This is a genomic window from Candidatus Nitrosopumilus salarius BD31 (assembly GCF_000242875.2).
GTDB lineage: Archaea > Thermoproteota > Nitrososphaeria > Nitrososphaerales > Nitrosopumilaceae > Nitrosopumilus > Nitrosopumilus salarius.
Map to the genome: position 1 here is coordinate 1 of NZ_AEXL02000120.1, position 47,075 is coordinate 47,075.

At 33.6% G+C, this 47,075-nt stretch carries 60 protein-coding genes, 1 tRNA gene and 1 pseudogene; 25 read left to right on the plus strand and 37 right to left on the minus strand.

Annotated elements, in window-relative coordinates; all coding sequences use genetic code 11:
* Positions 1–59: 59 nt before the first annotated feature.
* The gene (locus BD31_RS06810; protein ID WP_008300483.1) at positions 60–1,349 is read right to left on the minus strand and encodes a DUF7482 domain-containing protein; all 1,290 of its coding nucleotides are present in this window, start codon (positions 1,347–1,349) and stop codon (positions 60–62) included.
* Positions 1,350–1,399: 50 nt separating this feature from the next.
* Positions 1,400–2,023 (minus strand): superoxide dismutase, encoded by a 624-nt coding sequence (locus BD31_RS06815; RefSeq protein WP_048097547.1) that lies wholly within the window; start codon positions 2,021–2,023, stop codon positions 1,400–1,402.
* Positions 2,024–2,074: 51 nt separating this feature from the next.
* Here BD31_RS06815 and BD31_RS06820 point away from each other — a divergent pair, with 51 nt between their 5' ends.
* Positions 2,075–2,689 (plus strand): hypothetical protein, encoded by a 615-nt coding sequence (locus BD31_RS06820; RefSeq protein ID WP_008300417.1) that lies wholly within the window; start codon positions 2,075–2,077, stop codon positions 2,687–2,689.
* Positions 2,690–2,722: 33 nt separating this feature from the next.
* Here the strand turns inward: BD31_RS06820 and BD31_RS11040 are convergent, their stop codons facing one another.
* The 3 genes from BD31_RS11040 to BD31_RS06830 form a co-directional block, all read right to left on the minus strand.
* On the minus strand, positions 2,723–2,854 hold the full coding sequence (locus BD31_RS11040; RefSeq protein WP_008300419.1) for a hypothetical protein: 132 nt from the start codon (positions 2,852–2,854) through the stop codon (positions 2,723–2,725).
* Positions 2,855–3,075: 221 nt separating this feature from the next.
* Positions 3,076–3,351 carry a hypothetical protein gene (locus BD31_RS06825; protein ID WP_008300527.1) on the minus strand — a complete coding sequence of 92 codons (276 nt, stop codon included), beginning with the start codon at positions 3,349–3,351 and terminating at the stop codon, positions 3,076–3,078.
* A gap of 47 nt (positions 3,352–3,398) precedes the next feature.
* Complete coding sequence (locus BD31_RS06830) at positions 3,399–5,123, minus strand: DEAD/DEAH box helicase (RefSeq protein ID WP_048097541.1); 1,725 nt, start codon at positions 5,121–5,123, stop codon at positions 3,399–3,401.
* Between the two features lie 441 nt (positions 5,124–5,564).
* Between BD31_RS06830 and BD31_RS06835 the strand changes: the two genes are divergently transcribed.
* Entirely contained in the window at positions 5,565–6,245 is a 681-nt protein-coding gene (locus tag BD31_RS06835) for a PAC2 family protein (RefSeq protein WP_008300517.1), read from the plus strand.
* A 192-nt stretch (positions 6,246–6,437) separates the two neighbouring features.
* Here BD31_RS06835 and BD31_RS06840 read toward each other — a convergent pair whose 3' ends face one another.
* Positions 6,438–7,097 carry a hypothetical protein gene (locus BD31_RS06840; RefSeq protein WP_008300510.1) on the minus strand — a complete coding sequence of 220 codons (660 nt, stop codon included), beginning with the start codon at positions 7,095–7,097 and terminating at the stop codon, positions 6,438–6,440.
* A 158-nt stretch (positions 7,098–7,255) separates the two neighbouring features.
* Here BD31_RS06840 and BD31_RS06845 point away from each other — a divergent pair, with 158 nt between their 5' ends.
* Positions 7,256–8,149, plus strand: coding sequence for a hypothetical protein (locus BD31_RS06845; protein ID WP_008300508.1), 894 nt, complete (start codon positions 7,256–7,258; stop codon positions 8,147–8,149).
* Positions 8,150–8,427: 278 nt separating this feature from the next.
* A complete protein-coding gene (locus tag BD31_RS06855; RefSeq protein WP_008300487.1) occupies positions 8,428–8,763 on the plus strand; it encodes an arsenate reductase family protein in 336 nt (111 codons plus the stop codon).
* A gap of 1 nt (position 8,764) precedes the next feature.
* Here the strand turns inward: BD31_RS06855 and BD31_RS06860 are convergent, their stop codons facing one another.
* The 4 genes from BD31_RS06860 to BD31_RS06875 form a co-directional block, all read right to left on the minus strand.
* Positions 8,765–9,010: a hypothetical protein gene (locus BD31_RS06860; RefSeq protein WP_008300514.1), complete on the minus strand. Its 246-nt coding sequence runs from the start codon at positions 9,008–9,010 to the stop codon at positions 8,765–8,767.
* A 17-nt stretch (positions 9,011–9,027) separates the two neighbouring features.
* Positions 9,028–9,321: a hypothetical protein gene (locus BD31_RS06865; RefSeq protein WP_008300512.1), complete on the minus strand. Its 294-nt coding sequence runs from the start codon at positions 9,319–9,321 to the stop codon at positions 9,028–9,030.
* Between the two features lie 167 nt (positions 9,322–9,488).
* The gene (locus BD31_RS06870) at positions 9,489–9,683 is read right to left on the minus strand and encodes a YwbE family protein (protein WP_008300466.1); all 195 of its coding nucleotides are present in this window, start codon (positions 9,681–9,683) and stop codon (positions 9,489–9,491) included.
* A gap of 81 nt (positions 9,684–9,764) precedes the next feature.
* Entirely contained in the window at positions 9,765–10,085 is a 321-nt protein-coding gene (locus BD31_RS06875) for a CxxC-x17-CxxC domain-containing protein (protein WP_238536092.1), read from the minus strand.
* A gap of 118 nt (positions 10,086–10,203) precedes the next feature.
* Here BD31_RS06875 and BD31_RS06880 point away from each other — a divergent pair, with 118 nt between their 5' ends.
* On the plus strand, positions 10,204–11,253 hold the full coding sequence (locus BD31_RS06880) for an ABC transporter permease (protein ID WP_008300480.1): 1,050 nt from the start codon (positions 10,204–10,206) through the stop codon (positions 11,251–11,253).
* Positions 11,250–12,617 carry an ABC transporter permease gene (locus BD31_RS06885; protein ID WP_008300439.1) on the plus strand — a complete coding sequence of 456 codons (1,368 nt, stop codon included), beginning with the start codon at positions 11,250–11,252 and terminating at the stop codon, positions 12,615–12,617. The genes BD31_RS06880 and BD31_RS06885 overlap by 4 nt, the downstream gene beginning before the upstream one ends.
* Here BD31_RS06885 and BD31_RS06890 read toward each other — a convergent pair whose 3' ends face one another.
* The 4 genes from BD31_RS06890 to BD31_RS06905 form a co-directional block, all read right to left on the minus strand.
* Positions 12,618–12,929 carry a hypothetical protein gene (locus BD31_RS06890; RefSeq protein WP_008300490.1) on the minus strand — a complete coding sequence of 104 codons (312 nt, stop codon included), beginning with the start codon at positions 12,927–12,929 and terminating at the stop codon, positions 12,618–12,620.
* Positions 12,930–12,935: 6 nt separating this feature from the next.
* Positions 12,936–13,274 carry a hypothetical protein gene (locus BD31_RS06895; protein ID WP_048097542.1) on the minus strand — a complete coding sequence of 113 codons (339 nt, stop codon included), beginning with the start codon at positions 13,272–13,274 and terminating at the stop codon, positions 12,936–12,938.
* 78 nt (positions 13,275–13,352) lie between these two features.
* Positions 13,353–13,751 carry a Mov34/MPN/PAD-1 family protein gene (locus tag BD31_RS06900; RefSeq protein ID WP_048097548.1) on the minus strand — a complete coding sequence of 133 codons (399 nt, stop codon included), beginning with the start codon at positions 13,749–13,751 and terminating at the stop codon, positions 13,353–13,355.
* 31 nt (positions 13,752–13,782) lie between these two features.
* The gene (locus tag BD31_RS06905) at positions 13,783–15,063 is read right to left on the minus strand and encodes a hypothetical protein (protein WP_008300519.1); all 1,281 of its coding nucleotides are present in this window, start codon (positions 15,061–15,063) and stop codon (positions 13,783–13,785) included.
* A gap of 79 nt (positions 15,064–15,142) precedes the next feature.
* Here BD31_RS06905 and BD31_RS06910 point away from each other — a divergent pair, with 79 nt between their 5' ends.
* Together BD31_RS06910 and BD31_RS06915 are read left to right on the plus strand one after the other, a co-directional pair.
* Positions 15,143–15,604 carry an SRPBCC family protein gene (locus tag BD31_RS06910; protein WP_193353389.1) on the plus strand — a complete coding sequence of 154 codons (462 nt, stop codon included), beginning with the start codon at positions 15,143–15,145 and terminating at the stop codon, positions 15,602–15,604.
* Positions 15,605–15,667: 63 nt separating this feature from the next.
* On the plus strand, positions 15,668–16,000 hold the full coding sequence (locus tag BD31_RS06915; RefSeq protein ID WP_048097549.1) for a hypothetical protein: 333 nt from the start codon (positions 15,668–15,670) through the stop codon (positions 15,998–16,000).
* A 593-nt stretch (positions 16,001–16,593) separates the two neighbouring features.
* Here BD31_RS06915 and BD31_RS06920 read toward each other — a convergent pair.
* From BD31_RS06920 to BD31_RS06940, 6 genes are all read right to left on the minus strand, one after another.
* Positions 16,594–16,974: a hypothetical protein gene (locus BD31_RS06920; RefSeq protein ID WP_008300525.1), complete on the minus strand. Its 381-nt coding sequence runs from the start codon at positions 16,972–16,974 to the stop codon at positions 16,594–16,596.
* A gap of 65 nt (positions 16,975–17,039) precedes the next feature.
* Positions 17,040–17,216: a hypothetical protein gene (locus tag BD31_RS10340; protein ID WP_008300499.1), complete on the minus strand. Its 177-nt coding sequence runs from the start codon at positions 17,214–17,216 to the stop codon at positions 17,040–17,042.
* A 77-nt stretch (positions 17,217–17,293) separates the two neighbouring features.
* Positions 17,294–17,725, minus strand: coding sequence for a hypothetical protein (locus BD31_RS06925; RefSeq protein ID WP_008300481.1), 432 nt, complete (start codon positions 17,723–17,725; stop codon positions 17,294–17,296).
* Positions 17,726–17,776: 51 nt separating this feature from the next.
* Entirely contained in the window at positions 17,777–18,010 is a 234-nt protein-coding gene (locus BD31_RS06930; protein WP_048097544.1) for an Lrp/AsnC ligand binding domain-containing protein, read from the minus strand.
* A gap of 50 nt (positions 18,011–18,060) precedes the next feature.
* Positions 18,061–18,708 (minus strand): nitroreductase family protein, encoded by a 648-nt coding sequence (locus BD31_RS06935; protein ID WP_008300497.1) that lies wholly within the window; start codon positions 18,706–18,708, stop codon positions 18,061–18,063.
* A gap of 58 nt (positions 18,709–18,766) precedes the next feature.
* Positions 18,767–18,952: a hypothetical protein gene (locus BD31_RS06940; protein WP_008300411.1), complete on the minus strand. Its 186-nt coding sequence runs from the start codon at positions 18,950–18,952 to the stop codon at positions 18,767–18,769.
* Between the two features lie 77 nt (positions 18,953–19,029).
* Here BD31_RS06940 and BD31_RS06945 point away from each other — a divergent pair, with 77 nt between their 5' ends.
* A complete protein-coding gene (locus tag BD31_RS06945) occupies positions 19,030–19,662 on the plus strand; it encodes a transmembrane-type terpene cyclase (RefSeq protein ID WP_008300425.1) in 633 nt (210 codons plus the stop codon).
* A gap of 101 nt (positions 19,663–19,763) precedes the next feature.
* Here the strand turns inward: BD31_RS06945 and BD31_RS06950 are convergent, their stop codons facing one another.
* The 3 genes from BD31_RS06950 to BD31_RS06960 all read right to left on the minus strand — a co-directional run bounded on the left by BD31_RS06950 (position 19,764) and on the right by BD31_RS06960 (position 21,534).
* A complete protein-coding gene (locus tag BD31_RS06950; RefSeq protein WP_008300460.1) occupies positions 19,764–21,044 on the minus strand; it encodes a hypothetical protein in 1,281 nt (426 codons plus the stop codon).
* A gap of 91 nt (positions 21,045–21,135) precedes the next feature.
* A tRNA-Ser gene (locus BD31_RS06955) sits at positions 21,136–21,217 on the minus strand.
* A gap of 50 nt (positions 21,218–21,267) precedes the next feature.
* Complete coding sequence (locus tag BD31_RS06960; protein WP_048097545.1) at positions 21,268–21,534, minus strand: hypothetical protein; 267 nt, start codon at positions 21,532–21,534, stop codon at positions 21,268–21,270.
* A 114-nt stretch (positions 21,535–21,648) separates the two neighbouring features.
* Here BD31_RS06960 and fen point away from each other — a divergent pair, with 114 nt between their 5' ends.
* Both fen and BD31_RS06970 read left to right on the plus strand, forming a co-directional pair.
* Entirely contained in the window at positions 21,649–22,671 is a 1,023-nt protein-coding gene (gene fen / locus BD31_RS06965; RefSeq protein ID WP_008300447.1) for a flap endonuclease-1, read from the plus strand.
* Between the two features lie 41 nt (positions 22,672–22,712).
* Positions 22,713–23,241: pseudogene (locus tag BD31_RS06970) on the plus strand (PAS domain S-box protein).
* Between the two features lie 4 nt (positions 23,242–23,245).
* Here the strand turns inward: BD31_RS06970 and acs are convergent.
* Both acs and BD31_RS06980 read right to left on the minus strand, forming a co-directional pair.
* Positions 23,246–25,162, minus strand: coding sequence for an acetate--CoA ligase (gene acs, locus BD31_RS06975; RefSeq protein WP_008300523.1), 1,917 nt, complete (start codon positions 25,160–25,162; stop codon positions 23,246–23,248).
* A gap of 55 nt (positions 25,163–25,217) precedes the next feature.
* Positions 25,218–26,096: a CdvA-like protein gene (locus BD31_RS06980; RefSeq protein ID WP_008300413.1), complete on the minus strand. Its 879-nt coding sequence runs from the start codon at positions 26,094–26,096 to the stop codon at positions 25,218–25,220.
* Positions 26,097–26,229: 133 nt separating this feature from the next.
* On the opposite strand from BD31_RS06980, the gene BD31_RS06985 reads away from it, so the two are divergent.
* The 5 genes from BD31_RS06985 to BD31_RS07005 all read left to right on the plus strand — a co-directional run bounded on the left by BD31_RS06985 (position 26,230) and on the right by BD31_RS07005 (position 30,214).
* Positions 26,230–26,523 (plus strand): hypothetical protein, encoded by a 294-nt coding sequence (locus BD31_RS06985; protein ID WP_008300402.1) that lies wholly within the window; start codon positions 26,230–26,232, stop codon positions 26,521–26,523.
* A gap of 32 nt (positions 26,524–26,555) precedes the next feature.
* Complete coding sequence (locus BD31_RS06990; protein ID WP_048097546.1) at positions 26,556–28,172, plus strand: FAD-dependent thymidylate synthase; 1,617 nt, start codon at positions 26,556–26,558, stop codon at positions 28,170–28,172.
* 26 nt (positions 28,173–28,198) lie between these two features.
* A complete protein-coding gene (gene msrB, locus BD31_RS06995; RefSeq protein ID WP_008300477.1) occupies positions 28,199–28,603 on the plus strand; it encodes a peptide-methionine (R)-S-oxide reductase MsrB in 405 nt (134 codons plus the stop codon).
* A gap of 127 nt (positions 28,604–28,730) precedes the next feature.
* On the plus strand, positions 28,731–29,741 hold the full coding sequence (locus tag BD31_RS07000; protein ID WP_008300501.1) for a homoserine dehydrogenase: 1,011 nt from the start codon (positions 28,731–28,733) through the stop codon (positions 29,739–29,741).
* Positions 29,738–30,214 (plus strand): PUA domain-containing protein, encoded by a 477-nt coding sequence (locus BD31_RS07005; protein ID WP_008300407.1) that lies wholly within the window; start codon positions 29,738–29,740, stop codon positions 30,212–30,214. Before BD31_RS07000 ends, BD31_RS07005 begins: the two co-directional genes overlap by 4 nt.
* Here BD31_RS07005 and BD31_RS07010 read toward each other — a convergent pair.
* Together BD31_RS07010 and BD31_RS07015 are read right to left on the minus strand one after the other, a co-directional pair.
* Positions 30,211–30,681, minus strand: coding sequence for a Mut7-C RNAse domain-containing protein (locus BD31_RS07010; protein ID WP_008300479.1), 471 nt, complete (start codon positions 30,679–30,681; stop codon positions 30,211–30,213). The genes BD31_RS07005 and BD31_RS07010 overlap by 4 nt on opposite strands.
* 24 nt (positions 30,682–30,705) lie before the next feature.
* Entirely contained in the window at positions 30,706–31,302 is a 597-nt protein-coding gene (locus tag BD31_RS07015; protein WP_202949131.1) for an Ntn hydrolase family protein, read from the minus strand.
* A 95-nt stretch (positions 31,303–31,397) separates the two neighbouring features.
* On the opposite strand from BD31_RS07015, the gene BD31_RS07020 reads away from it, so the two are divergent.
* Entirely contained in the window at positions 31,398–31,814 is a 417-nt protein-coding gene (locus BD31_RS07020; protein WP_008300457.1) for a DoxX family protein, read from the plus strand.
* On the opposite strand, the gene BD31_RS07025 is transcribed toward BD31_RS07020, so the two are convergent.
* Genes BD31_RS07025 through BD31_RS07035 form a run of 3 tightly spaced genes read right to left on the minus strand, consistent with a single transcriptional unit; the run spans position 31,811 to position 34,967 of the window.
* Positions 31,811–33,163 (minus strand): M20/M25/M40 family metallo-hydrolase, encoded by a 1,353-nt coding sequence (locus BD31_RS07025; protein WP_048097550.1) that lies wholly within the window; start codon positions 33,161–33,163, stop codon positions 31,811–31,813. The genes BD31_RS07020 and BD31_RS07025 overlap by 4 nt on opposite strands.
* Positions 33,164–33,168: 5 nt before the next feature.
* Complete coding sequence (locus BD31_RS07030; RefSeq protein ID WP_008300440.1) at positions 33,169–34,032, minus strand: NAD(P)H-hydrate dehydratase; 864 nt, start codon at positions 34,030–34,032, stop codon at positions 33,169–33,171.
* 50 nt (positions 34,033–34,082) lie between these two features.
* Entirely contained in the window at positions 34,083–34,967 is an 885-nt protein-coding gene (locus tag BD31_RS07035) for a tRNA (adenine-N1)-methyltransferase (RefSeq protein ID WP_008300443.1), read from the minus strand.
* Positions 34,968–35,065: 98 nt separating this feature from the next.
* On the opposite strand from BD31_RS07035, the gene BD31_RS07040 reads away from it, so the two are divergent.
* From BD31_RS07040 to BD31_RS07055, 5 genes are all read left to right on the plus strand, one after another.
* Entirely contained in the window at positions 35,066–35,293 is a 228-nt protein-coding gene (locus tag BD31_RS07040) for a hypothetical protein (protein ID WP_008300485.1), read from the plus strand.
* Positions 35,294–35,761: 468 nt separating this feature from the next.
* Complete coding sequence (locus tag BD31_RS07045) at positions 35,762–36,085, plus strand: hypothetical protein (RefSeq protein ID WP_008300437.1); 324 nt, start codon at positions 35,762–35,764, stop codon at positions 36,083–36,085.
* Between the two features lie 83 nt (positions 36,086–36,168).
* Entirely contained in the window at positions 36,169–36,306 is a 138-nt protein-coding gene (locus BD31_RS10345; protein ID WP_193353388.1) for a hypothetical protein, read from the plus strand.
* 49 nt (positions 36,307–36,355) lie between these two features.
* Positions 36,356–36,868 (plus strand): hypothetical protein, encoded by a 513-nt coding sequence (locus BD31_RS07050; protein WP_008300442.1) that lies wholly within the window; start codon positions 36,356–36,358, stop codon positions 36,866–36,868.
* 92 nt (positions 36,869–36,960) lie between these two features.
* Positions 36,961–37,260, plus strand: a complete 300-nt coding sequence (locus BD31_RS07055) for a hypothetical protein (protein WP_008300495.1) — start codon at positions 36,961–36,963, stop codon at positions 37,258–37,260.
* A 396-nt stretch (positions 37,261–37,656) separates the two neighbouring features.
* Here the strand turns inward: BD31_RS07055 and BD31_RS07060 are convergent, their stop codons facing one another.
* The 5 genes from BD31_RS07060 to BD31_RS07080 all read right to left on the minus strand — a co-directional run bounded on the left by BD31_RS07060 (position 37,657) and on the right by BD31_RS07080 (position 41,634).
* Complete coding sequence (locus BD31_RS07060; RefSeq protein ID WP_008300423.1) at positions 37,657–37,953, minus strand: hypothetical protein; 297 nt, start codon at positions 37,951–37,953, stop codon at positions 37,657–37,659.
* 76 nt (positions 37,954–38,029) lie between these two features.
* Positions 38,030–38,479, minus strand: a complete 450-nt coding sequence (locus tag BD31_RS07065; RefSeq protein ID WP_008300449.1) for a GNAT family N-acetyltransferase — start codon at positions 38,477–38,479, stop codon at positions 38,030–38,032.
* Positions 38,480–38,548: 69 nt separating this feature from the next.
* Positions 38,549–40,219 (minus strand): acetolactate synthase large subunit, encoded by a 1,671-nt coding sequence (locus BD31_RS07070; RefSeq protein ID WP_008300430.1) that lies wholly within the window; start codon positions 40,217–40,219, stop codon positions 38,549–38,551.
* 137 nt (positions 40,220–40,356) lie between these two features.
* On the minus strand, positions 40,357–40,968 hold the full coding sequence (locus BD31_RS07075) for a helix-turn-helix domain-containing protein (RefSeq protein WP_048097551.1): 612 nt from the start codon (positions 40,966–40,968) through the stop codon (positions 40,357–40,359).
* A gap of 54 nt (positions 40,969–41,022) precedes the next feature.
* Positions 41,023–41,634: a response regulator gene (locus tag BD31_RS07080; RefSeq protein ID WP_008300486.1), complete on the minus strand. Its 612-nt coding sequence runs from the start codon at positions 41,632–41,634 to the stop codon at positions 41,023–41,025.
* Positions 41,635–41,843: 209 nt separating this feature from the next.
* Here BD31_RS07080 and BD31_RS07085 point away from each other — a divergent pair, with 209 nt between their 5' ends.
* A complete protein-coding gene (locus BD31_RS07085; protein WP_008300484.1) occupies positions 41,844–42,215 on the plus strand; it encodes a hypothetical protein in 372 nt (123 codons plus the stop codon).
* Positions 42,216–42,487: 272 nt separating this feature from the next.
* Here the strand turns inward: BD31_RS07085 and BD31_RS07090 are convergent, their stop codons facing one another.
* Both BD31_RS07090 and BD31_RS07095 read right to left on the minus strand, forming a co-directional pair.
* Positions 42,488–44,374, minus strand: a complete 1,887-nt coding sequence (locus BD31_RS07090) for an arginine--tRNA ligase (RefSeq protein WP_008300455.1) — start codon at positions 44,372–44,374, stop codon at positions 42,488–42,490.
* A 1-nt stretch (position 44,375) separates the two neighbouring features.
* On the minus strand, positions 44,376–45,071 hold the full coding sequence (locus tag BD31_RS07095) for a phosphoglycolate phosphatase (protein WP_048097552.1): 696 nt from the start codon (positions 45,069–45,071) through the stop codon (positions 44,376–44,378).
* A 197-nt stretch (positions 45,072–45,268) separates the two neighbouring features.
* Between BD31_RS07095 and BD31_RS07100 the strand changes: the two genes are divergently transcribed.
* Together BD31_RS07100 and BD31_RS07105 are read left to right on the plus strand one after the other, a co-directional pair.
* Entirely contained in the window at positions 45,269–45,496 is a 228-nt protein-coding gene (locus BD31_RS07100) for a hypothetical protein (protein ID WP_008300505.1), read from the plus strand.
* A gap of 2 nt (positions 45,497–45,498) precedes the next feature.
* Positions 45,499–46,608, plus strand: coding sequence for an OBG GTPase family GTP-binding protein (locus tag BD31_RS07105; protein WP_008300475.1), 1,110 nt, complete (start codon positions 45,499–45,501; stop codon positions 46,606–46,608).
* Positions 46,609–47,075: the final 467 nt, after the last annotated feature.

The following is a 47,075-nucleotide window of genomic DNA, read 5'->3' on the forward strand; positions in this document are numbered from 1 at the left end:
GTAATAATTTTTTTAAAATAATTAACAAATGTAAGGAATAAAAAATAAAAAAAGAGATCTTATTGGAATGGATCAATGAATGGGCAGTTAACAACATGGTCACTATCCATTGGACGAGCAATACCAATATCGATCAAGCCAGCGTCCTTGTATGCATTAATGTCACCAATGGTCTCTAGGAGTTGTGCATTGGCAGGATTATTCCATCCAATCATGAAAATTCTCCACATTGGGGAATAATTTGCATCGCCGGGAGCGCCTGTTGCAATTCCAGGTTGAAATCCTAATGGCCCAGTTCCCGTCAAACCATTTTTGAATTGATACAAGTCTACTGCTGCTGAATTTGCAATCAATCTTGCAGATGTTGATGAACTAACAACCCCCATCATTTCAGCAGGGCCACTTGGAGTAGCATCTGTTACAATGTAATAGATAGCTCTGCCATCAGGACCCCATCCACGGTGAGCTATGAAAGTCACATTCATCTCTTCTGTATCGATATCAAGAACTTGGCCACCGCCATAAGGTGTAACATCAGTCAAAGTTTTGTCTTCCTTTACCATCATCTGACCTTCAGGCCAAACAATTTGAGGCATATTCAAAACAACGTCAACTTTTGTCAATGTGATTTCATTATCCTCAGCTGCTTTCATAATCATTGCTTCTGAATCAAGGATTCGTGATTTTGTATCTTCATTCCATGTTACATGAACATGTGAGGTCAATGCGCTGTACTCATCTGTTTGTGCAGGAGTACTTGTAAAGACTTCACCTTGAAATCCATGTATGCCATCACCTTTAATTCCGTTTGTAAACATGTATGTTTTTGAAAGTACTTCTTCAGGAGTGTTCTTTAACAAAGGAGCTAACTCTACTTGCCAACCTTGATTTTTGGTGATAACATCGGCATGAGTAGGATCACTAGAGTCAGTGATAATAAAGTACACATTTTCACCGTCATAGTATCCTTGATGCATTGGGATTGTTGCCGGAACATTTGTTCTTGATAATCTAAGTTCAGAGCCCATGTCTACTTCAGTTATTTCATCTTCATGAGGAATTACCATCATGGAATCATCTTTTTCCATCATCATGAAATCATCTTTTTCAGATTCTTTAACCGGAGTTACAGGAATACCTTTTTGTTGTTCTGCTTCCCAAGCAGCTTTACCACCTGGAATATCAGAACATAATTGAAGTCCACAGATGTTTGTGCTGGAACCAAATTTTGAAGTATCAGTTCCTTGACTTTTGAGAGCCTCTGCATCTGTGAAATAATTGGTTGTCAGTCCTGCTGTAAACAAGGGCAAAATTGCAAGAAATGCAATGTATCTTAGACTCTTGTTCATGGAACAAGAATTGAATTTTTGTTTAAAAGAATTTGTCCAAATTATATCCATTATTCGGCAAGTTCTGAAAATCGATTTTCCACATAATCCCAATTAACAACATTCCACCATGCATTCACATAATCCAGCCTTTTGTTTTGATATTTCAGATAGTAAGCATGCTCCCATACATCCAAACCCAATAAGGGATATTTCTGAACAGTCCAAGGACTATCCTGATTTTCAGTAGTTATAATCTCAATTTTATGATAAGTTTGATTAAAAACCAACCAACACCAACCACTACCTTGAATTGTTATTGCTTTTTCAGAAAATACGTTTTTGAAATTCTCAAAACTATCAAAATAAACATCAATTGCATCCTCTAATTTCCCCCCAGGAAGTTCATCACCATTAGGAATCATGGTTTCCCAAAACAACCTATGATTTTCAAAACCACCGCCAAAAAAGTTAATCGTGTTTCTATTAGATTCTGGAATAGAGTTTAGATCTGACAAGATAGATGAGATGTACTGAGGATGAGATGCACCCCCAATCTCCGCAAGAGATTTGTTTAATCCATCAACATACGCTTGATGATGTTTAAGATGATGGATTTGCATTGTCTGAGTATCTATGAACGGTTCTAGCTCATCATACCCATAAGGTAATCTAGGTAGTTCGTATTTTACCACAAACCAAATTATTGTAATCCACATATATTCTTGGAGAACAATTAAGAAATCATGAGGAAATTAGGAACAATTGATTTAGAAATTTTACAACTAGCAATTAAAGAAAACGGGACATTTAATGAAAGCAATTTAGAAAATTCAGAATTAAAAAGATTGGGAGTGGGAAAATTACTGGATTCGCTTGCGTCACTAAAAGATAGGAATCTAATTTTGCTAAATAAGAATGGCTCATTTACAATAACTAAAATTGCTAAAGAAATCCTATGGAGCAATAACATACCCACATGGGCAAAAATTCTACGTCTACTTCAGATAAAATCATGCAATATGGAGCAAATTCTAGATACTCTAAAAACACCCAAAGAAGAAGTAATAGAAAATATTGAGAAATTACGAAAAAACCAATTTGTACTAATGTCACCGCAGAGACAAGGGGGGAAGGTAGTCAAAGTGTACGAGATACTCCCAGAAGGAATTGAAGAAATAGACAAGACAGATTTGGAAGGATTTAATAAAATAAATTTTGAAGAATCAAAATCAAGAATAGAAATTTTAAGTCTGATTGATGAAATTGTTAAAGAAATCCAGGATTCTGAAATGAATCAAAGAAAGAAAGAAAATACATTAGAAAAATTATCTAAATTAAAGAAGGCGTTAGAGATTTAGTCTCATATACACAAATAATAAATTAGTAGTTTTTTACAGATTTCCTTTTTTCTTGTTATCTTTCTCATTAAACACCAGATCAGAATCACCGTCCGTATTTTTCCATTTTATATAATCTTCTTTTTGTTTAATCAGTTTTTCACGATATTTTTCAATTTCTTTCAATTAGAAATTTTATGTAGAATAATAAACTTAAGTGTAATGGAGGTTAACTGGCAAAGTCATCAATATCAACATAATCATTTTCAATACCCAAGTGATTCAGAATTGCATCTCCAGACATGATAATTCCACTCAAATTCTTAGCAAATCTATATGTATGTTAGATTATTATAGTATAAGTTAGGATGTTCATATAATAATAAAATTAGATGTTTGGGTCAGACTTAAGGCATTAGTTCTACAGGAGGGTTCAATCTTTGTTCTTCTTTAACACGGTCAAAACATTCTTCCATTTTGTCTAATTGACCCACATATTTTTCCCGACATTCCTGCTCAAGATATGTTTTTTGTAATTTTTGCCATATAATCTCATCACGAGGTAGTAATTTCTCATCAGAGTCATTAAGATTCTGTTTCTGAGTTAATGGAAATACAAGAGTCAAAAAAAAGATAGTGATTATTATTGGAATTACAATTGCAGCAAGAATTACAGGTTTCAACAATCACATAGAAATGGTATGGACTTAAGCGTATTGATGGAATTTATTTATTTTGCTCTAATCTTATCTTGTATTTGAGCCAAAATTAATTCTGCTTTGTCCTTATTTTCGTAATTTTCTGTTGATTCATCCATGATTGCGTCAATTTCATAGCTCTTATCTACCAAAATATTTGCAACATGATCATCAAGAGTTCCACTTCCAATTAAATAATAAGCAAAGACGGTATTTTTCTGACCTATTCTATGAAGTCGGTCTTCAGCTTGTCTATGAATAGCAGGACTCCAATCAAGTTCTGCAAAGATAACGTATTTTGCTCGAGTTAAATTGATTCCGACATTTCCAGCACGTATACCTGCAATCATTAATTTGGATTCGCCTTTTTGAAATTTATCTATTTGATCTTGCCTAAGAGTGTCAGATTGTCCACCAATAATAGTAACGGGTGAAAATTCTTGGAGGCTTTCATTTAGCAACTTATGAATAATTTTGTGATGACAAAATACCACCACACTTTCTTCAATCTCCATGATGTTTTTTACAAAATTAATCACGTGAGGAAGTTTTGCAAGTCCAGCAATCTGTCTTTCACTCTGAATAGCCCTATTATATGATGCAGATTTGGAGAATTCTGTGTCTGCACCTTTTTGTTCTTCTTCTAGTTTTTTCCAAATTTTATTTAATTCCTCAATATAGAAATCAGTGTCCGCGGCAATTACTTCCTTATATCGAACTTTGTCTTTTAATTCCTTCAGTACATCAGATTTTTTTCTTCTAAGCATAACATGTTTTTGCAATTCATTTCTAAGGGAAGCTCGCTTGTTTTCCAAAACAATTGCTTTTCCTTTTTCATTCACATAACAAAAATACTCACAGAATTCTTTAAAACTTCCGAGTAATCCGGGTTTTAAAATGTCAATAATTGGCCAAATTTCTGAACCTCGATTATAGATTGGGGTACCAGAAAGACCAATCCTATAGGAAATAGAAGATAGTGCAGCTAATTTTTTCACAGATTTGTATTTCTGAGTAGTTTTTGATCTAAGATTATGAACCTCATCGCACACAATTGTCTTAATTCCAAGTTTTGCCAAATCATTGTATCGTTTGAAAAGTAATTCATAATTGATAATGTAGATATCAGTTTTTGGAAGTTCCTGAGATTTTCCAGTTCTAATAATAGTGACGCTTGGAGATTCAGTTTCAATTATTCTTCCATTTCTACTTTTTTTCTTCAAAAATTTTTCAATCTCGCGTTCCCAGTTATTTAGAGTAACAAGCGGTGCAATTACAAGTACAGGGAATGTTTGTTTTTCTGTGGAAACATATGATAGTGTTTGGACTGTTTTTCCAAGACCCATTTCATCAGCCAACAGTGCGTTTCCAGAAGATTTTAGCAAAAAGTCAAGACCTTCTTTTTGAAAATTCAACAGTTTTCCTCTAAATTGTTCACCTGTTTTTGCACGTTTTAGTTTGTGTTTAACTGGAGGTAAGGTAGGTTTTGGAGCATATGTTTTTACAATTTTTCTTTGCCATATTGATTTAGATAAAATTTCAAGGGGATACCTATCCATGATAAGTTTAAGCTGTTTTACACTTTCAGTACTGTCTGGAATGATCACTTCATTTACATTTTCACCATACCAAGCTTCAGGAACGAGTCTTGAAATCATTCCAACCGCACGATCTCCTGTAACCTTCCAGCTCCAGATTTTGGAATATTTGTCTAGAACATATTCCAGCGTACCAATGTTTTCCATGGATGTTTCCATAATTTGTCGATGGAAAGTTTTTTTGCCTTATGAATCTTGATATTCTTATCGATCATGTAAGAATAGAGTAAAAAAGTACAAGAGTTAAAATAGGATGAGTGTTTTTATTTAAGGCAAAAGTTTAAAGATCATATACGCACAAATTAACAAAGATATGCTCAAACAAAAATCCCGTTATAGACCAACTGAAAAAACAAATAAGATTAAGATCGTTTTAATGTTCATAAAATTTTGGGAGAATTTATTGAGTTAAACAAAACGACATTTAAAATAAAAAATTGAGATCATAATATGAAAAACAATCAATAAGAAATAAACAATCGACAGAGAAAACGAATTTCAGATTACGACAAATTAGAACAAAGTATAAATTGATTTAAACGAGATTTTCGATTTTGTATCAGAACATATGTTTAAAATTCATTATAATTCAGAGAAGTTATGGAGTTTATTCAATACTCAGAACCAAACGTGGTAAAACCAATAATAATTGCAGCAATGCAAGATATGGGGAATGTTGGGAGCATAGTAATAAATTTCATTAATGATGCATTAAAAACAAAAAAATTCAGAATTGCAAAAACACTATTTCCAACATATGTGATAGACAAGGGAGGATACATTGAACTTCCAGATGAGAGTTGGGAGTATAGATACACAGATGATTTGATAGTTTTTGGCGGTGGAAAAGGTCAACCGCAGAGTAATTCGGAATTAAACGCCTTATGTCAAGATGTAATAGATGTGTCAAAGAAATATTCTGCCAAATTTATCTACACGTTAGGAGGATTTCATACAAATAGAATATTTGAGAAAAATCCTAAAACATACATTACCACCACATCACAAGAATTAACAAAACAAGTGGGAGGGTTGGGCATAGATACAACGCCGCAAAAATCAATAATCACAGGATTTAATGGGTTAATTCTAGGATTTGCAAAGAAAAATAACATTCAAGGAATTGGAATGTATGGAGAACTAAACGAACCTGAAATTCCACAATATAGAGCTGCAATAAGCATAATCAAAATAATTGAAAAATTAACTTATAGAAAATTAGGAGATACTACTCAATTAGAAATAATGGCTCAAGAAATTGAGCAAAAATTCAAGAATTAAAATCAATGAGCATTCCCAACTTTGTGAGGCTCTGTGTTTTCATCGTGACAATCACAGCTACAAAGATGAGTCTTATGATTATTCATGCAATCAATACACTCAAAATGTTTTCTACTCTCACAAGATGCACAAATCATACTATATCCTGTATACCATAGATGAATTTGAATTTTTTCTATTTTAATAAGAAATTCAGTATTGTACTTCACTTCGCCCAAGAAGATCGTCAGTCAATTCAACATATCCTTGAGGATCAAGTTCCTTTGCAAATCCTTTGTCAATATTTATCAGATAGATGGAATGGAGATGTGCATTTAGGATATCATCATATTGGACCGCTGGATTTTTGTAATAACGATCACATAGGTCTTTAATTTTTTGGACTTCATCTCTATTGCGAGCAGCTGGAGGCAACAAAAAAATTTTAGAGAAAGGTAAAATCCCAACAACAGGTGTCGCCAAGGAGAATTTTGAACAATATTGACTGTATCTAGCAATTTTACTCATAATTCTAGCAGCAAAATAATCTACTGTATCCATAGCATGTTCTGGTGGTGTAAAACCAGTTTCAATTTCAATGATAGTATTACCTCCACCTTTTTTTGCATAAATATCACAAACTAAAATATCCGACACATCTTTTTCAACTTCTACGGAATAACCTCTAGAAATCAAAGTATTTGCACATATTAACTCTAAAATGGAATGATTAATCTTTACAAGGTTTTTTTTATACATTTCAATTAATTGTTGTCTCACATGGTTAAGTTTCGGAATATCATTTTCTTTGAGATTTGTTGAGAGTTTTTTGGTCATCTCGTTTACATCGTTACTGAATTTTTCTAAATCCATGATTCACGATAGAATAATTTTGCTAGTTTAAGAAGTAATAGGATTCCAAATTTGACAGTCTAACCCTGTAAAATTATCAAAGTTACTCAACTAAAATTGAAAAATAGCGAATTTTTATTCATACTTTGGCTTAACTGTAAAAATCATGATTGAGTCATGTGTACAAAGATAGGACAATAATCATAGGATTATTCACGTTTTTGATGCTATTTTCATTTGTTCAAACTTCTGAAGCCACACTATGGGATTTCATCATAGACTTGGATATGCAAAAAGGGTCAATCTATCCTGGAGAATCAGTGATAGTTACAGGTAAAGTGGTTGATCAGGCATACAAAACACATAGAGGGGTAGAAGTTTTCATAAGAATAGGATCTGAAACAACTAAAGCTTTTACAGATCCAGACGGGATTTTTAGAGGAGAAATCAAAGATTTTGAAGGAGTGCCTGGAACATATACCGTTAACGTTGTAGCATCATGGTATGGAATGACTGGAATGCAAAATGCAGAAATTCAGGTAAAGGGAGAACCATCGCCCATTACAGCATTACAGAAAAAACTTGCCACAGATGAGGCCATAAAATATCTCAGTTCTAACGAGAGTGACTTTGAGAAAAATCCGATAGGACAAACATTGTTCAAATATTATCATGGACTGCTCAATGAATTACTGATTGAACAAAGAGATGCAGGGAAACCATCAGCAGACCAAATTTTCTTAGAACAACAAAGATTAATTTCTGAAAATCTAAGAAATCAAGCAATTGATGAATTTGGTCCTGGCGCAGGAGTCTTTGATGGATACAAGTATAACGATTACATAAACAATCTTAATCCAGAAATCAAAGACTTAGTTCAAGATCAGTTAAACTACACAAAAAATGCATTCGAGGAAGCACAAAATATCAGAGATGAAATTATTGCAAATGGTGGAACTTATGAGGAAGCAAGAAAAGCATATTTGGATAGAATTTCAATGCCAAAAGAATTACTTGAAAAATTCAACGAAGAGCAATTAGAACGGATGAAAGAAAATACAAAAAATCAATGAACGATTGATAAATTCTACGCGGGGCTTATATTCAAAATTAGATAAAAGTAATGTATGAAAATAGATATTCCATTGCGATGTCCATCTTGTGGAGGAAAAATGTATTCCATATGTTATGAGTCAGCATTCACCATACTTAAGAAAAGAAGCTGGCAAGTGTGTAAAGAATGTAATTTCGAAAGAAATTCTGAAGATTTTAAAAAATCTATTTGCTGTACTTGACAGCATTTTTAATTTTTCTAAACAATTTTTAACCCAAATTTGACAAAAAATGTAAGTTGAAGATATACCACAAATCAGCATGCGTTACTTGTAAAAATACAATTACAGCATTAGAAAGAATGAATGCAGATATTGAAAAAAGAGACTTTTTCAAAGACCCATTTTCAGAGGCAGAACTTAAAAAAATCATCAAATCTACAGGAAAAAAGCCAGCAGAAATGCTCAGAAAAAGAGACAAAACGTACAAAGAATTAGGTTTAGAAAAAACCAAAATGACAGATGCCCAACTCATCAAACTGATGGTAAAATATCCAGGATTAATTTTACGACCAATAGTAATTGTAAAAAACAAGACACATGTGGGAAAGATAGATGTTAAAAATCTAAAATAACCTAAGACTTGTTTTCTTGTTCAAATATTCTAACAGCTTCCAAATGAGAGCAATTTGCCTTTAGACCTTTACCATGATGAAATTTGTAAAAGTTCTTGAATCCTGGGCATTCACATGTGTCAGAAGTGACAAAATAAGATTTTTCAGGATCAGACGATGATTTTATCTGAAATAAACCATCATCGATTTTCACTACACCACCAGTTTCAACAAGTTTCTTTGCTTTTTTTACAGTATTAGCACTCATGATATCATTGAATTGGGTTATTTTCTATTCTTTAATTTTTTCCTTACATTAACCCATTCTTTGTTATCTTGGGCCATTGCATTTTCATATAGAAGTTCAAATGTCCAATTCAGAATTTCACCCCATATTGCCCTAAGGGATTCATCATCAGTCCACACCACACTTGTTTTGACTGCAGTCATTGCAAGAATATTTTTAGAATTCTTTGTTGGATTTTTATTCCATTTTTCCAATACTCTGTCACAAAATTCAAGTATTTCTGACTTGGTTAAAACTAGCCTATCAGGATCAAAAGATTCTTTTTTTACCATATAGGAACAGAGCAGTACTAAATTATAATATTTTTAGTATAAAAAAGATACATCATATGTTCATAAAATACTTAAATGATACAATGACGTATTATAACAAGACGAGAGACTTGCTTTTCTGCCCGAGTAAAGCCTAGAATTCGTTTCACTCTCGTCTGTTTTAATATTCAAACAATGTTTTGAACACGTCCTATTTCTCCATTCTCTAACTCAACTTTAATCCCATGAGGATGAAAATTACTAGAAGTGAGGATTTTCCTGACTTTACCATCAGTCAAGGCACCGGTGTGTTGGTCATGTTTTTGTACAATCTGGACATTCATTCCTATTGTTATTTCATTTCTTGAAGGTGTGTTTCTCAATAAAACATTGCATAAACGAGTGATTCTAAGTCTTTGTTTTATAAAATTGAGGGGTTTTGAAAATTACTCAAAACGATTTTTTTAATTTTGTTTGTGATTTTGGAAACATTCTCTGCAATAAACAGGTCTGTCGTCTCGTGGTTTGAAAGGTATTTGACAATCATTTCCACAGTCACCGCATTTTGCGTCAAACATTTCTCGTGGTCTATCGTCTCTTCTACCAAATCTAGAACCTCTATCATTTCCACCATAACCACCAGATCTTCCACCGAATCTACCACCAGGTCTTGGAGCTGGTTTGTGATTTTGGAAACATTCTCTGCAATAAACAGGTCTGTCGTCTTTTGGTTTGAATGGAACTTGACATTCATTTCCACAGTCACCGCATTTTGCGGTAAACATTTCTCTTTCTCTATCAAAGGACATGTCTTTCTAAAATTCGTGTATATTGCGAGGTAATTAAACTGTGGGAAAAACACCTAATGTTATAAAGTAATTCCACGCCTTGAGATTATTGAGCATGAAAAGGTATGTTGCCACAAGAATGGCAACTATGTTTGGAGTTTTGATGATTACATTATTGATTACAATTGCCCTTGTAGGCTCAAATATGGATACAATACTAAAACAAGGAATTGTATTTCAAGTAAGATCTGAAATTACTGAGAACCCATCAATTGCACAAAGTTTTTCATCAGTTGATGAATTTGAAGCATTCATTCAAACTCAGATAGATCAAAGAGTCAGGGTTTTAGGGCTGGACGAACCATGGTATTCCCCTCAAAGAATAGGCATCACAATGTACAAAATTTTGCTTCTTGACTTTGGACATGCCACATTTCTTACAAGTGATTCAGGTTCATCGGACGTTAAAGACATATTATTTGAAAAACTACCTAGAACAGTTTTACTTTTTACGACTGCAACAATAATCATATCTGTCATTGGGATCTTTTTAGGAGCTTTATCCAGCAGTAAAATTGGCTCAACCATAGATAGAATTACTTCAAGTTTTGCAATAATTAGTTCCAGTTTTCCAGTGTGGTGGATTGGAATGTTAATGATTTTTTTATTTGCATTTACATATCAAATATTTCCAGCGAGAGCAACTCCAGATATTCCATCATCGGACCCAAGATACATTGGTTCTTTGTTGTATCATATGGCATTGCCACTAATCACAATTGTAATGATAGGGTTTGGATCTTGGGCATATATGGTAAGGAATTTTATGATTGGAATAATGCAAGAAGATTTCATCATGGCCAAAAAAACAATTGGAGTTAATCAAAAAAAAATCATCTATACACATGCGCTAAAAAATGCAGCACCTCCAATTGTCACAATTCTTGCATTGAGTTTATCAGGTTCACTCGGAGGGGCAATCATCACAGAAGCAGTGTTTGATTGGCCAGGTATGGGGCGGTTGTATTTTGAAGCAATATCAGTAATGGATTTACCTGTAATCATTGGCGCTACATACTTGCTAACAGTTTTCTTTTTAATCAGCATATTCATTGCAGATTTACTGTATGGGTATTTTGACCCCAGAGTGAGAGCAGGTCAATGAGCAGCATAACACCTCAAGAAATAAAAGAAGAATTTCTTAAAAGCAAGATGGGAATTGCAGGAATTTCAATTCTGATGATTCTTGTCGTAATATCAATAATTGCAATAATCATAATTCCTGTTGAGACTTTTCAAGAATGGAATAATCCTGAAAATTGGATTGCATATCCAAAAATTGCAATTCCAGCGTGGGCAAATACATTCATGATTGAGAAAATTCCCGAACATAAGATTTTAGAAAACCCCAACATCCAAAACATATCTCAAGATGAGATATCACTTACTTCACATCAGTTTGGAGTGAATTTCGATTATGATGATTTCCCAAATGATTTCATATACATATTTTCATCAGAATATACAGGTTCGCCACTATTACAAATGTCAGTTTTACGACCTGACGGCATCAAAATTGAATTACTGACCACATCACTTCCACGTTCTAATTCTAAAACTATTCATTATGAAAGAATATTTTCAACAGACGAAGCAATAAAGAAAAACTTGTCATTTCAATCAGAGAAATTTGAATTCGCATTAGATAATTTATCTGCTGAAGACATTGTTTTTTCAAAGGCCCAAACAAATGAACCTCTTAAGGGAAATTATATTTTTTCCATAGATTTGTATGGGATAAAATCCGAATCTAAGATTAACGAATCAAAATTGATCATCGGCGGTAAAGCTTTTGGGTTAATGGGTACTGATGAATTAAGACGAGATTTGGCAATAGGGCTTCTATGGGGAACTCCTCTTGCATTGTTCATAGGTCTAGTGGTATCTATCGCATCTGTGATTATGGGGTTATTTTATGGAGTATATGCAGGATACAAAGGTAAAAAGACAGATGAAGTGATGATGAGATTCAATGATGTCATTTATGCATTGCCAGCATTGCCATTTCTCATCATACTTTCAGTGACAATTAGCAACAGCATATTTTTGATGGTGGGATTTTTAATGATTTTTGGTTGGGTAGGAATAGCCAAAGTATCTAGGAGTATGTCACTTCAGATCAAAACTCGCGGATACGTAGATGCTGCAAATATGATGGGGCAAAAGGATTCCAAAATAATACTCAAACACATCGTCCCACAATTACTACCATATGCATTTGCAAGTATAGCAATTTCAGTTCCCGCAGCAATCACTACAGAAGCAGGTCTTAGTTTTCTAGGATTGGGAGATCCATCATTTCCAACATGGGGTCAAATTTTACATGATGCAAATACATTCGGGGCAGCTGCAAGAGGATTATGGTGGTGGATTATGCCACCAGGGATCATGATTGCCATAACAGGCCTTGCCTTTGTGTTTATTGGAAATGCACTAGATGTGATTGTGAACCCTAAATTAAAGAGATAGTTACAAATCATAACTGCGAATTGTGTTTAAAGCAGAGTCACTTAGTTTAATGGTATATGTAAGAGAATTAGGATCATCTTTGGTCTCTGATAAAAGTTCAGTGAACTTTACTTTCTCATCTTCAGTTGCTCCTGCTTCATGAGCACATAGATTAAACGCCTTTAGATTCAAATTATTTTTTAGTAAATAAGATATGAATCTTTTATAATCTTCAGGATTGGTCCAACTTTTATTTTTCTCGGAACATGCTGCAATCCAAACGTCTACAGAATTATGAAATATTACCTTTTTACGAATTTCATCTAGAGACATTTTAATTTAGAAATCTGCACGTTGCATCTTGGAACCACAACGTGGACAAGTGCCACCTTTGTGTTTGTTGCTACAAACAAGACATACATAACGAACCCCACCAGAGCCGCCTTGCGAACCCATTCCGAAGAACCCACCGCCGGTTCCAGAATCACCGTCATAGTTTCCCATACGACTCATTTGTCGTCTCCTCATTATCATTGGCAACATAATGAAAATTGCCATTACTAGTCCTATACTAATAAACCATGGAACTCCCAAATAACCAAGAATTATCTGCAGTCCAATACTAAATACCAATGAAGCACCTAAAAAAATGTAATATCTTTTAAGCTGAGGATTCAAGATAATAAAATTTGTTCAAAAAAGGTTATAAAGTTTTGTCAGTTTTTTTCTTATTTTTCACCACAGTTTTTGCGTATATCATACAATTGAAAGTGAAATGGAATTACCATTGCTATCCCATGCAAAAATAGATTCATCATTGTAAGGGGATTTAATGATCAAAGATACTAACCCGAAGAAATTATGCAGATCAGTCACAGAAGGTTCAGCAGAACCACTTGGGTGAGAGTGAACAATTCCAACATAGCTCATATCAAAAGGCAAAAAAGAGTGAGGGAATCCAGCGAAAGTAGGACCACTGTAATTAAAGGGCGGGATTACAAGTCCATCAATTTTAATTTCACCATTTTTGGACTTGCCTTTTAAAATCAATATTCCTTCATTGGGATGCTTCATTTGACAATAAGAGACAATACTGTCAAGGACATCTTTTTGAAGCAATACCTTTCGCTCAAAGTTTCTCTTTTTAAAAATCACAGTTATCATCTAGTTTAGAACTAATTTAATTTTAAGATGACGAAATGGTGTAAGAAGTATTAGAGAATTTTTTGAGTTTTTTCTCTATTTCAGATATGAGACGGGGTATTTTAGAGTCAATATCATTAATTTCGTCTTGAATAGTTTTAGATTTTACTTCAAAATCATCTTTAAGGGACAGATTTTTTGCAAATTCGTTTTCCAAAGAGTTCAAATCAACAGGTCGGAGGGAATTCATTTTATTTTCCATTAAATTGTATTTTTCAAAAAATTCTGAAACCTGATTTACAAATCCATCAAGACATTCTTCAGTCTCAGTTATTTGTAGAGATGTCTTGTCAACGTCTTTTACAGAAATCGCTCCGGAGTTTATTCCTTTACGAACATTTTCTAAAATTACAATTATGGGATCTTTGTTAGAAGGAAGAAGAACATCAAATGGTTCTTCAACTAGTTTAGAAAGAATATTTTTTTGATCTTTATCTAATGAAGAGGCATATTCATATCTGCTAAGAGGGCGTGAAATTTTTGTAAATTGTGAATCAATTTCATTTTTAATTTTGGATTTTTGAGCAGAAAAAACATCCAATTCATTTTTCAAATTAATATATGATTTGTAGGCATCAGATGATTTTATCTGCTCAATTGATTTTTCTAGCGAGGTGATTTTTTCTGACAGAGATTCTAAGGAGGTGTTAGTGTCAATGATTTTTTTAGAGTGTTCAATTCTGTCAGTCTTTAGATTTTTAATTTGATTAACCATATCAAGAATCTCATCAGATGTGAATTTTGTAGCATCAAAGTTCTTCAGTATTTTATGAATTTCAGAATAATTAGTATTCATGACTTCAAGATTTTCTTTTAATTGAGCAGCATATTTTTTTGCAAAAATATGAATAACACGAGTTTGCCTTCCCAAAACATCTCCAACTTTTTTGAGGATTTGATTCAAAGTAGAGTTCAATTTTTTTGCATCATTTATAGAGTTAATTTTAGGCAATGAGGATACGTCTTTTTTGATAACATCAATTACTTGATTTTTACCCCTAACTACAATGATAGCAAGATGCTTATCAATATCATCTACATTTAGATTATCTTTTTCTAGAACACTCCCGATTTTAATCAGATCATCAATTAATGGTGCTGTTTGATCTCGTAGATTTTTTATTGCAGATAATGTTTGAGATTCCCGTAATTTACACAGTTCAGTCACAACTTTAAGAACATCTGGGAGATGGATTGTTTTATTCTGAAGTGCTGACTCTTCTTGTTTGTCATCATTTTTCTTTTTACCCCATCCAAAGACCATTTGATATCATTATATCCTCAGGGGATTAAAAATGGTTGTACAACTAAAATTTAAAATTCATGCGATATCAGCATACAGCATGGGTAAAAAGGCAAAGAAATCATTTCATACAGGCATAGTAAAAAAAACAATCAAAATTAAAGCATCAAAAGATAAAGTTTGGAGAAAGATCAGCAATATTGTAGGATTGCCCACATGGGTAGTAGATGTAAAAAAGACAGTCCACATTTCTAAAAAGAAAAAAGATGTAGGTGCAATCAGGCTGATAACATTTGAGGACGGAAGTAAAATAGAAGAACATATCGTAGCGTGGAAAAATAATGAATACTTCACATATATTGCAACTGAAGGCTTACCACTAAGAGCATATGTTGCAACCATTTCAATTAAAGCAAAACCAAAAAATGTGATAGAGTTAACATGGCAATCTTATCTCAATAGCAAAAAAATGTCAGAAAAAGAGTTCATAGATTTTCTTGCATTTATGGGATCTTTTTATGAGGCATCACTTGAAAACCTCAAAATTCTGCTTGAACAATAACACTAGAAAAACATTAGATTAAACTGTAAATACGATAAATTCTGCAACAAGATCATGAGCGACATGAGATTCATCATGATAGGGATTGGGTTAATTTTTGTAGGATTTTTGATTTTAGGGACAATGGGTCATGAATATCAAGCTGGAACTTTAGAGTCTTCCGAGTTTGGTACTTGTTATGAGTATTCTGCGGATAAACCTCCAGTAGAAATCAACTGTTCATTTAAGATATTTGATCAGATTGCATTCTTTGCGGTGGTAATTGCGTTCATCGGATTAGGAATAATCGCATTAGTTAAAGGAGTTAAAGGAGACTGGGACAGTAGGGTAAAACCAGAAGATCTGGTGGGTCCAAGTAGAAATCAGAATGATGATTCTGAGGAGAAAGATAAATAAAATTAAGAAGATTTTTTAGATTTTAGTTTATCATAATCTTCTTGATTTTCTTCTTCCATTCTTTGGAAATATACTTCTTCATAGGGCATTTTTTCTCAATCAACCATTACAAAATTCACATTTAAGCATGAAGAATAAGTCATACTAAATAGGTACACCTAGGATGTCTGAAATGTTCGATACAGTCATGAAATTATCTAACAAAACATCTCATTTCTTTCAATATCTTTAGAGAGAATCCTAACAAATTCTATGGATAGCAATTTTTGTGAAGACCGGAAAAAGTATCAGGTTTGTAGTCACATAGATGAAAATATTTTCATCATTACATGACCCAAAAAATGAAAAACATGCAATATATTACTCAATGATTTTGTTGTTCATAATTACCACAGTAACTCTTTTGGGGAATAATGTTTTTGAGATTAATTACATAGTAGGCACAATAATGTTTGAATTCACCTGAGATAAATGGTTTGCAAATGAATTGGATGTTTTTTCATGTCTGGATAGCATTACTAATACAACAAACCCTTCAAAGAACATAAGAATTAGTACAAATCAATGACAAAAATTAATTTTAAAATGAAATTTTAATTCTCAGACTCAAGGATATTTTTCATCACATGCACCAGTTCCCCAAGTTCATGCATTCTTTGATCAAACTGTTCATCAGATATTCCATTAGGTTTGTTTAATGTAATTACAACCTCAGAGAAATCACCATTTGAAACAACACGCATTGGTACATTCCAGGAAGACTCTTCATCAACATATTGATGATCTAATATTCCAAGGGACTTATTTTCATGAAATTTTAGTTTAGATAATCCATGAGGGCCATTAAATGACCACCAACCGTCATCAGAGATTCTAGCATCTGGCATAATTTTTGGTGGCAGTTGCAAAATACTATCAAACGCATCTCCAGTCTTCTTTTTTACGGTTATGGAGATGGTTCTAGATCTAGTCATAGACTCAATATCAATTAATGATTAAAAAGGATATGGTAGAAATCATAGGAATCAATACTAAGCGTTTACTTATTAAGAAATTTTTTAATTTTCTTCAAATTTGCAACATTTGATTCATGAAACATTACCATTGATTCAGCCAAAGAGTTAGGAAGGATAGTTTTAAGGTTATCTACCAATTCATCACCGCTGTTAATCATATTATCAATTAGTTTTTCAATCTCATTTTTTTCATCAGTCATTTAAATTAGATAAGGATTGATCTTAATTAAAGATTGAAAAGTAATGAACTAACCATTCTTTCATTAAGCATAAAAAATTACATCTGAGATTTTTCTTTAATTATATGATCATGTAGGATTCTTGCTTGTTGCCACGAATACCAAACAAAATTCCAGATCAAATCATCAATATCCTGACGTTGTTTTTCAGTAAGTTGCAAATCTCGTAAATTATAAATTATTTTACTCCTCATGGTTCCCAATCTTACTCCCAACATAACACATTCTCGATTATTTTTTGGCAGTATTTTACCTCTAAAATCATCAGGTTTTGAGTCAAACACATCAAAATGTTCTTCGTGCCATTGAAATTTTGATTTATCAAAAATTTCAAGAATCACAGACACAGTATCATAATCCAAGTTTTTCTGGTCAAGCTTTTCTTTGATCAAGTTTTCTGATGCTTGTTTTCTTTGTTGGTTGAGTTTTTTCTCAAGTTCTTTTAGTGATTTTGACTTTATTGCGTTCAATGCTTTTCTGCGTCAAATAATGAACTTAAGCATGTTGTTATAATGTAGAAATTAATTATCTTTTTTTATCAAAGTTGCAGTGGAGCGAACATTTTTTAATTTTTGAATATTCCAAGAAACGATTTCCCTAATCTTTTCAAAATTTTCTGCCTGTAATTTCACCAACATATCATGTGTGCCTATAGTTTCAAAAACATCAACCACATTATCTAATGCTTTCAGTTGTTCGATTATTTCAGATTCAGCACCTAATTCACAATTCAACATCACGTATGCATCAGTCATAAAATAAGCAACTAACTATGATTATTTAAAGATGAATATTGTGTAAAGGACTACCAGACTACATGTACCAAGTCTTTTAGATTTCGTCTCGGTTTTGGGAATTTTGTTTGTTCTGGATATCCAATACAAAGAACAGATGAGGGTATAAGATCAGTCCCAATCACATCCATTACTTTTTTTTCATCAAACATGCCAATCCAGATTGAACTTAATCCTAATGCCTGTGATGCTAGTTGCGAATATCCTGCAGCAAGAGTAGCATCTTGAATAGCAAATTTTGCAAGTATGTATTCCGGAAAATCAAATTTTACTCTAAAAGGGTTTTTACAAAAAACCAATACAACAGGAGCGTCAACATAAGGTTGTTTATTGCATGCCTCGACAAGCAGTTTTTTCTTTTCAGGACTTTTCACATAGAAAATTTCGAATCCTTGATAGTTTCCTGCAGTGGGGGCAGTATCTGCTGCGGCTATGATTTTGTCTATTTTTGTCGTTTCAACTGGCTTATCAGAGAATTTTCTTGTAGAACGCCGTTTTGCCATGACGGCAAACAAATCAGTATCAACAACTTCAGAAGGTCCTGATTTTAAAATAAAATCAAGCAGTTGATTTCTAGTGTTATCGTTTGAAGAATCAGGAGATATTTCGGGTTCGTATCCTTGAGGATAAATTTTCTCTTCTTTGTGTTCTGAATCCACAAGAAGGGTATGGAAAATATCCTATTAAAGAATTGCAAACATCCAATTCAAATACATATCATTCAGGATCAAAAGCATCACAGCCAGAAGTGCAAGGCTTGTTCATTACACCCTCACATGCACCAAGATCATCGTGCATTATACGATGGTGACCACAGTTTTTACATTTTTCTCGGAAATGAGAAATTAACTCAGCAACGGGAATTTTAGATTCACGAATCTTTGATTCTGTTTCTTGAGTCATAAATCAACTTGAAATAAAGTCTGTTTAAACATTTTGAGAATAAAGATTCTTAATCAATCAAAATAGAAAATCAGAAGATGTTTACAGAAATTATGATGATAGGAGGATTATTTTGGTCTGCCACTTACATTCTTATCATCAGGCGTGGATTCAAAGATAAAACTTTTGGAATGCCCATGGCTGCACTTTGTGCAAATATTTCATGGGAGATGATATTTGCATTTTTCACGCCACATGACCCTCCTCAACTTTATGTAAACTACATCTGGTTTTCTTTGGATGCGGTGATTGTAATGCAATTTTTAAAGTACGGTAAAAAGGAATTTACAAACATTTCCAAATGGCAATTTTTTTCAATATTTGGATTAGGAATGGCGATTGCAATTCCAATGATTTTAGCTGTTAATGATCAATTAGAAGACAATGTGGGGGCATATGCAGCATTTGGACAGAATCTCATGATGTCAATACTGTTTGTATCAATGTTAATCAACAGAAAAGGTATTGAGGGACAATCGTTATACATTGCATTATTCAAGATGATTGGAACTGGTCTGAGTAGTTTGGCATTTTATCTTTACAGACCAATTGCACAAGATTCAATTTTGTTGCAATTTCTGTTCATAGCGATTTTTGTTTTGGATTTAATCTATGTAATTGGAATTTTTCAAAAATGTAAGCAATTTACCAGCCCCGTTAAAAGATTCTAAGATCTTAAAAGACAAAAGACTAAAAATCACCAACAGGAACAAAACATCACATCCTCAAAAGATTGTAGATAAAGAGAATTACAGAAAAACCCATAGTAAAATTACTTGTATGTAAGATACAAAATTTTACTCAATTCAGCTTTTGCAGAAATCACATCATTTCTCAATTTAGTGATTTTATCCACATGCATTGATAATTGTTCATTAAAATTATCAGGTCTTTTTGAATTATGAATTAACGTTTTTAGTAATTCCTTTTCAGATGTAAGTTGTTTTTGAAGATCATCTATCTCCATATCCAATTCATCTGCTCTAGTTGAAGAGTCAGCATTTCCTGCAGGAGTTACAAAGATACTTTCAGGCTCCGTTGCAGTAATTTTGGCTGAACTCATTTGGCAAGTTTCAGGCGCTATTTTTTCACCTAGTTTAACATCAATGCTTTCAAAATCAGATGTGATTGTTATTACTGGCAATCTAACCAGTTTCATTCCAGCACATGCCTCAAAAAAGACGTTGTATGAATTAGGGGAAGAAACAGAGGGAGATGCAATAATTTTAGTTGCAGATTCGCCATCAATAGATTTACCTAAGAAAGATAGCTTTTCAGGAACGAATTTTGTAATTTCTGGAGAATATAGTGTAAAGTACAATCGCTGAAGATCCTCTTTTGCAGCATTAAGCTGTTTTCGTAATTCAATAATTTTTAGACCAGTTGCAGTATTATCATCAGTTTGTTCTTTTCCAAAGGATTTTTTGGCATCTTGTAGTTGCATACTAAGAGAATCCACTTTTTCTGAAATAGACAGAATAGATTTAGAGATATCACCTTTACTTTGTAAGGAAGCTACAACAGAGTCAGGGTTTGCAGCTTTAATGATAAGTGCACTAGTCACACATGAATTGGGTAAGACAGTTTCAGGCAATTCATAACGTTTTGTTTCACTATCAGAGCGAATAAGAACAGATGGAGATACAAGTGTTTGAGTAGATGCACATACATCAAATACAAAATCATAACTACCAACAGACAATTTAGGAGATTCTTTTCCAAAATTAGATGGGATCGGAGTGATAATTAATTGATTTATAGTCCCAGAAGATAGGTTAAGTTGAGACATTGCATCATTCAGCATATTCTCATTAACTGGCTTTGCCCATCCGAGTGAAACTAGTTTTGAGACATTTTTGACATTTACACACGACACTGAATTTGTTCTTGCTTTTGTAACTTTGAACATACCACTTTCACAAACAACGTCTTCTCCAGAAATTCCAAAACTGATTTGTTTTTTTGGCGGTAAAATATCAGCACTTGCAGGAGACACAGAGAGGGCAAGCAATAATACAGATATTGAAAATAATAATAAAATAGGGTTATTCATGATAGCCATTTTTGTTCATCATATTTAATCTTGGTCACACGATAATCAAGAAATTATTTTTTACATTAAGGCATAAGAGAAAAGGGTCTAACGCCGGGAAAGGGATTCGAACCCCTGCACGCTTGCGCGTAGCCGTTTTCGAGACGGCCGCCTTACCACTTGGCTATCCCGGCATTTAGACTAAGATTTTCTCCATAATAAAGCAAATTAGAATACAAAGAGATCAAACATTGTCAATATCAAATAGTTCATCTTTGAATTTCTTTTTGATTTGTTCTTTGGTTCTACGCCATTCTTCATCAGAAATGCTATCAGCAAAAATTGAATGAAATCCATCAGAGGGATTCGTGTTAATAATAGAAAGAATTTCTTGTATCTCTGATTCAGATAAAGGAAAGTATGAGACTATCCTAGAAAGTGTATCATCTGAATTAAATCTGAATTCAAAAATTTTATCTTCCAAAGTGGAAGGTAAATTTGGCATTACCATTGTAAATAATAGTAAATTATTTGTATATTAAAATCGATTTTAGTAAAACATTCTGAAAACCTCGATCAGAAGAAAAGGACAAACACAAAATAGCACAAATTTACATAAAAATTCATGGGATTAAACCTAAAAGAGTTAGTAGTTAGAGAGAAAACCACCCTAGAAGCATTTTCAACTAAAGTTGTTGCGATTGATGCCTATAATGCAATTTACCAATTTCTAGCAAGTATACGAGGCCCAGATGGGCTACAATTGTCAGATTCAGAAGGAAGAATAACCAGCCATCTCAGCGGTCTTCTTTATAGAAATGTCAATTTTCTATCCATTGGGATAAAACCAGTTTATGTTTTTGATGGAAAACCCCCATCATTAAAAACAGCTGAAATTGAACGGAGAAAACAGATTAAAAAAGATGCCACGATAAAATATGAAAAAGCAGTTGCAGCAGGAAATATGGAAGATGCAAGAAAATATGCACAACAGACAACCAGTATGAAAGATGGAATGGTAAAAGAATCAAAAGAACTTTTAACATATTTTGGAATACCATACATCGAAGCACCATCAGAGGGAGAAGCAACAGCTGCACATCTTACACAGACAGGTCAAGCATACGCTTCTGCAAGTCAAGATTTTGATTCTATTTTATGTGGAGCTAAAAGATTGATTAGGAATTTTACTAACAGTGGAAGACGAAAAATACCAAATAAAAATACATACATCGATATTGTTCCGGAGATAATTGAAACACAGAAAACACTTAATGCATTAGGAATTACAAGAGAAGAATTAATTGATGTTGGAATTTTGATTGGTACTGATTTTAATCCAAGTGGTTTTGAAAGAATTGGCCCAAAAACGGCCATGAAGTTAATCAAGCAACATTCAAGGTTAGAAGATATCCCACAAATTCAAGAACAATTACAAGAAATAGACTTTGAGAAAATTAGACAGATATTTCTAAATCCCGAAGTAGCTGATGTGGATGAAATAATTTTCAGCGAGGTAGATTATGAAAAAATCACAAACTATCTTGTAAAAGAAAGGAGTTTTTCAGAAGACAGGATTCAATCTACGTTAAATAGATTAAAAAAAGCATTAGAGAAGAAGAGTCAAAATTTAGATCAATGGTTTTGAAAAGATTTCAATTTAATAACTAGTCAGTTTAATTTCAAAAAATGTCCCAAACAGAAGCAAGAAAGACGCTGAAAGACGCACCGATCATGTGGAGAAGAGTAAATTCCATAGGGATCATCTTAGATTGCAATTCTACGTATGCTGCCAATCTGGGATATGCCAAATCAGAGATTCTAGGAAAATCAATTTTTGAGCACGTGCCAAAAGAATCATGGGAGGCAATGAACGATTCACTCAAAACATGGTTTGAGACAGGAAAAGTAACAAATAGAAAAATTTCTTTCAAAAAACAAAACGGGAGTATATTTCCAGGAGTACTTCAGGCCACAAGTCTTTATGATGAAAACAATAATTTACTTGGAAGTAACACAGTGATTTTTGATTTGACACAGATGAATGATGGAAAAATTAAAGAATATGAAGAATTTTTTTAAAGAAGCAAATAACAGATTAGATGAAATTAAAGAAAAAGAATACAAATTGCTAGACAAAAACTCAAAGTCAGAATATGATGGACTTAAAAAAATGTTCGAAATGCTTTCTACAATAGACTTGAAAGAGTTAAAATGAATTATTATAATTTGTCTTTAACTGCTTTTTGAATTTCATTAAATGCAGTTTGAACTTCTGTAACTGCAGTTCCATCTTCCAAAGTACTGATATCTCCAATCTGCTCATTATTCCCAATAGATTTTAACAATCGTCTCATTATTTTCCCACTGCGTGTTTTTGGCAATTTTGAAACAAAATAGATTTGTTTAGGAGTTGCAATTGCACCGATATTAGAACGAATTTTATCTACAATTTCGTTTTCTAAAATATCAGAATCTTTTGTAATTCCATGTTTTAAAACAACAAATGCAATAATCACTTCCCCTTTCACATCATCAGGGATTCCACATACTGCAGACTCTGCAACATCGTCGTGAGATACAATGCAACTTTCAAGTTCTGCAGTTCCAATTCTATGACCTGCAACTTTTAAAACATCATCTGCACGACCGAGTAACCAAAAATACCCATCATCGTCTTTGAGTGCATAGTCTCCAGGATAGTAGCAATTTTTGTATTTTGACCAATATACAGAGGCATATTTTTCATCGTCATTCCATAATGTCAAAAGCATTCCGGGCCATGGATTTCTAATTACTAGATATCCCTTTGTGTTAGAAGATAATTCATGTCCATCATCGTCTACTACTGCAATATTTACACCCGGAATGGCTCTAGTACCAGATCCAGGCTTCAGTGGAATAGTCTCTAATCCAGGCAAGGGGGAAATCATCATGCCTCCAGTTTCAGTCTGCCACCAAGTATCTACAATTGGACATTTTTCTTTTCCAATAGTTTTGAAATACCATTTCCAAACTTCAGGATTGATTGGCTCTCCAACAGTTCCAAGTAACCGTAATGAGGATAGATCAAAAGAATTTGGAATATCGTCACCAAATTTCATAAACATTCTCAGTGCAGTTGGAGTAGTGTAAAAAATTGTAACACCATATTTTTCTAAAATATTCCATATTCTTGATGCATTTGGAAAATCAGGTGCACCCTCATACATTATTTGAGTTGCACCATGAAGTAGTGGGGCATATACTACATAACTATGTCCAGTAACCCAACCAATGTCAGCAGTACAAAAAAATACATCAGAATCTTTAATGTCAAATGCCCATTTGAAAGTAGAATACAAATGTGTTAGATAACCTCCAGTTCCATGTAAGACACCTTTAGGTTTTCCAGTAGTTCCAGAAGTATACAAAATATAGAGAGGGTGCGTACTATCTAATTTTTCTGCATCACATGAATCAGAAATATTTTTCATCAAATTATTCCAGAGCTTATCTCTTGAATTCATCAAAATTGCATTCTTAGTTCTCTCCACAACAACAACATGTTGGACAAAATCACAATCTTGTATCGCATCATCAATCACTTCCTTGAGTTTAACAATTTTTCCTCGTCTATAGCCGCCGTCTGCAGTGATGACGATTTTTGATTTTGAATCAATGATTCTATCTTTGATTGATGTTGAGCTAAATCCTGAAAATACAACAGTGTGTATTGCCCCTATTCTTGCACAAGCGAGCATGGTAATGGGTAATTCTGGGATCATTGGAAGGTAAATTGTTACGCGATCTCCATTTTGCACGCCTAGAGATTTAAGAACATTTGATAATTTTTGAACCTGAGTAAACATATCGCCATAGGTGAGAATTCTAGAGTCTTCATTTTCACCCTCCCAAAGGATGGCTGGTTTGTTGGCCTTTGTATTTTGATGAACATCGAGAGCATTATACGAGGCGTTGATTTTACCTCCAACAAACCATTTTGCAAAAGGAGGATCCCAATCAAGAGTTTGAGACCAAGAAGAGAACCAAGTGAGATTCTTTGCTTGCTTCCCCCAAAAAGATACAAAATCGGAATTAGCCTTTTTTCTTAAATCAGAATCATTGTTTCCAAGTCCAACATCATATGTCTTAGACATCAAAAAGTGTATGAACTTAGATCTTTCTAAATGTTAAAAAAATAAGTTAAAAAAATTATTGTGCTTCCATTCTAGCTAACCAATCATTATCGTTGTTGTCATTTGATGTTGCTGGGGTCACCTGTTTGGGTGGTTCTGGAAATGCGAATGTGACTTCAGATTCGGATGAAGATTCTGGTGTTGGTTGAGATTTAGCTTCAATTGGTTCTGAATGTCCGACTATTGGATCTGTTGGTGCTTCTGGAAGTATTGCCTGAACTAATTGTTGTGGTTCAGGAGTCTCCAGATATGAAACGGCTGATTCTTGGATGTCTGGTGTTGTAGGAGATGATATCTCGTGCACTTCCAATTCAAGATCTGCAATTCTTCTCTTTACATTTGCGATTTCTGCTGTTTCGTGAGTTACATGCTCAATTACCTCAGTTGTGCATGATTTCACGGTCTCAAATGTTGCATCAGAGATTTCATTGCTCTTGTATTGTACTTTTGCATCAAACGATAACATTTTTGCAGACTTCATTTGATCATCTAACTCTGTCAATCTTGCCTCAAGTATTGCTTTGATTTCGTGTTCTGTTTCATCTAATGATACAAGTTTTGACTTGTATTTTTCATGAATGATTTCTGCATCTGCTTTCATGTCATCATTTTCTGAAACAATGTCTATCAATGCCTTTAGACGACGTAGAGTTAATTGTTTTTCACGAATAAGTCTTTGTGAGTCTAATCTCCATTTAGGAATGAAGATAACAATATCACCTTGGACTACTAATTGTTCATACTGGATTTGCTGTAATCCTTGAGAACCGCAGTCAATACCAACGGATTGAATACTACCGTCAATATCAGTTATTGTTCCTATGACTTTACCCATGAATGTTCCGTACATGTCTTTGACGTTCTTACCGATAATTTCGATATCGTCGTTTGTCATGTGAGTAACTCATGAGGTTTGTATAACCGACAAAGTGTAAGTAATGTTTTTAGTTTTAGTTAGATTAATTTAACAAAATTTTCAGGTGTGAGATTTTAGTAATTTTAAAATTAAAAGAGATTGTAATAGGCTCATGATTCAAAAAGAAGAACTTGAACAAATTTTGAATTTTGTCGCAAGTAGGTGGTCTGAAGTTACTAAAGATCCCAATAACAAAGTCCTCGAAAACTTGCCAAGTGATTTTTGGATGAATTCTGTTGGAGGTAAAACTGCAAAGAAGGGTTATTGGGTTACCACATTGATGTACACCGAAAACGAAGCGGATGCAGCAGGTTTCAAAGAAGTGTTGTTACGATGGCAAGCAAAAGGGCAAAACAAAGACAGAGACAAAGGTCCCGATCTAATTCAAATTGGAAAAAAGAAATAGACTATTAATAATTGGGGATCACCATATCGGTATTGTCAGAGTTTTCAACTAAGGAAAAAAAGATCTTATCAGATCACTTTTCAAATACAGATGATGATGTTTTTGCAATAATCACACCGAGACAAGTTGATCGCGGTGCATTAATGTCAAGATATAGTCGAACAGACAAAAGCATGAGACGTATTTTTCTTGATGAATTTGTACAAAATAAAAGCAGAGGAGAAGAATTTTACAACAGAGTACTTTTAGAATATGGAGACGATTCTGTTGCCGAATTAGGAGAAGCACAGATTGCAATTGAAGGTTTGTCGAATATTGCAGTAAAAAAAATTGAAGACAGAAGGATAGGGTTATCGTATTTAGAAAAGTCATCAAGATATGTTGCATGGAATAAAAAAGAAAAAGGAAAGTATAGATTTTACAGAGATCCTGAAATAATGAAATCGAGATTTGCAGATATTTATGAAGAGAGTTGTAATTTTTCATTTGAAGTTTATTCAAAAAATATTGAACCGATGGTTAACTATGTACGAGAAAAATACCCCATAGAAAAATACAGTTTCAAAGATTCAAGAGACGGAAAAGAAAAATTATTTTCTAAATTAAAAAAAGAAACAGATGTAAAATCAGCAAACATGATCTACAAAGGATCAACCAAAGCTAAAGCATTAGATATTCTCAGAGGGTTGTTACCTGCATCAACATTGACCAATGTGGGGATTACAGGTAATGGGCGTGCTTTTGAATATCTCCTGACAGTTTTAGGCTCATCAGAACTAAAAGAAGAACAAGATTTAGCCTCAAAAATCAAAAAAGAACTAGATACAACCATCAAATCTTTTGTTAGAAGGGCAGATGACAAGTATGGGAAAGCATTCCAAAAATATCTTAACGACATTAAATACAAATCAAAATTAGTTGCTGCAAAAGAGGTCAAGTCAAAAGCAAGTACGGGAGTCATTACAAGACTAGTAGAATATGAATCAGAAAAAAATGGAATTGACAAAACAATTTCAGGTATAATTTATGAGCAGTCACCAAGTACATCATATCAAAACATTTTACAGCAAGTAAAAAAAATGTCTAATCAAAAGAAAAACAAGATAATCAGTGAATTTGCAAAACTGAGAACAAATAGACGTCACAGACCGTCTAGGGCATTTGAACATGTTTACTATACATTTGATTTATGTAATAATTTTGGAATGTTTAGAGACTTTCATAGACACAGGGCACTAACTCTACAAAGACAATTACTAACAACAGATCATGGTTATAGCATACCAAATGAAATTAAAATTCTCGGCATAGAGAGAGATTTCAAAGACTGTATGGAAAAAACTAAAGATACTTTTGAAAAAATTAGAAAAAAATATCCCGAGCAAGGACAATATGTTGTAAACTTTGGATACAACTATCCCTATTTGATGAAATTTAATTTACGAGAAGCATGTCATTTAATTGAATTAAGAACAGTGCCCCAAGGACATATTGATTATAGACGAGTAGCACAGCAAATGTTCAAACAGATTAACAAAGTTCATCCCAATTTGAGTAAAATTATGAAATATGTGGATATGAAAGAATATGATTTGGAACGATTTGAATCTGAAAAAAGAACCGAGGAAAAAAGAAAGAAGCTAAAATAATAGAATAGATTATTTACGGAATAGATATGACAGAAAAAATAGAAAAAAGACCAGAAGAATGGAAAGAGATCCTTTCTCCAGATCAATATGAAATATGTATTAATCATGGAACAGAGCCACCATTTTCAGGAAAATATAACAACACCAAACTCGAGGGCATCTTCAAATGTGTGTGCTGTGGTCAAGAGCTTTTCTCATCAGATACAAAATTTGATTCAGGTTCAGGTTGGCCAAGTTTTTGGAAACCAATAGATGAAACGAAGATAGAATATGTGTCAGATTCAGCATATGGAATGGTTAGAACAGAAGTCAACTGTAACAAATGCGGTGCACATTTAGGTCACGTATTCGATGATGGACCAAAGCCTACAAATCAAAGATATTGCATCAATTCAATTTCATTGAAACATGAAAAAGATGAAGATGTATAGTCTTAATCGCCAGATAAAATGGATGTGTTTATCAACGGATATTCAAAAATTATTAATAAAACACAATTAATGGTAAGAAAATCAAGAGAAGTGAAATGAATCGAAATTACAAAAGGAATGAAACAATTTGAGAATAATATTATGTGGTTTTGGGGTCGTTGGGCAAAGCTTAGTCAAATTATTTGATTCAAGATCAGAAGATCTTTACGCAAAGTATGGATTAAAACCAAGAGTTGTGGGGGTGTTCGATAGTAAAGGAAGCGCAGTGGATTCATCTGGTTTAGATTTTAACAAACTTGTTGAAGTAAAGAAAAAATATGGAACCGTGAAAAATTATTCTGATACAAAAAATTCAATGTCTGGAACAGACATGTTAAAAAATATTGAGGCAGACGTGTTAATTGAAACAACCGCAAGTAATTACAAAGATGCAGAACCAGGAATGACCCACATTACAACTGCTATGAAGAAAGGCATGCATGTAATTTCAGTGAACAAGGGACCACTAGCATTAGCATTTCCATCTCTTTTGGAATTAGCAACATATAACCAAGTAATGTTCAAATTTAGTGGTACCGTTGGTGGAGGAACACCAATTCTGGATTATGCCAAAAATAGTCTCAGAGGCGAAAGAATCACATCATTTGCAGGAATTTTAAATGGTACTACAAATTACATTTTATCAAACATGGCAACAGGGTTATCTTTTGAGGACGCATTAAAAGACGCAAAAAACAAAGGGTATGTAGAAGCTGATGAGTCTTTAGATTTAGATGGATTAGATGCTGCAGCAAAATTAGTAATTCTTGCAAACTGGGTGATGGGAATGAAAGTGACAATGCCAGATATTAAATGTACAGGAATACGAAAGGTGGTATCTGAAGATATTAAAAAAGCAGCCAAGAACAATTGTGCAATCAAATTAATCGCATCATGTAACAAGGATCTTGTCGTAGCCCCAAAAGAAGTATCAAATGATGATCCGCTTTGTGTGAACGGAACACTAAATGCAATTGCTTTTACATCAGAGCATTCAGGTACACAAACAATTATCGGAAAAGGGGCAGGAGGCATGGAAACTGCCAGTTCGATACTAAGAGATTTGCTAGATATCAGACAAGAGATTGCTAGAGATTGAAGTCAAATCTAATTTCAAAAAGCGAAACATCCGAACTATTAAAAATAGTTTCAGAAAAATGGGGAATTGAGTTTCCTAAAATAAAAAATGTCAAGGTACATCAAATTTTGGATGATGCACAGATTATCACAGGTGCAGGAATTAAAATACTAAAAGTTAATGAGGATTACTTGCCATTTTTGTCGGAAACTGAAACATTAAAAAAATTTCCGAGTGTAATGGTGGATATGGGGGCTGTAAAATTTATGTGTAAAGGAGCTAATGTGATGAGGCCAGGAATTAAAAAATATACAGAGTTTGAAAAAGATAGTTTAGTTTGCATTGTTGAAGAATCTCAACATAAATTTTTAGCAGTGGGAAAATCTCTAGTTGCCAGTTCAGAGTTAGATAATATGGAGAAAGGTGAAGTCATAAAAAATATCCATTATATCTCAGATAGGTTTTGGGAAGTTGGGAAAACAATTTACGATTAAGAACGAATTTTAATTTTGTTCAAAAAGTCTTCCAATTTTTTGATATGTGTTCCTTCCCAATAGATTTTATGACATTTATCACACTTCCAAAACTTTTCATTAAATTCTAAAACTTTTGGAGGAACCTTATTTGATATTTTTAATTTATCAATTTCATAGGTTAGAGAATTACATTTAGTACATCTTGCTGTCTCGCCACATATTTTATTTAATTCTAAATGTACAAAACCCAAAATTTCTAAAAATTGTTCAATTTCATCTTCCTTTGTAATTGGAATAGTTTGGACGGTAGATTTTTTTGCATGGGCAATAAGTTGTAGATCTTTTGAAATAATTATTCTGTCTTCGTTTTTAGCTTTTTCAATTAATTCCAGATCACTCATGCCAGAAAAATAATCAGTGTCATATCCTAGTAACAATAGTTTTTTGGCAACATTACCAAGCATGCCATCTACTAAAAACAACATAACAGGTAAAATTAGATACTACAATTATTTGATTTGTTCTGTAAATTCTTCAATGCCATCTTTGGTGATGACTAAAATATCTATACCGTCGCCACTAGCTGAGTCTCTAAGTGCTGCTGAACGAACTGCACGCTTTGCTAAATCAATTGCTTCATCTTTGCTCATGTTTGGTTTGTATTGTGGATCTAACACACCTAATGCCATTTCGGCACCAGTTCCAACTGCTGCGTATTCATCAGGAAGAACAGAACCTAAGGGATCAAGTGTGTACATTATGGGTTTATCAACCACACCGCCTACAATTACCTGAGTCAATAACGGAAAGTATCTTCGTTCATACATCATATTTGACATCATTTTTGCAATAGTATTTGGGGGAACATCTCTTTTGAGTTCCATTTTTCTGATTTTTGCAAGGGCTGCAATTTGTAAGGTTAAGATTTGCATATCAGCCACAAGTCCAGCACAAGTTGCACCCACTTGAGAAGTAATGGGAAAAGTTTTCTTGGTAGATTTGCTTACTAGAAAATTTCCAAATGCGATCCTTTTTTCACTAGCAAAAACCACACCGCCGTCAAAAGTAATTCCAACAGCAGTTGCTCCTGGCATATACATTGACATAATTCAAATAATTTTGCCGCATAATAAAGGGCTTTCTACATTTGACGAGTAATTTATGGGTAAAATAGTTATATCGAAAATTTCCAAAATTAGTATTGACTACTGCCGAAATTAAAGAAAAAATTCTGAATGATGTGGTAATTATGGGTTTAAGATCAGTTATCGGTGTGATCTTTATTGTTCACGGAATATCCAAATTCAATCCCGGATTTACTAACTTCTTAACAAATAACGGCATACCAATTGAGATGCAGATTCCTCTTGCACTAGCAGAATCGGTTCCAGGAATTTTGTTAATCATCGGCATTCTTAGTAGATTATCAGCGTCATTATTAGCCATAGTGATGTTAGGCGCAATTTTCATCATTAAAGGAGCACAAAGCTTAACTGGGAATGGAGGCGTTGAAATTGATTTGATTTTACTTACAGCATCAATAGTTATCATGATAGTTGGGCCCGGAAGAATCTCACTGGCACAAATCATCAAAAAAATACCAAGATGTCTTCATTAATGGATTCCAAAATTATGCATGATTAGACACATGCATTTTGTTGTTTTCTTTAGCAAGTCGACTCGTGCAAATTCGTTAGGTGAATGAATTCTTGAAAACATGTATGTACTTCCTATCGAAATGCAAGGAGCTTTGAGAATTTTAACAAATGAGTACATAGGGCCAGTACCAGCATTTGAAACGTTAAGAATAGATGTTCCAAAAGACTTGTCAGCTGCGTCTTTTACTTGATCAACAAATGGATGTGAAGAGTTTGTTCTTGCTGCCGCTTCTCCATGAAAGATTTTGATTTTAACATCAGAGAAACCTTTTGATTTTAAATGATATTTCAATCTTGAAACTTGTTTTTTAGGATCCATTTTTGGCACTAATCTAAAATCAATTTTCACCAAAGCCTTACTAGGAAGAACGGTTTTGGCACCATCACCAATGTATCCAGATACAAATCCTGCAATATTACAAGTAGGATCACCAACTAATGCCTTTTTTGCATCTAATCCTTTTTTGCTACCTACGAATGATTTGATTCCAAATTCTTTTTTAAAGACGTGTTCATCAAAAGGCTCATTTTGAATTATCTTTAAATCATTTTTTGATAAAGGAGTCGTTTCTTTGTACCAGTCTTTTATGAGGATTTTTCCATCAGGATCTCGCAGGGTTTTAATCGCTTCAATTAATCTCCATGCAGGGTTTTTTATTAAAACTGCTAAACTAGAATGAGCGTCTCGGATGGATTCATTTACAGATAATTCAACAAAGAGTAATCCCTTCATTCCTAATCCGATAATTGGTCTGTTTTTTGCATCAACATATCCAAATTCCCAGATAACACCATCACATGAAAATTTCCGTGTGTATTTTTTCAGATATTCGTCAATGTGTGCACTTCCTGTTTCTTCCTCACCTTCAATTACAAATTTTATGTTGCATGGTACATCGCCTGTTGTTTTTAGGTATGCTTCAACTGCTTTGATCCTGGTGATTAATTCACCCTTATCATCAGTTGCGCCTCTTCCAAAAATTTTGTTTCCCTTTCTGATTCCACTAAATGGAGGATCATCCCACAGGTCAAGTGGTTCAGCAGGTTGTACATCGTAGTGATTGTAGAACATCAAAGTCTTTGAAGGATTTTGCTTTGATTTTATCTCTCCATACACAATTGGTGCAACTCCTTTTTTTAATCGTAAAATTTCAGATTTGACTCCTGCTTTTTTTAGTAATTTTTTAACGAGTATGGAGCATTCTTCAATTCCTTCATTTTTGGCCGACACGCTAGGTTGTCTAATTAAAGATTGTAAATCTGAGATAAGATCATCCATGTGGGAATTGATGTGTTTAAGAGCATTCATCAGAATCACACAATTTTATCAAATGGTTTCATTGCAATGGGGATTTCATCTAAAAGATCCATGGAGGTCATATGGAGCCCCAATTTTTTTTGAACAGATTTTCCTGCCAAACCATTAATGAAAGTTGCAGCAGCAGCAGATTCTAACGCATTACGATTTTTCGACAATAGTCCGGCAACTAGTCCAGACAGAACATCTCCAGTACCACCAACAGTCATAGCAGGAATTTTTTTCTCATAAAGATAAGTAGTAGAACCGTTAGAAATTACATCTGTTGCTCCTTTTAGCAAGACTGTAACTCCATGCATTTTGGCATTTTTTTCTACCAGTTTAATTCGTTCATTTTTTGAATTGGATGGAGACTCTCCAAATAATCGCTTGAATTCACCGGCGTGTGGTGTCACTACAACATTTTTGTTTGCTAAAAGCGGTAAAACTTCAGGGATTAGAGCACTGGCATCCAAAGACAATCGTACATCTCTGTCTAAGAGAGATTTTACAAAATACAGTAATGCATTTTTGTCTTGAATTGCAAGGCCCATTCCAATTGTTGCAGAATGCAAATTGTGAGGTAACGCACCTAATAATTTAGTTACAGCACCACGAGTTAATTTTTGATCAACTAAAGGGATGACTATGAGATTTGGAGAAATAGCGCGTGTCGGAGTTACATTGATTTTTGGAACTGATGTATAAACAAGATCAGTGCCACATCTCAGTGCAGCAATTGAAGACAAAATTGGTGCGCCATGATAGATGTAGCTTCCCCCAACAACTAGAACAATTCCATTATCTCCTTTTCTGGAAATAGATTTTCTGGATGGAATGAATTTCTTCACAATTGCAAGTGTGAGATTCTTTCGTACCAATACAACATACTCTAAAAAATGGATGAATAAATCTTGTTTTGTGGTAATTTCTAAGATGGTTTTTTACTTATTTTCTTTGATATTTTTACAGTTGTTTTGGAGGCAGGTTTTTTGATAATTTTTTTAGGAGTTTTTTCAGTTAATTGTCTTGATTCTCTTTCAAAGAAGGCTTTTCTTGCAAAACAAAGATAGGTAGTATGACCAATACCTTGAAAAGAATGACGAGTTTTTCCTTCACGAGCTTCGATTGTTCGTAGAATATGTTCAGTAGATTCAATATCAGTGAATTCGTTTTCAACTAGCGCAATTGTTAATTTTTCCAATTGATTCATAGTAGGACATATGGCAAACACACATCCACTTCCTTTTAGCATTTGACGTACTTTTGGAATCACAATCCAAGGATCACCCAAATCGATTAACGCAGCATCCATTTCTTCCAAAGGCATTGTTTTTGCAGTTTTTAGATCCAAGTTATGTTGTGTGACATATTTTGAAACTCCTGCTTTTTTGATATTTTTTTCTGCAATCTTCATAAAATTTTCATCAACATCAAAAGTGTAAACATGCCCACGGGGTTTTACAATATTTGCCACAAAAGAAGTCAGGGAGCCGCTACCAGTTCCAATCTCTACAATCTTTTGCCCATCTCCAATTCCAGCTCTTGCAATTATGTATCCAAGATCTTTTGGATAAACAATCTGAGTTCCATGCTGGATTTTCATTACATAGTCATACATTGTAGGTTCCAAAAGATAGACATACTTGTCCTTGTTTGTAATTAGTCTAGAACCATATTCTTTACCAATAGCATCAGAGTGTTTAATCACACCAATATGAGTATGGAGTGATTCTTTTTTTGATATTTTAGCCAACCATTTTTTTGAATTATTGTAGAAAAAGAGTACGGGGGAATTATTCTTAATTTTGCTCATGAGTTTTCCCTTAAAATTTTAGATAAGAATCTACTGGTTGACTTTTCCTTTTTGGTGGGAATCAACAGGCTTAAGTTTATAATTTTTGAAGAGAATTTGTGAATGAGATATTTGTTTATTGTAAAACATGTAACAAAAAAGTAAAAGCAGTAATTCTAACAAAGCACAATAAAGAAAGGGATGAATCAACTGGAAGTTACAAGAGATATGGAATGGTTAGAATTCTTCAACATAATATAGGATTCAGAAAGAACTGTGACAACACTTCACAAATTAAAGCATTGGTAGAATCAGACTTTACAGATGATAATGGAGTAATGATTTAGAAGAAATTTTTGCAGAACTTGGGTTAAATTCAAATTGTTATTTACTTTCAAAAACAATAAGATATGCTGATGATTATTTCAACGGGTTCTCTCTGATTTTCCTCAAATGTGATGAAAATTGCCGAATTATGAAGCAGTTTCTTAGTTCAGATAAGACATAGAAGATCATAATCACGCACAGATTAGATGATCGGACGTTTAGAAATTTAACCTAAAAGTAATTCTTTTTGGCTCCGTTTTTTTATCACAAACATTGAGGTTTGAATTACATTGAGTCAGAGACATCTCGCGGTGTTAGCTGGAAGAGCCCAATGCTCACATAAACTAGTTAATGCATTTCAGAGTCTCCATATTGAAGGAGACTGACTTTTTTTTCTGTATGAAAAAACACCACAATAATGGAAACACGGTGCTTAGAATCATAAGGTACAAACAGTATTTTAATACCAAATATCATAATAGAACTAATTGACAGAAATTCAACTAGCAGGATCAGGAGGATGGGTAAATGCAGATCTTAATGATGAACAAGTGACAAAATCAAAACTTGTTCCGAACATAGAGAAGCATTTTTTGTCATCGCTTGAAAAGCTGGATACCGCAAAAATGTTAAAATATTTTTGTAAGCAATGTGATTCTGAATTTGAAGGTCCAACTCAATTACAAATTGAGGAGCAACCTAACGAGGTAGTTGCAGATGGGTTAATCTTGATTGAAAGAGGGCAATATACTTGTCACAAATGTAACTCAATCATTGGGGAATACAGAGTATTCCAGAAAAAAGACGAATAAAATCCAGAAAAATAAAATCTTTGAAATTATTTCTATTATTGATAATGCGTATTCAATAAATACAGCATTTTTCTATCAATATCATGTCAAATATGAAATGCGTATCATGCGGAATTGGTTTCTTTTCCCCAACAGGTTCAGACAAATGTTCCAAATGTGCAGGAAATGAATCCCAAGGACATGGCGGACATGATTCCTGTGGTTGTGGACACAGCCATTAATTTCTTTTTTTTCATATCATGCATATATTGAACAGGGATGAGTAAATTCATGATAAAAACATCAGAACAAATGAAAACACTTGTTGAGGACTATATCAAGATTACAAACATCAATTATGAAGATCAGACAGAAAAAATCAGAGAAAAAAGTAAGATAATAGAATGGCAATTTCACATAGGTTCAAATGTAATCGTAAGCAAAAACGCCAATAGGACAGACAGAATTCACATCAATGTAAACATGAGATTTCCACCAGAAGATGCAAAGTTGCTTGTGATGAAGAATCCGTCATTTTCAAAAGCAATCATGGAAATTAGTGAAATTTGCACAGTATGTGGAATTGGTCATCAATGGATGAAAGACAATGAAAACATCATAGGACTGGCGTTATTCTCACATGTAGATGAACAGATTCTAGATAGAATTTCATTTCATAATACATGGGATAATGTAGCAAGAGTTTCTGGACATGTTCAAAAAATACTGCGTTCAAATTTTAGTGGGTTCTCATCAGCAAGTAACACAACCGATCAAACAGTAGACAAATCGATGTATGGATAAACAAACAGCATCAGATGACCAGAAGATTATTTTCCACCTAAAGGAACACATACCGAAATAAACATACACAGGTAAATTGTACCAAGAATGGTATGATTTCTTTTGATCACAGAGTTCTTAGCGAATACAGAATAAAAATTGCAAAGATAGAAACATTGTCCAAATCCATAATGACTCATAGAGAACCAAAAGGTCTAGAGTCCAGAGGAGCTTCAGATTTTCTTGATGTGTTAATCAATGAGACAGATAAATTCTATGAAAACAACAGTGAGATTTTATCAAAAAATGGTAAAAAACCACATGCACGCTCACGATTGCCTGAGAACAGACAATGGATTGAGAACATTGAAGAGTTTTATGAGAAAAATCCACGTAGAAGACCAAGAAAATAATTTTGTTCAGAGTTAAAAATTATCCAGAACGTAAATGAAAATTATTACAACATGTACATTCATTCTTGATGCATTCATGTTCTCTTCTGTGTCCACAAATACCGCATTCGCAATGTATCATCATGATAAAATTACACGTTTTTCACATATAATGGATCTGTATTTGTTATCAGTTGGCACCTAATTAGCATTAGATAATCACAATATCATTTTATTTTGTCTGTAGAACTAAAATTCTATTTTGCGGGATTGTAAATTAATTTGAATTCCTGTGTTCTATTGCCCTCTAAAATTGATATAACATTTCTTACTTGTTCTTCATCTGGAAAATCTTGTAACATAAATTACAATGTAATGTAGAAGATGAAAAAATAAGATGAGGTATTCTGTTTTTTGTTATTGGGTGGGGTTCATTAACATTGCACGCTCTCTTACTTTCTTGTCAATTGGTGCTATGATGTATTCATCAGCTTCGGCATTACATTCTCCAATATTCATTGCAAACCCATCCATTGTTTCAACAACACATCCGTCTTTAGTAACTGCTACCACCCTTACTCGTTCCATGCTTTCTTCAGGTGCTACGTACCACATCAAATACGCAAATAGCAAGAATGCTCCTGCTCCAATGGATCCTCCTAGGATCATGGCAAAATTATTTGATTTTTTTGGTTGTCTATTTACTGCAGACATGTAATAATTTCTCTTAATCAGATATAAAAGAAAGATAGATGTTTATCATAATCGAATTTCACATGTGAAGTTCAGATTATAATTTAACTGTAAATGAAAGAGCAGATTGTTCAAACCCTAGACTTTTGTAAAATTGATGGGATTCTTTTCTAACATTACCTGACTCCAATCTAATTCGATGACAGTTTTTCTCTTTGGCAAGAGCAATACAAGAATTAATTAGTTTTTGTCCTATTCCTTGACCACGATATATTTCCTGAACAACTAATTCAGGAATATACATCTCCAAAGTTGATTGGTTGAGTCTTTCTAAAAAAATCACACTTACCATTCCAACAATGTTCATTCCGTCTAGTTTTGCAACAAGGATTGTTTTGTCGGAATCTTTAAGATATTTTGTAACTAGTTTTCTAAATGTGTCAACATTAGAATCATTTTTTGGTTTTGGGCGTCCTAATTCATAAAGCAACCCAAGAATAACAGGTGAATCTTTGCCAGATGCCTCACCAATAATCACATTTACCATAAGAAACGAAGATACGTCTAATTCTATAAGTAATGCGTCTCATTTAGATAGAGGTAAAACGAGCATGGCTCACACATTTTCATAATGACTATCATTTAACAAAACATCATTTCTAGAATAGTCCACGTCAATGGCAATCACCACAGGCATATCTTTGACTTTTTTTGCATCATCTAAAATTTTTGCAAATTCTTCAGTAGACTTTGCAATATATCCCACAGCTCCAAAACTTTCAGCTAATTTAATAAAATCAGGATTGGTGAATTTTGTGAAAACACTTTTTCCAAACTCATTTTTTTGCTTCATTGAAATCATCCCCAAATCACGATCACACCATACAACAGTAATGACTGAGAGTTTTAGACGTACTGCAGTTTCAAGTTCCTGAATATTCATCAAAAACCCTGCATCTCCACACATTGCAACAACATTTCTGTCAGGATGAACTATTTTTGCTGCAATTGCCCCAGGGAAAGCAAACCCCATCGAACAAAAACCATTTGGAATTAGGCATGTGTTTGGCTGATATGTTTTGTAAATTTTAGAAATCCAAAGTTTGTGTGCACCAACATCAGATAATACGATATCATATTCTCCTAGTGCATTGCGAACATCAATTACTAGCTTCTCAGGCCTTATAGGAAATGACATATCATCATTAAATGAATCACGTCTTCCATCTACCTCAGAAATAATTTTTTTAAATAACTCAGGAATCTCTTTTCTTGGAAACGCATCCAATTTGGGATTTGATTTTTTTTGTAGTTCCAATTCTTTCAAAATAGCATCAACAGCATATCCGATATCAGAAACAATCTCAACTATCGGTCTGTAATACGTATAAACTTCAGAAGGGGTAAAATCAATATGGATTATTTTCTTACTGAAATCTAAATTCCAATTCTTAGGGCTATACTCCACAAGATCAACACCTACAGCAATTACCACATCAGCTGATTTCATGGCAAGCAAAGCATGATCAGCATCTTTGATTCCAATTGTATGTAGATGTAAAGGGGAATCATCAGAGACAACACCTTTTCCCATAAATGTATTCATGGCAATGATGCCTGTTTTTTCTACAAATTTTCTTATGTGAGGACTAGCATTTTCACGAACACATCCATTTCCCAAAAAAATTACAGGGTTTTTGGCTCCAAGAATTAATTCCACTGCTTGTTTGATCAACTGTTCATTAGGTTCAGAGCGAAAAACAGGCTGAGGTTCTATGGGCGGTATGTCTGAATCTTTTTTTGCAACATCCTGAGGCAATTCGATATGTGTTGCGCCAGGTTTTTCTTCAAGTGAAATTTTAAATGCTCTTCTTACAATTTCTGGGATGTTTTGTGGATTACGTATTGACCAATTCCATTTAGTGATTGGTTTGAATAAAGTAATTGCATCCATGTTTTGATGTGATTCTTTGTGGAGTAAATGTGAATCAGTCTGCCCAGTTATGGCAAGCAATCTTGATCTATCCATGTTTGCGTTAGCAACACCAGTTACAAGATTAGTGGCTCCGGGACCTAAAGTAGCAAGACACACACCGACTTTTCCGGTAAGTCTTCCATAAACATCAGCCATAAAAGCAGCACCCTGCTCATGACGCGTTAAAACAAATTTAATTTTAGACTCAGATAAAGACATCATAAAATCGGCATTTTCTTCACCAGGGATACCAAAAATGTATTCAACACCCTCGTTTTCCAAACATTTTACAAACAAATCGGAAGCTTTCATTGTAACATCTTATCAAATTTAACCAAATTTTTAAATATATTTTCTATACTATCAAGATCAAATATAACATCATTTTTCATGAAGTTAATCACCTCCACATTGAAATCATCAAAACATTATGAATTTTCAATAATTGTTTATGCCCCGTAAACGGTTCTAAGAATAGAGCTATTCATTGCAACATCTGGAGTAAACTGAACACTCACTGTTACTTTGTTGTTAAAGTCGATATTTACATTATCAAATACGGATTTGTATTTGTCAATCATTCGTCTGTTTGAAGTAAGTTCAGAACCAGATTTAATCATCAATCCTTCTTCGATGAGTTCATTCATTTTTCGATATCCTGATGTTTTAGGAATACCTAGCTTTTCCAAAATTTCTGAGATTGTCCAAGGTTCTCCGATTGATGCATTGAGAATCTTTGCCATTTCATCATCACTGAATGCTTTTAGAATGGATTGGCTTATAGTTGGATCCGATATTGTGAATCTTTTTTCGGCTTTGTCTTTTTTTGATTTTATATTACATATGTTGTCTAAGAATTTCTTTTCCAGACCTTCCGCACCTGCTCCAAAAAACTCCCTTAACACATCATCTAATTTATCAAATTTCATCATGGATTCTGTTATCGACATACCAAATTTTTCAAATAAACGGTTTTGAATTTTGTGAATTGTCGTCTCACCTAAATTATCTCGGATAATTTTTTCTAGAGATGCGGCAAATATTTGATCAACCCCAGTCATTTCATTCAAGAATTATCACTCATATGATAATGGTAAATTGTATATAGTTTTTTGTTAGTCATCAGTTATTATCTCAGACAGATTACGAATATGACTGATGTCATTTTTTATTGCCAAATTAAGAGCATTTTGTACTTCAATTTGTTCTAATTCAGAAGACTCTTGTTCAATTTGGGCTATGTTACACTCATAAATGATAGGTAATTTTTTGAAATTTCTATACTGCTCATACGTAACTATACAGGAATAGAGATTAGGATCTTCTTTAAATCTATATTGAATCTCAAATGACATGGGTTCATTTTTTTCAGCCAAGAAAGAATCTCCAATTGCTTGTTTTATCCCATTCATGTCAAATGGTTTGGTGATTACAGGTATGTGTAATGCCCTGAAAAGACCAGAAAAGCGAGCATTGATGTCACCGGTAATTACAATGATTTTGGCAAACGAATTTCTGTCTTTAATGTTCTCAACTGCATAATAACCATCATATTTTGGCATGTCTAAATCAGTAAAGACAATATCAGGATTAAATTTTTCATATAATTCAACTGCATCTTTTCCATCAATTCCTGTAGAAAGTACATCTACTTGATGTAGAGATAACAACTCACAGAATATACTAACAATATCAGGATCATCATCAATCACTATACAATTAACCATGCGAACACATCCTCAAACTCTCAACTAAATTTTAATCTCTGTATAAAATAGCCTTTTTCGTAAAAATGTTGGCCCTGTAACGTCATCTTAATAGACACCGATCATATTCGAGATAAATTTAATGAAATTGAATGTGAAAGTGATGGATTCTACAGACATGGTATAAAATTCACATTGTACCTTTTATACAAAACCATTCTAAAGATAATATGCCAAATGAAAATCTAGAATTTGCCACATTGACAGAAATTTTTGAGAAAAATATCAAACAGATTATGAATAACAAGGAATCATTTCTACCTCTTTTTATCAAAAATTTTTCTGATGGTCATAGGGAGTATACCAACTACATAGAGCAAGTATTCAGAATAATGCGAACTGCTGAAGAAAATTCCAACATTAAGCCAGACAAGAAAGTTATGAAATTATGTGAAGAATATGTCAATGAATTCTCAAAAATATATTTATCACATATAGATATGTCCAAAAATACTTTGGTAAACCATTTAGAGACACGATTATCTTTCATGACGACTTGGAATGAACAGATGAGGAAATTTGCAGATAGTGTTCAAAAATAGATTTGATTAACTAAGCGTTTACAGACCAAATTAAATCACCATCCATCAATACGATTTGCATTAGATATGAATGAATTATTAGATTACATTCTAGGACTTGCAGAAGGTTTGGATGAGGTGATGAAAATAGTAAATTCTTTTTGTGAGATTACACGAACTTCCACCCAACACTACCAGATGCAAACATTTATGGCTAAAAAGAGCTCGCTAAACAGTAATTGGTTTGCACGCCAACTAACCTAGAGAGATGACAGTGTTGTCTCTCTAGGACACTACATTCTATCAGGTGCTTTTATTCCAAGAAGATCAAGTGCTTTTTCTAAAGTGATTTTAAAGGAATGAACTAAACACAAACGAGCATTTTCAAGTGGGATATCTCCAATATCTAAAACTTTAGCATGTTCATAAAATGAATTGAATGAAACTGCCAAGTCATGACAGTATCTTGCAATTACTTTCGGAGATAAATTATTTGCAGCGTCACGAACTTGTAAATTAAAAAGACCGATGTTTTTAATCAAATCTGTCTCAGATTCTTCCTTGAATAGTGAGTAGTCAACATCAATAGAAGGGATTCGATTAGATTTTTCTAAAATTCTTGATGCTCTGGCATGTGTATATTGAATGTAGGAAGCAGTGTCACCTTCCAAACTCAGAGACTTTGTAAAATCAAATGTGATTATTTTGTCCAAATCTTGTTTTATCATTTCATATCGTAAGGTTCCAACTGAAACATAATGTGCGATTTTCTCAATCTCAGAAGAATCCATTTCAGGATGTCGCTTTTGAGTTTCATCGCTTGTTTTTTCTTTTAACAAATCATACACAGAATCTGCATTGACATACACACCTTTTCTACCAGACATCTGAGCTTGTTTTCCATCAGTATCCAATCCTAATGTTTTTGCAGTATCGGGACTAAGAGTTACTGACTCATACCCAAGATGTACGTATGCGTCTGGAACAGATTTGAATTTGGCCATTAAGGTAGTGATAATTTTTTGCAGTCGTGCTTGACGAGAATCAATTACAGTTACAACTTTGTCTCCGGTAAAGTCATGAGGGTTGGGATTATCTTGATTTAGAGTAGTTTGCCATAAAATTTGGGAATTAGGTTGGTCTTTGTCATATTTTTCATAATTAAATGGGTCTTCAAGTAATCCTAGTTTCCATGCAGCATATGGTATGTCTTTAGCAATGTATGTTGCAGTACCATTACTTCGAACAATTACTTTATCTTCTTCCTTGCCTTCTCCACGAATTACCCAGCAGCCGGCATTTTTCCCATCATTTTCAAATTCAATCAGATTCATTTCTTTTAGTTTTTCAAAGATTTTACTCCACAATCCTGAACGAATTATCTGAGATTCAAAATTAAGGCAATCATAAAAAACACCCAAATTCCAGCAAGTTTCTAATTGACTAGCTAAAACTCTTCTAGTAATTTTATCTGCAAATTTTGCAATTTCGGAGTAACCATCTTCAAGTTCTTTGAGAATATTTTTGCGAATATCCTCAAGACTTGGATTAGATTCATATTTTTCAGTAGTTTTTACATATACATCATCCCCACAATAATGATCAAATTTCTTTCCTTTAGGAGGCTCTTGATCAAATCCAAAATGTTTGAACCCAACTATGATATCAGCTACTTGAAGACCAGAATCATCAATATAGTTCAGTACATTAACTTTGTAATTTGCTTTTTTAAGAATTTTAGAAACAGAATCACCAATTATAATATTTCTGATATGCCCTATGTGCAAAGCTTTGTTGGGGTTAACACTTGTGTGTTCTACAACTATTGAAGAATTATTTCCTATGTCTACATCACCAAAAGTCTCAAGATATGATTCAGACAGTATCAATTGGCTGAGTTTTTCCCAATTAGCAAAGAAATTCAGATATCCTGAAGGATGTGCTTCAGATTTCAATACCAGTGTACTAGTACAATTCAGATATTTTTCAGACAGCATCACTGCGATATCTTTAGGATTTTTTTTGAGTTGTTTTGCAAGCAAGAAAGAGACGTTTGAGCTAACATCCCCAAATCCAGGGTTAGCAGGCTCAACAGAATATTTTACATCAGATATAGAAAGATCAGCAAGAATCTTGTTGAGATTATTCTCAATTTCATCCAGAATCGATTTAAAGGTCATGTTATATCTCTGAAAGTTTGGGTGCTAATTTATCTAATGCTTCAAGAAGTCCATCTCCAGCATGGGCTGAAACTGTAATCGTAGCAGCAGATTTTACCGGTTCTGATGCATTTCCTAAGGCAATACTCGTTTTTGCCACTTTAAACAGTGGTACGTCAGTCGCACTATCACCAATTGCCACAACATCATCTCTAGAAATAGATAATTTTTTCATAATCTCTGAAAAACCAGTACCCTTGTCAATACCATGAGAATTAATATGATAGGCATATTGACTATCAGATAACTCTACTTTGAGATTATTTTCAGCAAGAATCTGTCTTGCAAGATCAAGATCAAATGTTCGCTGCAAAACAACCTCAGTCATCCTTGGAAAAACAGATTTTTCTTTCACATTTTCAAGATTGTTTTGAATAACTTTTAGTGCAATTTTGCATTCATCGATATTTCCAAGCAAAATATGTTCATCGGAATTTAAAGTAATACATCCACCATTCTCACCAACGGCAATTTTGGTAGTCCCGCCAAATACTGAAAGTAGAAATCCCTCAACAGATGATCTGCCTGTTACAAAAATCACATTATGACCCAGGTTAGTTAAACGTCTAAGTGCTTCAAGAGCATCAAGATGAATACGTCCACCACCATTTTCGGTAATCGTGCCATCGATATCTACTGCAAATGTCTTCTTTTTCACAAGAATCGTTTTTTGAACTGAATAATATTTGCTACTAAAAGAAATATGCCATCCAGAAAAATACGTTAGAATCTTTGGCATAGTTTTTCAGAGGGTTTTAGGCTCCATCATATGTCAGAAATTAATAAGATGCAAGACAAGTGAATAACCAAATAATAAAACAAGAGGTACAATAATAGGGAAAGGGGATTAGAAATATGGTTAGAAAGGGACGGATAGAAGAAATTTTCAGTAAAGCATTGTTTGCAGACGAATCTGAACAATACAATATTTGCTACAGAGACTTTGAAAGAATAAGAGAAGTGACATTACCAGAATTTCTAATTCAATCAAATAACTTCCAAACAATCCCCATTAACAGAATCAGGAAAATAAAGAAAAGTAATACGGTTTTATTTGAAAAGAATATCATAACAGGTGAATAGTATTGGGAATTCCTGAAAAGATCAAGGCCATTCAAGAAGAAATGGCAAAAACTCAGATCAACAAAGCTACTGAACATCATATAGGTCTACTGAAGGCAAAAATTGCAAAACTCAAAAGAGAGCAAGAAGCTGATGTAGTTAAAAAATCCGGAATGAAACAAGACGGGTTTGATGTAAGAAGGAGCGGGGATGCAACAGTTGTATTTATCGGGTTACCAAGTGTAGGAAAATCCACATTACTAAATAAAATGACAGGAGCAAATTCCACAGTCGGGGCTTTTCAATTTACCACACTTACAGTAGTGCCAGGAATGATGGAATATAGAGGAGCAAGAATTCAAGTGCTAGATCTTCCTGGAATTATCAAAGGGGCATCAACGGGTAAAGGATTAGGAAAAAGAATTTTATCGGTTGCAAGAACAGCTGACCTGGTATTACTCATATTGGATGTATTCCAACCATTTCATGAAGATGTGTTAGTGAATGAATTAGGCAACATAGGAATTAGACTAAATCAATTACCACCAAACATCACAATAGAAAAAGCATCAATGGGAGGAATTGCAATTGCTCAACAAGTTAAACTAACCAAAATTACAGAGAAGCATCTCAAAGACATACTACATCTTTATGGATTGGTTAGTGCACGTGTGGTAATAAGAGAAGATCTTACATCAGAACAATTAGCAGATCATATTGCTGGAAACATCAGCTATTCAAAAGCACTTACAGTTTTAAACAAAATTGATTTGGTAGACCAAGAATTTCTAAAAGATTTGAAAACAAAAATTAAATCTGATGTAATCGAAGTGTCTGCAAATTCAGATACAAACATCGATTTACTCAAAGAGAAAATATATGAAAAACTGAAATTCATTAGAATTTACATGAGACCTAAAGGGGAAGAAACAGATTTCAAAGAACCATTAATTGCAAGAGAGGGAGATACAGTTGAGGATATTTGTAATAAACTACACAGGCGATTGAAAAGAGAGTTCAGATATGGTTTAGTTTGGGGTAAAAGTGTAAAATTTGGAGGACAGAGAGTAGGTCTAAACCATATTTTACTTGATGAAGATGTGTTAACTATTATCAAAAGAAAGGGAGTATAATACAATTAAAAATTGGAAAATAGATCACAAAATTGTAGTTCGGGTAGAACAACACACTCTCAAAACAAAAAAAGAATTGATGTTTGATCCAAAAAAGATCCAAATTTAAGCACAAAATACAGTGTAGATCTAAAATGCACAAGTAAATAATTCAACAAAAGTAGAATGATCGCATTTGGAAATAATTTTTGAAAGTTTTACGATCATAAAATAAAATTTGAGAAATTATTACTTGATAAATAGTAATCAAATTGTGTAAATTTTTTTAGTTTAACTACTGAAAAACAATGAAAATGCCGATTCTGTATGGCTACAAAAAGAAAAGCTGCAACTAAACGTAGATCAACATCTAAATCTACTGCAAGAAAAGCAGCTCCAAAACGTAAAGCAGCTCCAAAGAGAAAGGCAGCAACAAAAGCAGCCGCTCCAAAGAGAAAAGCAGCAAAACGTAAAGCAGCTCCAAAGAG

What these genes read in the sequence shown, in the direction of transcription:
- BD31_RS06810 (WP_008300483.1), bottom strand. Translation starts at nt 1,349, where the DNA reads ATGAACAAGAGTCTAAGATACATTGCATTTCTTGCAATTTTGCCCTTG.
- BD31_RS06820 (WP_008300417.1), top strand. Translation starts at nt 2,075, where the DNA reads ATGAGGAAATTAGGAACAATTGATTTAGAAATTTTACAACTAGCAATT.
- BD31_RS06830 (WP_048097541.1), bottom strand. Translation starts at nt 5,123, where the DNA reads ATGGAAACATCCATGGAAAACATTGGTACGCTGGAATATGTTCTAGAC.
- BD31_RS06835 (WP_008300517.1), top strand. Translation starts at nt 5,565, where the DNA reads ATGGAGTTTATTCAATACTCAGAACCAAACGTGGTAAAACCAATAATA.
- BD31_RS06840 (WP_008300510.1), bottom strand. Translation starts at nt 7,097, where the DNA reads ATGGATTTAGAAAAATTCAGTAACGATGTAAACGAGATGACCAAAAAA.
- BD31_RS06860 (WP_008300514.1), bottom strand. Translation starts at nt 9,010, where the DNA reads ATGAGTGCTAATACTGTAAAAAAAGCAAAGAAACTTGTTGAAACTGGT.
- BD31_RS06865 (WP_008300512.1), bottom strand. Translation starts at nt 9,321, where the DNA reads ATGGTAAAAAAAGAATCTTTTGATCCTGATAGGCTAGTTTTAACCAAG.
- BD31_RS06875 (WP_238536092.1), bottom strand. Translation starts at nt 10,085, where the DNA reads ATGTTTACCGCAAAATGCGGTGACTGTGGAAATGAATGTCAAGTTCCA.
- BD31_RS06880 (WP_008300480.1), top strand. Translation starts at nt 10,204, where the DNA reads ATGAAAAGGTATGTTGCCACAAGAATGGCAACTATGTTTGGAGTTTTG.
- BD31_RS06885 (WP_008300439.1), top strand. Translation starts at nt 11,250, where the DNA reads ATGAGCAGCATAACACCTCAAGAAATAAAAGAAGAATTTCTTAAAAGC.
- BD31_RS06890 (WP_008300490.1), bottom strand. Translation starts at nt 12,929, where the DNA reads ATGTCTCTAGATGAAATTCGTAAAAAGGTAATATTTCATAATTCTGTA.
- BD31_RS06905 (WP_008300519.1), bottom strand. Translation starts at nt 15,063, where the DNA reads ATGGTCTTTGGATGGGGTAAAAAGAAAAATGATGACAAACAAGAAGAG.
- BD31_RS06910 (WP_193353389.1), top strand. Translation starts at nt 15,143, where the DNA reads ATGGGTAAAAAGGCAAAGAAATCATTTCATACAGGCATAGTAAAAAAA.
- BD31_RS06915 (WP_048097549.1), top strand. Translation starts at nt 15,668, where the DNA reads ATGAGATTCATCATGATAGGGATTGGGTTAATTTTTGTAGGATTTTTG.
- BD31_RS06920 (WP_008300525.1), bottom strand. Translation starts at nt 16,974, where the DNA reads ATGACTAGATCTAGAACCATCTCCATAACCGTAAAAAAGAAGACTGGA.
- BD31_RS10340 (WP_008300499.1), bottom strand. Translation starts at nt 17,216, where the DNA reads ATGACTGATGAAAAAAATGAGATTGAAAAACTAATTGATAATATGATT.
- BD31_RS06930 (WP_048097544.1), bottom strand. Translation starts at nt 18,010, where the DNA reads ATGACTGATGCATACGTGATGTTGAATTGTGAATTAGGTGCTGAATCT.
- BD31_RS06940 (WP_008300411.1), bottom strand. Translation starts at nt 18,952, where the DNA reads ATGACTCAAGAAACAGAATCAAAGATTCGTGAATCTAAAATTCCCGTT.
- BD31_RS06945 (WP_008300425.1), top strand. Translation starts at nt 19,030, where the DNA reads ATGTTTACAGAAATTATGATGATAGGAGGATTATTTTGGTCTGCCACT.
- BD31_RS06950 (WP_008300460.1), bottom strand. Translation starts at nt 21,044, where the DNA reads ATGAATAACCCTATTTTATTATTATTTTCAATATCTGTATTATTGCTT.
- BD31_RS06960 (WP_048097545.1), bottom strand. Translation starts at nt 21,534, where the DNA reads ATGGTAATGCCAAATTTACCTTCCACTTTGGAAGATAAAATTTTTGAA.
- fen (WP_008300447.1), top strand. Translation starts at nt 21,649, where the DNA reads ATGGGATTAAACCTAAAAGAGTTAGTAGTTAGAGAGAAAACCACCCTA.
- acs (WP_008300523.1), bottom strand. Translation starts at nt 25,162, where the DNA reads ATGTCTAAGACATATGATGTTGGACTTGGAAACAATGATTCTGATTTA.
- BD31_RS06980 (WP_008300413.1), bottom strand. Translation starts at nt 26,096, where the DNA reads ATGACAAACGACGATATCGAAATTATCGGTAAGAACGTCAAAGACATG.
- BD31_RS06985 (WP_008300402.1), top strand. Translation starts at nt 26,230, where the DNA reads ATGATTCAAAAAGAAGAACTTGAACAAATTTTGAATTTTGTCGCAAGT.
- msrB (WP_008300477.1), top strand. Translation starts at nt 28,199, where the DNA reads ATGACAGAAAAAATAGAAAAAAGACCAGAAGAATGGAAAGAGATCCTT.
- BD31_RS07010 (WP_008300479.1), bottom strand. Translation starts at nt 30,681, where the DNA reads ATGTTGTTTTTAGTAGATGGCATGCTTGGTAATGTTGCCAAAAAACTA.
- BD31_RS07015 (WP_202949131.1), bottom strand. Translation starts at nt 31,302, where the DNA reads ATGTCAATGTATATGCCAGGAGCAACTGCTGTTGGAATTACTTTTGAC.
- BD31_RS07025 (WP_048097550.1), bottom strand. Translation starts at nt 33,163, where the DNA reads ATGAATGCTCTTAAACACATCAATTCCCACATGGATGATCTTATCTCA.
- BD31_RS07035 (WP_008300443.1), bottom strand. Translation starts at nt 34,967, where the DNA reads ATGAGCAAAATTAAGAATAATTCCCCCGTACTCTTTTTCTACAATAAT.
- BD31_RS10345 (WP_193353388.1), top strand. Translation starts at nt 36,169, where the DNA reads ATGTCAAATATGAAATGCGTATCATGCGGAATTGGTTTCTTTTCCCCA.
- BD31_RS07050 (WP_008300442.1), top strand. Translation starts at nt 36,356, where the DNA reads ATGATAAAAACATCAGAACAAATGAAAACACTTGTTGAGGACTATATC.
- BD31_RS07055 (WP_008300495.1), top strand. Translation starts at nt 36,961, where the DNA reads ATGATTTCTTTTGATCACAGAGTTCTTAGCGAATACAGAATAAAAATT.
- BD31_RS07060 (WP_008300423.1), bottom strand. Translation starts at nt 37,953, where the DNA reads ATGTCTGCAGTAAATAGACAACCAAAAAAATCAAATAATTTTGCCATG.
- BD31_RS07065 (WP_008300449.1), bottom strand. Translation starts at nt 38,479, where the DNA reads ATGGTAAATGTGATTATTGGTGAGGCATCTGGCAAAGATTCACCTGTT.
- BD31_RS07070 (WP_008300430.1), bottom strand. Translation starts at nt 40,219, where the DNA reads ATGAAAGCTTCCGATTTGTTTGTAAAATGTTTGGAAAACGAGGGTGTT.
- BD31_RS07075 (WP_048097551.1), bottom strand. Translation starts at nt 40,968, where the DNA reads ATGACTGGGGTTGATCAAATATTTGCCGCATCTCTAGAAAAAATTATC.
- BD31_RS07080 (WP_008300486.1), bottom strand. Translation starts at nt 41,634, where the DNA reads ATGGTTAATTGTATAGTGATTGATGATGATCCTGATATTGTTAGTATA.
- BD31_RS07085 (WP_008300484.1), top strand. Translation starts at nt 41,844, where the DNA reads ATGCCAAATGAAAATCTAGAATTTGCCACATTGACAGAAATTTTTGAG.
- BD31_RS07090 (WP_008300455.1), bottom strand. Translation starts at nt 44,374, where the DNA reads ATGACCTTTAAATCGATTCTGGATGAAATTGAGAATAATCTCAACAAG.
- BD31_RS07100 (WP_008300505.1), top strand. Translation starts at nt 45,269, where the DNA reads ATGGTTAGAAAGGGACGGATAGAAGAAATTTTCAGTAAAGCATTGTTT.